Source organism: uncultured Aquabacterium sp. (genome assembly GCF_947366995.1).
GTDB lineage: Bacteria > Pseudomonadota > Gammaproteobacteria > Burkholderiales > Burkholderiaceae_C > Aquabacterium.
On the sequence record NZ_CANBCC010000015.1, the window covers coordinates 1 to 55,269 of the forward strand.

The 55,269-nt window shown below is 67.8% G+C and carries 54 protein-coding genes (1 of these 54 only partly in view); 33 read left to right on the plus strand and 21 right to left on the minus strand.

Translation table 11 applies throughout. The features are described from left to right. Positions 1–200: 200 nt before the first annotated feature. The 5 genes from Q0Z44_RS06205 to lysS form a co-directional block, all read right to left on the minus strand. Positions 201–797, minus strand: a complete 597-nt coding sequence (locus Q0Z44_RS06205; protein ID WP_298011270.1) for a TlpA disulfide reductase family protein — start codon at positions 795–797, stop codon at positions 201–203. Between the two features lie 25 nt (positions 798–822). Beyond that, a complete protein-coding gene (locus tag Q0Z44_RS06210) occupies positions 823–1,422 on the minus strand; it encodes a hypothetical protein (protein ID WP_298011271.1) in 600 nt (199 codons plus the stop codon). 13 nt (positions 1,423–1,435) lie between these two features. Further along, positions 1,436–3,643: a molybdopterin-dependent oxidoreductase gene (locus Q0Z44_RS06215; RefSeq protein WP_298011272.1), complete on the minus strand. Its 2,208-nt coding sequence runs from the start codon at positions 3,641–3,643 to the stop codon at positions 1,436–1,438. Positions 3,644–3,728: 85 nt separating this feature from the next. After that, positions 3,729–5,882: an FUSC family protein gene (locus tag Q0Z44_RS06220; RefSeq protein WP_298011273.1), complete on the minus strand. Its 2,154-nt coding sequence runs from the start codon at positions 5,880–5,882 to the stop codon at positions 3,729–3,731. Positions 5,883–5,918: 36 nt separating this feature from the next. Next, the gene (gene lysS, locus Q0Z44_RS06225) at positions 5,919–7,445 is read right to left on the minus strand and encodes a lysine--tRNA ligase (protein WP_298011274.1); all 1,527 of its coding nucleotides are present in this window, start codon (positions 7,443–7,445) and stop codon (positions 5,919–5,921) included. Between the two features lie 87 nt (positions 7,446–7,532). Here lysS and Q0Z44_RS06230 point away from each other — a divergent pair, with 87 nt between their 5' ends. The 6 genes from Q0Z44_RS06230 to Q0Z44_RS06255 all read left to right on the plus strand — a co-directional run bounded on the left by Q0Z44_RS06230 (position 7,533) and on the right by Q0Z44_RS06255 (position 13,773). Then, a complete protein-coding gene (locus tag Q0Z44_RS06230) occupies positions 7,533–8,936 on the plus strand; it encodes a teichoic acid transporter (RefSeq protein ID WP_298011275.1) in 1,404 nt (467 codons plus the stop codon). 48 nt (positions 8,937–8,984) lie between these two features. Continuing rightward, positions 8,985–9,644 carry an acyltransferase gene (locus Q0Z44_RS06235; protein ID WP_298011276.1) on the plus strand — a complete coding sequence of 220 codons (660 nt, stop codon included), beginning with the start codon at positions 8,985–8,987 and terminating at the stop codon, positions 9,642–9,644. Next, positions 9,641–10,756: a glycosyltransferase gene (locus tag Q0Z44_RS06240; RefSeq protein ID WP_298011277.1), complete on the plus strand. Its 1,116-nt coding sequence runs from the start codon at positions 9,641–9,643 to the stop codon at positions 10,754–10,756. The genes Q0Z44_RS06235 and Q0Z44_RS06240 overlap by 4 nt, the downstream gene beginning before the upstream one ends. Positions 10,757–10,787: 31 nt before the next feature. After that, on the plus strand, positions 10,788–11,885 hold the full coding sequence (locus tag Q0Z44_RS06245) for a glycosyltransferase family 2 protein (protein ID WP_298011278.1): 1,098 nt from the start codon (positions 10,788–10,790) through the stop codon (positions 11,883–11,885). Between the two features lie 76 nt (positions 11,886–11,961). After that, positions 11,962–13,140, plus strand: coding sequence for a DegT/DnrJ/EryC1/StrS family aminotransferase (locus tag Q0Z44_RS06250; RefSeq protein ID WP_298011279.1), 1,179 nt, complete (start codon positions 11,962–11,964; stop codon positions 13,138–13,140). Positions 13,141–13,176: 36 nt separating this feature from the next. Continuing rightward, positions 13,177–13,773 (plus strand): sugar transferase, encoded by a 597-nt coding sequence (locus Q0Z44_RS06255; RefSeq protein WP_298011280.1) that lies wholly within the window; start codon positions 13,177–13,179, stop codon positions 13,771–13,773. Here the strand turns inward: Q0Z44_RS06255 and Q0Z44_RS06260 are convergent. After that, on the minus strand, positions 13,763–14,659 hold the full coding sequence (locus Q0Z44_RS06260) for a PEP-CTERM sorting domain-containing protein (protein ID WP_298011281.1): 897 nt from the start codon (positions 14,657–14,659) through the stop codon (positions 13,763–13,765). The two genes, Q0Z44_RS06255 and Q0Z44_RS06260, sit on opposite strands and share 11 nt — an antisense overlap. A gap of 150 nt (positions 14,660–14,809) precedes the next feature. On the opposite strand from Q0Z44_RS06260, the gene Q0Z44_RS06265 reads away from it, so the two are divergent. Beyond that, positions 14,810–16,486, plus strand: a complete 1,677-nt coding sequence (locus Q0Z44_RS06265; RefSeq protein ID WP_298011282.1) for an ExeA family protein — start codon at positions 14,810–14,812, stop codon at positions 16,484–16,486. Positions 16,487–16,488: 2 nt separating this feature from the next. After that, entirely contained in the window at positions 16,489–17,244 is a 756-nt protein-coding gene (locus Q0Z44_RS06270; RefSeq protein ID WP_298011283.1) for a general secretion pathway protein GspB, read from the plus strand. Here Q0Z44_RS06270 and Q0Z44_RS06275 read toward each other — a convergent pair. Beyond that, positions 17,238–17,750: a MarR family transcriptional regulator gene (locus tag Q0Z44_RS06275; protein ID WP_298011284.1), complete on the minus strand. Its 513-nt coding sequence runs from the start codon at positions 17,748–17,750 to the stop codon at positions 17,238–17,240. The two genes, Q0Z44_RS06270 and Q0Z44_RS06275, sit on opposite strands and share 7 nt — an antisense overlap. A 105-nt stretch (positions 17,751–17,855) precedes the next feature. Continuing rightward, complete coding sequence (locus Q0Z44_RS06280) at positions 17,856–18,737, minus strand: metal-dependent hydrolase (RefSeq protein ID WP_298011285.1); 882 nt, start codon at positions 18,735–18,737, stop codon at positions 17,856–17,858. Between the two features lie 244 nt (positions 18,738–18,981). On the opposite strand from Q0Z44_RS06280, the gene Q0Z44_RS06285 reads away from it, so the two are divergent. After that, a complete protein-coding gene (locus Q0Z44_RS06285) occupies positions 18,982–19,899 on the plus strand; it encodes an SDR family NAD(P)-dependent oxidoreductase (protein ID WP_298011286.1) in 918 nt (305 codons plus the stop codon). Between the two features lie 9 nt (positions 19,900–19,908). Here the strand turns inward: Q0Z44_RS06285 and Q0Z44_RS06290 are convergent, their stop codons facing one another. The 3 genes from Q0Z44_RS06290 to Q0Z44_RS06300 form a co-directional block, all read right to left on the minus strand. Next, a complete protein-coding gene (locus Q0Z44_RS06290) occupies positions 19,909–20,550 on the minus strand; it encodes a peroxiredoxin (protein ID WP_298011287.1) in 642 nt (213 codons plus the stop codon). Between the two features lie 41 nt (positions 20,551–20,591). Further along, a complete protein-coding gene (locus tag Q0Z44_RS06295; RefSeq protein WP_298011288.1) occupies positions 20,592–21,227 on the minus strand; it encodes an alpha/beta hydrolase in 636 nt (211 codons plus the stop codon). A 104-nt stretch (positions 21,228–21,331) separates the two neighbouring features. Continuing rightward, complete coding sequence (locus Q0Z44_RS06300) at positions 21,332–21,550, minus strand: TOBE domain-containing protein (RefSeq protein ID WP_294637221.1); 219 nt, start codon at positions 21,548–21,550, stop codon at positions 21,332–21,334. 192 nt (positions 21,551–21,742) lie between these two features. Between Q0Z44_RS06300 and Q0Z44_RS06305 the strand changes: the two genes are divergently transcribed. Beyond that, the gene (locus Q0Z44_RS06305; protein ID WP_298011289.1) at positions 21,743–22,957 is read left to right on the plus strand and encodes a sigma-54 dependent transcriptional regulator; all 1,215 of its coding nucleotides are present in this window, start codon (positions 21,743–21,745) and stop codon (positions 22,955–22,957) included. 165 nt (positions 22,958–23,122) lie between these two features. Here Q0Z44_RS06305 and Q0Z44_RS06310 read toward each other — a convergent pair whose 3' ends face one another. The 8 genes from Q0Z44_RS06310 to Q0Z44_RS06345 form a co-directional block, all read right to left on the minus strand. Next, the gene (locus Q0Z44_RS06310; RefSeq protein WP_298011290.1) at positions 23,123–24,151 is read right to left on the minus strand and encodes a sulfate ABC transporter substrate-binding protein; all 1,029 of its coding nucleotides are present in this window, start codon (positions 24,149–24,151) and stop codon (positions 23,123–23,125) included. A 96-nt stretch (positions 24,152–24,247) separates the two neighbouring features. After that, a complete protein-coding gene (locus Q0Z44_RS06315) occupies positions 24,248–25,021 on the minus strand; it encodes a cytochrome b/b6 domain-containing protein (RefSeq protein WP_298011291.1) in 774 nt (257 codons plus the stop codon). 10 nt (positions 25,022–25,031) lie between these two features. After that, positions 25,032–25,520, minus strand: a complete 489-nt coding sequence (locus Q0Z44_RS06320) for a rhodanese-like domain-containing protein (protein WP_298011292.1) — start codon at positions 25,518–25,520, stop codon at positions 25,032–25,034. A 50-nt stretch (positions 25,521–25,570) separates the two neighbouring features. Then, positions 25,571–26,383 (minus strand): ABC transporter ATP-binding protein, encoded by an 813-nt coding sequence (locus Q0Z44_RS06325; protein ID WP_298011293.1) that lies wholly within the window; start codon positions 26,381–26,383, stop codon positions 25,571–25,573. A 48-nt stretch (positions 26,384–26,431) separates the two neighbouring features. Next, entirely contained in the window at positions 26,432–27,208 is a 777-nt protein-coding gene (locus Q0Z44_RS06330; protein WP_298011294.1) for an ABC transporter permease, read from the minus strand. Positions 27,209–27,234: 26 nt separating this feature from the next. Then, positions 27,235–28,110, minus strand: coding sequence for an ABC transporter permease (locus tag Q0Z44_RS06335; protein WP_298011295.1), 876 nt, complete (start codon positions 28,108–28,110; stop codon positions 27,235–27,237). A 27-nt stretch (positions 28,111–28,137) separates the two neighbouring features. After that, positions 28,138–29,235 carry a TetR family transcriptional regulator gene (locus Q0Z44_RS06340; RefSeq protein ID WP_298011296.1) on the minus strand — a complete coding sequence of 366 codons (1,098 nt, stop codon included), beginning with the start codon at positions 29,233–29,235 and terminating at the stop codon, positions 28,138–28,140. A 32-nt stretch (positions 29,236–29,267) separates the two neighbouring features. Next, on the minus strand, positions 29,268–30,761 hold the full coding sequence (locus Q0Z44_RS06345) for a hypothetical protein (RefSeq protein WP_298011297.1): 1,494 nt from the start codon (positions 30,759–30,761) through the stop codon (positions 29,268–29,270). A 450-nt stretch (positions 30,762–31,211) separates the two neighbouring features. On the opposite strand from Q0Z44_RS06345, the gene Q0Z44_RS06350 reads away from it, so the two are divergent. The 20 genes from Q0Z44_RS06350 (at position 31,212) to Q0Z44_RS06445 (ending at position 51,662) form a co-directional block, all read left to right on the plus strand. Next, positions 31,212–33,575 (plus strand): DUF1549 and DUF1553 domain-containing protein, encoded by a 2,364-nt coding sequence (locus Q0Z44_RS06350; protein WP_298011298.1) that lies wholly within the window; start codon positions 31,212–31,214, stop codon positions 33,573–33,575. Between the two features lie 48 nt (positions 33,576–33,623). Continuing rightward, positions 33,624–35,075, plus strand: coding sequence for a DUF1501 domain-containing protein (locus Q0Z44_RS06355; RefSeq protein ID WP_298011299.1), 1,452 nt, complete (start codon positions 33,624–33,626; stop codon positions 35,073–35,075). Continuing rightward, entirely contained in the window at positions 35,075–35,461 is a 387-nt protein-coding gene (locus tag Q0Z44_RS06360) for a hypothetical protein (protein ID WP_218929730.1), read from the plus strand. Before Q0Z44_RS06355 ends, Q0Z44_RS06360 begins: the two co-directional genes overlap by 1 nt. Continuing rightward, positions 35,461–36,201, plus strand: a complete 741-nt coding sequence (locus Q0Z44_RS06365) for a cytochrome c4 (protein ID WP_298011300.1) — start codon at positions 35,461–35,463, stop codon at positions 36,199–36,201. Before Q0Z44_RS06360 ends, Q0Z44_RS06365 begins: the two co-directional genes overlap by 1 nt. Next, positions 36,198–36,797 carry a peroxiredoxin gene (locus Q0Z44_RS06370; RefSeq protein WP_298011301.1) on the plus strand — a complete coding sequence of 200 codons (600 nt, stop codon included), beginning with the start codon at positions 36,198–36,200 and terminating at the stop codon, positions 36,795–36,797. The genes Q0Z44_RS06365 and Q0Z44_RS06370 overlap by 4 nt, the downstream gene beginning before the upstream one ends. 42 nt (positions 36,798–36,839) lie before the next feature. Further along, positions 36,840–37,328 (plus strand): cytochrome c, encoded by a 489-nt coding sequence (locus Q0Z44_RS06375; protein ID WP_298011302.1) that lies wholly within the window; start codon positions 36,840–36,842, stop codon positions 37,326–37,328. A gap of 5 nt (positions 37,329–37,333) precedes the next feature. Then, positions 37,334–38,065 (plus strand): lectin, encoded by a 732-nt coding sequence (locus Q0Z44_RS06380; protein WP_298011303.1) that lies wholly within the window; start codon positions 37,334–37,336, stop codon positions 38,063–38,065. A gap of 87 nt (positions 38,066–38,152) precedes the next feature. Then, on the plus strand, positions 38,153–41,350 hold the full coding sequence (locus tag Q0Z44_RS06385; RefSeq protein ID WP_298011304.1) for an efflux RND transporter permease subunit: 3,198 nt from the start codon (positions 38,153–38,155) through the stop codon (positions 41,348–41,350). Beyond that, positions 41,347–42,594 (plus strand): efflux RND transporter periplasmic adaptor subunit, encoded by a 1,248-nt coding sequence (locus Q0Z44_RS06390; protein ID WP_298011305.1) that lies wholly within the window; start codon positions 41,347–41,349, stop codon positions 42,592–42,594. The genes Q0Z44_RS06385 and Q0Z44_RS06390 overlap by 4 nt, the downstream gene beginning before the upstream one ends. Positions 42,595–42,666: 72 nt before the next feature. After that, positions 42,667–43,314 (plus strand): heme ABC exporter ATP-binding protein CcmA, encoded by a 648-nt coding sequence (ccmA, locus tag Q0Z44_RS06395; RefSeq protein WP_298011306.1) that lies wholly within the window; start codon positions 42,667–42,669, stop codon positions 43,312–43,314. Continuing rightward, positions 43,314–43,982 (plus strand): heme exporter protein CcmB, encoded by a 669-nt coding sequence (gene ccmB / locus Q0Z44_RS06400; RefSeq protein WP_298011307.1) that lies wholly within the window; start codon positions 43,314–43,316, stop codon positions 43,980–43,982. Before ccmA ends, ccmB begins: the two co-directional genes overlap by 1 nt. Before the next feature lie 30 nt (positions 43,983–44,012). Beyond that, on the plus strand, positions 44,013–44,819 hold the full coding sequence (gene ccmC / locus Q0Z44_RS06405) for a heme ABC transporter permease CcmC (protein WP_298011308.1): 807 nt from the start codon (positions 44,013–44,015) through the stop codon (positions 44,817–44,819). Next, entirely contained in the window at positions 44,816–45,019 is a 204-nt protein-coding gene (gene ccmD, locus Q0Z44_RS06410; RefSeq protein WP_298011309.1) for a heme exporter protein CcmD, read from the plus strand. Before ccmC ends, ccmD begins: the two co-directional genes overlap by 4 nt. Then, a complete protein-coding gene (ccmE, locus tag Q0Z44_RS06415) occupies positions 45,016–45,462 on the plus strand; it encodes a cytochrome c maturation protein CcmE (RefSeq protein WP_298011310.1) in 447 nt (148 codons plus the stop codon). Before ccmD ends, ccmE begins: the two co-directional genes overlap by 4 nt. 4 nt (positions 45,463–45,466) lie before the next feature. Continuing rightward, the gene (locus tag Q0Z44_RS06420) at positions 45,467–47,512 is read left to right on the plus strand and encodes a heme lyase CcmF/NrfE family subunit (RefSeq protein ID WP_298011311.1); all 2,046 of its coding nucleotides are present in this window, start codon (positions 45,467–45,469) and stop codon (positions 47,510–47,512) included. Beyond that, the gene (locus Q0Z44_RS06425; RefSeq protein ID WP_298011312.1) at positions 47,509–48,060 is read left to right on the plus strand and encodes a DsbE family thiol:disulfide interchange protein; all 552 of its coding nucleotides are present in this window, start codon (positions 47,509–47,511) and stop codon (positions 48,058–48,060) included. The genes Q0Z44_RS06420 and Q0Z44_RS06425 overlap by 4 nt, the downstream gene beginning before the upstream one ends. Continuing rightward, complete coding sequence (locus Q0Z44_RS06430) at positions 48,053–48,565, plus strand: cytochrome c-type biogenesis protein (RefSeq protein WP_298011313.1); 513 nt, start codon at positions 48,053–48,055, stop codon at positions 48,563–48,565. The genes Q0Z44_RS06425 and Q0Z44_RS06430 overlap by 8 nt, the downstream gene beginning before the upstream one ends. Beyond that, the gene (locus Q0Z44_RS06435) at positions 48,562–49,263 is read left to right on the plus strand and encodes a hypothetical protein (RefSeq protein WP_298011314.1); all 702 of its coding nucleotides are present in this window, start codon (positions 48,562–48,564) and stop codon (positions 49,261–49,263) included. The genes Q0Z44_RS06430 and Q0Z44_RS06435 overlap by 4 nt, the downstream gene beginning before the upstream one ends. A gap of 82 nt (positions 49,264–49,345) precedes the next feature. Beyond that, positions 49,346–50,233, plus strand: coding sequence for a dienelactone hydrolase family protein (locus tag Q0Z44_RS06440; protein ID WP_298011315.1), 888 nt, complete (start codon positions 49,346–49,348; stop codon positions 50,231–50,233). A 142-nt stretch (positions 50,234–50,375) separates the two neighbouring features. Next, positions 50,376–51,662, plus strand: coding sequence for an O-acetylhomoserine aminocarboxypropyltransferase/cysteine synthase family protein (locus Q0Z44_RS06445; protein WP_298011316.1), 1,287 nt, complete (start codon positions 50,376–50,378; stop codon positions 51,660–51,662). 17 nt (positions 51,663–51,679) lie between these two features. Here the strand turns inward: Q0Z44_RS06445 and Q0Z44_RS06450 are convergent, their stop codons facing one another. Together Q0Z44_RS06450 and Q0Z44_RS06455 are read right to left on the minus strand one after the other, a co-directional pair. Continuing rightward, on the minus strand, positions 51,680–52,153 hold the full coding sequence (locus tag Q0Z44_RS06450; protein WP_366517580.1) for a YeeE/YedE family protein: 474 nt from the start codon (positions 52,151–52,153) through the stop codon (positions 51,680–51,682). A 14-nt stretch (positions 52,154–52,167) separates the two neighbouring features. Continuing rightward, positions 52,168–52,599: a YeeE/YedE family protein gene (locus tag Q0Z44_RS06455; protein ID WP_298011317.1), complete on the minus strand. Its 432-nt coding sequence runs from the start codon at positions 52,597–52,599 to the stop codon at positions 52,168–52,170. A 184-nt stretch (positions 52,600–52,783) separates the two neighbouring features. On the opposite strand from Q0Z44_RS06455, the gene Q0Z44_RS06460 reads away from it, so the two are divergent. The 3 genes in view from Q0Z44_RS06460 to cysW are tightly spaced (at most 30 nt apart) and all read left to right on the plus strand, a layout consistent with a single transcriptional unit that may run on beyond the window. Then, positions 52,784–53,809, plus strand: coding sequence for a sulfate ABC transporter substrate-binding protein (locus tag Q0Z44_RS06460; protein ID WP_298011318.1), 1,026 nt, complete (start codon positions 52,784–52,786; stop codon positions 53,807–53,809). A 30-nt stretch (positions 53,810–53,839) separates the two neighbouring features. Beyond that, positions 53,840–54,682, plus strand: coding sequence for a sulfate ABC transporter permease subunit CysT (cysT, locus tag Q0Z44_RS06465; protein ID WP_109037511.1), 843 nt, complete (start codon positions 53,840–53,842; stop codon positions 54,680–54,682). Between the two features lie 13 nt (positions 54,683–54,695). Further along, positions 54,696–55,269, plus strand: partial view of a sulfate ABC transporter permease subunit CysW gene (cysW, locus tag Q0Z44_RS06470; RefSeq protein ID WP_298011319.1) — the 5' portion only. Its footprint extends 302 nt past the window's final position; the window shows 574 of its 876 coding nt (coding positions 1–574); its start codon is at positions 54,696–54,698; the stop codon falls past the right edge of the window.

Below are 55,269 nucleotides of genomic sequence, written 5' to 3' on the forward strand. Positions count from 1 at the left end.
ATGGAGAACAAGAATCTGCATGCTTGACTGGACAGTCCCGAACGGGGTGGTCAAACCACCGTTTGAAGGGCTGGCCAAGAAAATGAAAGTAGGCGGATTTTAGGGGCAAATGAGCGCAAATCAAGTCATTGCAAAGTTCGTGACTTGTGGTAAGCGCGGCGCGTTCAACGCGCGTGTTTCTGCCCCGGAAGGGGTTGTCTTCAGGCGATCTGCCCGGCCCACGCGGCCAGTTCGTCGAAGTGCGTGGCGCCCATCTTGCGCTGCCGAATGCGGCCTTGTGCGTCGATCAGCACCGAAAACGGCAGGCCGCCCGCGGTGTTGCCGAGCGCCGTGGCCAGCTCGGTGCCATCCATGCCCGCCAGCCCGATGCGGAAGCCGACCGGGGTGCGAGCCAGAAATTCTCTCACGGGCGTGGGGCCGTCCACCGCCAGCCCCACCACCTGCCAGCCGCGCGCACCGAACTCCCGGTGGAAGCGGTCGAGCTCGGGCATTTCCTTCACGCAGGGCGGGCACCAAGTTGCCCAGAAGTTGATGAGCAGCGGTCGGCCCTTCAGCGCGGCCCAGTCCAGCGGACCGCCAGAGGGTTGTTCGAACTCGCGCTGCCAGAAGGCGTCGGGCAGCGTCTCCCCTTCAGGGGTGGCGGGGCCCGGGCTGTCCGGTTGTGCGGGCGGGGTGGCCTCGGCCGGCTGTCGTCGCCAGGCCCACCACGCACCGCCCGCTGCAGCCGTGAGCCCGACCAGGGCCAGAAGGGCACGGCGGCCGGTGGCAGGGCGGGAGGCGACGGCAGGCTGGGTCATGGGGGATGGCGGAGGAATCGGTCGGTCAGTCTAGCGTGCCGGGTGCGTCCAGCAGACGGCGCAGGGCGGTCAGATCGCCGCGCTCGGTGCGGCCGCGCGCATCGGGCTTGAGGGCTCCGCGCAGGTCGTCGGTGTCAAGGATGGTGAGGTGCAGGCCGATCGGCTCGCCCAGCGCCTCGCACGGCACCGTCAGGCTGAGGCGGTCGACCTCGCCACCGCGCGGGCCCGGCACACTGCCGACGTCGTAGTCCATGCCCTTGTCGAGCAGCAGGATCTCGGCGGATTTGCTGTCGTCGCAGTAGAGCTGCAGGTGGATGTCATTGAGGCGGGTGGCCGTGCCGCGCCAGACGGCGCCCGTGAGGTGGGGCCGGAACTCGGCCAGCCGCGTCATCCACACGGCGGCCAGCTCGCGCAGGGCGCGCAGCTCGGCGGGCTGGGTGTCGGCGCAGAAGACGGACAGGTACTCGAACACGGCCTCTTCGAGCTGGGCGTTGTCGGGCAGCGGTGCGCGTGTGCCCAGGCCCAGCTGTTTGACGGCGCGGCGTTTGGCCTGCCCGTACTCGAGGCCTTCCTCGACGACGATGCGGGCGGCGGTGTGGGCAATCTCGGTGCTGACGTCGTTCATGGCGCCGATTGTGTCAGGCGGCCTCGATCCACACCGGCACCGCGCTGAAAGCCGCGTTGGCGCTGATGCGGTCGGTCAGGCGGTCGTCGGTGAGGTCGTTGATGCTGGCGCCGGCATGCGCCCGGGCCACCTGCAGCGCCACCCCGGGGCGGTCGTGTCCCCAGCCGTGCGGCAGGCTGACCACGCCCGCGCGGATGTCGGGGGTGATGTGCACGGGCACCTGCACGCGGCCGGTGCGGGAGCCGACGGTGACGGTCTGGCCATCTTCCAGACCGCGGCGTGCCGCGTCGTCGGGGTGCACCCACAGGGTGCAGCGGGGCTTGCCGGACACGAGCCGCGCGCTGTTGTGCATCCACGAGTTGTTGGAGCGCACGTCGCGCCGGCCGATGAGCTTGAGCGCCGGCAGGCCATCCGGGCCCTGCAGGGTGCCTGCTGTGGGGGCGGTCAGCTCCGTGGCCAGTGCGGGCAGTTCGCGGCGGATGGCCTCCGGCAGCAGGCGAATGCGCCGCTGCCGGCGCTGCAGGCGGCTCACCAGCGAAGGCTTCAGCGGCCCAAGGTCGATGCCATCCGGTTGCGCTTCCAGCTGGGCCAGCTTGACCTGGCCGCCGGCGCGCCGCAGGCCGATCGCCAGCAGCCGGCGCGGCGACAGGCGGCCGACGATGCCGCGCGTGGCCAGCCCGGTCAGCCGCTGGCGCAGTCCGCCGCGTTCCAGTGCCCAGGCGCGCTGCGCATAGCGTCGCGCCAGTTCGGCGTAGATCTGCCAGTCGTGCAGCGCACCGGGCGCCGGTTCGACCACCGCGGCGCTGTAGCGGGCCACGTTGCGCACGGCCAGGTGCAAAAAGACCAGGTCGTAGTGGTCGTGCTCGACAAAACAGGTGGGCGGCAGGATGACGTGGGCGTGGCGCGTGGTCTCGTTCACGTAGAAGTCGATGGCGGCCATGAAGTCGAGCCCGGCCAGCGCAGCGTCCAGCTGGCCGCCGTTGGGGGTGGACAGCACCGGGTTGCCGGCCGCAGTGACGAGTGCGCGGACCTGTCCGCGGCCCGGCGTGCGGATCTCTTCGGCCAGCACCGACACGGGCAGCTCGCCGCTGAATTCCGGCGCGCCCCGCACCCGGCTGCGCCACGCGCCCAGGTGGCCGGGGCCCATGAGTTTCATGTCGATCAGGTTGAGGGCCGGGCTGGTGAGCAGCGCCCCGCCTTCGCGGTCGACGTTGCCGGTCAGCAGGTTGATCGCCTGGATGGCCCACTGGCACACCACACCGTGCGCTTGGGTCGACACGCCCATGCGGCCGTAGGCGACGGCGCCGTCTGCGGCGGCCAGTTCGCGCGCCAGGCGCCGGGTGGTGGCGGCATCGATGCCGGTGTGCGCCGCCGTGGCTTCGGGGCTGAAGGGGTGCACGGCTTCCCGCACGGCATCGACCTGGTCCAGCAGGCCCTGGAGGTGGCCAGGGCGGATCAGGTCTTCGTCGAACAGCGTGTGCAGGACCGCCAGCAGCCAGGCGGCGTCGGTGCCGGGGTCGATCGCGTGGTGCTCGTCGGCGATGGCGGCCGTTTCGGTGCGACGGGGGTCGAGCACCACGAGCTTGCCGCCGCGATCACGCAGGGCCTTGAAGCGCGCCCGCACGTCGGGCACCGTCATCAGGCTGCCGTTGCTGGCCAGCGGGTTGGCGCCGAGCACCAGCATGTACTGGGTGCGGTCGATGTCGGGGATGGGGATGGCGAGCTGGTGCCCGTACAGCCAGTGCGCCACGACGTGGTGGGGCAGTTGGTCGGCCGAGGTGGCAGAAAACCGCGCGCGCGTGCGCAACTGGCTGAAGAACAGATGGCCGTGGGTGATGTTGCCCCAGTTGTGCACATTGGGATTGCCCTGGTAGACGGCCACGGCGTTGGCCCCGTGCTGTTCTCGCACGCGTACCAGCCCCTCGACGACGAGGTCGAAGGCCTGATCCCACGAGATCGGTTCAAAGCGCGGGGTGCCGTCGGGGCCGACGACGCGGCGCACGGGTTGGCGCAGGCGGTCCGGATCCTCGTGCAGGTCTTTCAGGGCCACGGCCTTCGGGCAGATGTGACCGCGCGAGAGCGGGTCATCGGGGTTGCCGCGAACAGCCGTGATGCGCGCGGCGGGCCCCTCGCCGGTGACTTCGAAGCGCAGGCCGCAGATGGCTTCGCAGAGGTTGCAGACACCGGTGTGGACGCGCGGGGCGGCAGAGGGCAGGGGCATGAGGATGGGGCGGTCGGGGGAACCGGCCCATGATGCCAGCACGGCGCGCAGCCGACGCTCCGGGGAACCCTCAGGAGCGAGGTGCTCAGCCGGCGCGGGCAACCCCGCGTGCGGCGTCGGCCCAGGCGGCAGCCTCGGCCTCGATCTGGGCCAGGCGGCGCAGCAGCCAGGGGGTCGGGTCGCCCTGGGGCTCGGGCAGCGCATGCGACACGAGCACGGCGTCGTCCTGCGGGTCGAGCGCGCCAGGAGCCGGGCGGGGTGGTGCCGGTGGCGCGACATCCGGCGCGACAGCCAGCCACGCGTGCAGGGCGCGGTCGGTGTGCGCAATGGCCTGCGTGGCGGTGGGGCCGTGCAGGTCGGGTTGTCGGTGCATCAGCACGATGCGCACCACCGCCAGCTGACTGATCAGCCGGTGGCTGCGGATCAGCAGCGCCTCCAGGTGCGGCGTGCGGGAGCCAGCATAGGCCGGCTCGCGCACCGTGCGCTGCAGCGCCTGCGCGAGCAGCCAGATGGCGTCGTACACCTCGCGGCGGGCGTGGGTGCGTTCGGGTGCGAGGGCTGCGCCTTCCTGCCAGTGCAACACGTGGTGCGCGTAGCGGTTCAGTGCCTGCTGCAGGCGTTGGATCAGGGCAGGCAGCTGCCCCCGCTCCCACGAGGGCAGCACATAGCTGAAGCCCCAGGCGAGTGCCGCCCCGATCAGGGTGTCCGCCAGCCGCTCGGCCGCGTCCAGCCATACCGGGTGCACGCCGGTGGCAAACATCTTGGCCTGCAGCAGTGCCATCACGGCGGCGGCCGTGGTCGTGATGCGGTAGTCACGCACCACGTAGGCGTGGGCCAGCGCCATGCTGAGCGCCAGCAGCACGAACCGCGCCGGCATCCCCAGGGGCAGCCACAGCAGGGCCGAGGCGAGCGCGCAGCCTGCCAGCGTGCCGACCACCCGCGCGTCGCGCCGGGCCAGGGTCTGCTCAAGGCTGCCTCGCATCACGACGGCCACCGTCAGCAGCAGCCAGTGCGGATGGCTGTGCCACGGCAGGTGGTGGCTGAGCCACACGGCGCAGGCCATGGCGAGCGTCGCCCGCAGGGCGTAGCGCAGCGTCGGGGCCCGAAGGTGAAGCTGACGGCGCAGGACGGCCACCGACCAGGTGGCGGGGGACACCAGCGAGGCGAGCAGCGCGGCCTCGGGGTGCGGGCCGGGTGTCTGGCCCTGCAGCGCGGCCGACAGGGCGTTGCAGTGGTCGTGCAGGTGCGCGGCACGGCGCGCCAGCGACTGCAGCGCCCGGCTGTCTTCGGGGGCGAGCACGCGGGGCGCAGGCGCCATCGCTGGCATGGGTGCATTGAAGCGCACAGAATGCGCCATCGCCGCCACGCGGTCGGCATGCCAGGTCAGGAAGTGCGCGAGCCGCAGCAGGGCCGTGCGCGTGGAGGGCGACGTCGGCAGCTGGTCGATGTCGAGCTGGCAGGCGAGCACCACGTCGCGCAGGTTGACGACGTGGATGAGGCCGTCGATCTTGCGGCGGCGGTGCGGGTCGCGGGCCTCGGTGGCCCGGTCGTACAACAGGTCGCGCGCGCTCTGAAACACGTCGGCCAGCGCGGCCTGCTGGCGGATCAGGCTGAGCAGATCCTGTTGCGAGGTGGCGCTGGCGTCGGGCTCGGCGCGATCCCGCGTCCAGCGGGCTTGCGTGCGGATGAGCTCGGACAGGTTCTGCAGGCTGTCGGCCAGTGCCAGGGTGCGGTAGCGGGCGGCCAGCACCACGGCAGTCAGCTGGGCCCACAGGCCCATGCCCACCGCCCCCACACCCACCCAGGCGAGGTGGGCGAGCGCCGCGCTGCGGTCCATGGGCACTTCGCGGAACGCCGCCATCTGGAAGATGAGCGACAGGATCATCACGAAGCTCTGCGGCATGCCGCGCTTGCCCCAGGCCGTCCATAGCAAGGCCGAGAAGGTGACCAGCAGCACGGTGGTCGCCTCGGCCACAGCGTGCCCGTGGGTCAGGGCCACGAGCCCGGCCACCAGCACGGCGCCGACCACTGCGGGCAGCATCGCGGCCGGCTTGCTGGCGGGCGTGGTCACGGTGTCGGCCACCCCCACGGCGCCATAACCGGATGATGCGGCGATGGCGGCCGGCAGCCCCCACAGGGGGGCGATCACGCCGGTGCACAGCAGCAAGCCGGCGCCGATCCCCAGCCCGTTGAGCAGCGGGGCTGACAGGGCGAGGAAGGGGTGGGTCAGGCGCGGCACGGAATCACGGCGGGGGAGGGAAGCCCGCCGCAGCGATCACGCTTCGCGGCGCAGGGCCGGGAAGAGGATCACGTCGCGGATGTTGGGCGCGTCGGTCAGCAGCATCATCAGGCGGTCGATGCCGATGCCGCAGCCGCCCGTCGGGGGCAGGCCGTATTCCAGCGCGCGAATGTAATCGGCGTCGAAGTACATGGCTTCCTCGTCGCCGGCGTCCTTGGCGTTGGCCTGGGCGGCAAAGCGCGCTGCCTGCTCTTCGGGGTCGTTCAGCTCGGAGAAGCCGTTGCCGTACTCGCGGCCGGTGATGAACAGCTCGAAGCGCTCGGTGATGCTCGGGTCAGCGTCGGAGGCGCGGGCCAGCGGGCTCACTTCCACCGGGTAGTCGATGATGAAGGTGGGCTGCCAGAGTTGCTCTTCCACGGCCGCCTCGAACAGGCCGAACTGCAGCTCGGCCAGCGTCCAGCGGGCGGGCGGCTCTTCACCCAGGGCCTTCAGCTTATCGTGCAGCACCTGGGCGTTGTCGGCCTCGGCTTCGGTCAGGCCGGCGTACTTCACCAGCGAGTCGCGCACCGTCAGGCGCTGGAAGGGGGACTCGAGGTCGACTTCCTTGCCGCCATACGTCAGCTTGGCGGTGCCCACGGCAGCGATGGCTGCGTGGCGCAGGATGGATTCGGTGAAGTCCATCAGGTCGCGGTGGTTCCACCAGGCCGCGTAGAACTCCATCATCGTGAACTCGGGGTTGTGACGGACCGACACGCCTTCGTTGCGGAAGTTGCGGTTGATCTCGAACACGCGCTCGAAGCCGCCCACCACCAGGCGCTTCAGGTACAACTCGGGCGCGATCCGCAGGAACATCTCCTGATCGAGCGCGTTGTGGTGGGTGATGAAGGGCTTGGCGTTGGCGCCCCCGGGGATGGGGTGCATCATCGGCGTTTCGACTTCCAGGAAGCCGTTGTCGACCATGAAGGCGCGGATGGAGGCAATGCCCTTCGAGCGGGCGATGAAGCGGGCGCGCGAGTCTTCGTCGACGATGAGGTCGACGTAGCGCTGGCGGTACTTCTGCTCCTGGTCGGTCATGCCGTGGAACTTGTCCGGCAGCGGGCGCAGGGCCTTGGTCAGCAGGCGGATGGACGTGACCTTGATCGACAGTTCGCCGGTCTTGGTCTTGAACAGCGTGCCCTCGGCACCCAGGATGTCGCCCAGGTCCCAGTGCTTGAAGGCGTTCAGGGCGTCGGCACCGACGTTGTCCAGCGTGACGTAGACCTGGATGCGGCCGGTGGCGTCCTGCAGCGTGCCGAAGCAGGCCTTGCCCATGACGCGCTTGAGCATCAGGCGGCCGCCGACGCTGGCCTTCACGGTCTGGGCTTCGAGGGCCTCGGCCTCGGTGCCGTCGTGGGCAGCGTGCAGGGCGCCGGCACGGTCAGCGGGCTTGAAGTCGTTCGGGAAGGCGACGCCCTGGGCGCGGATGGCGGCCAGTTTCTCGCGACGCTCGGCCACCAGTTTGTTGGTGTCCACCAGGGTGTCGGCGGGTGAGGCGTGCGTGTCGTGAGAGTGGGGCGTGCTCATGGTTCGGGCGTGCGCTGCGGTGAAAGGGCGGCCCGAGGGTTCAGGCCAAACCCTTAATTGTATGAAACCCTGCGCGACAATGGGGCCATGTCGGTTCAAGATTCACCGCCGTCAGGTCGGCTGGCGGCCCTGAAGCAGGCGTGGCGGGCTGTGCCGCGGGCGGCGCTCGGCAACCTGATCGCCAAGCTGCTGATTGTTTCGCTCGGGCTGGCCATCACGGTGCTGGTGGCCCGGCAAGGGCCGCGCGTGCAGGGCGCCTTCGCGCTGTTCGTGGCTGTCGAATCGGCCTTGCTGACGCTGTTTTCCGGGCTGGGCCTGTGGTTGGCCCGGCAGATGTCACGCCAAGCTGCGCACCCGGTGGGCGCGCCAGCGGGTGCCCCGGCCCGGGCCTTGCCGATGCTGCGCGGTGTGCTGCGCGCGGCGGTGGGGCTGGGCGGGGTGGCGTCGCTGGTGCTGGTGGGCCTGTCGTGGTGGGCCACCACGACGCCGTACTCCCAGTTGTGGCTGCTGGCGCTGGCTGCACCGTTCCTGTTGCTGGTGCCCACGTCCACGGGGCTGTGGCTGGGCGAAGGGCGCATGTGGCCCATCAACGTGGCGCAGGTGGCTGCGCCGGCCGCCGTGCTGCTCGGGCTGGCCGGGGCATGGTGGATCCAGGGGGATTCGCAGCGCAGCGCGCCCATGGTGGTGCTGGTGCTGACCGCCTGGGTGACGGGCAAGTCGCTGGTGGCCGTGGTCACGGCGTTCCATGCCCTGCGGGATGCCGACCGCCGAGACGCCCGGGTGGCCGAGGCGCTCTCGGCTTCCCGCCTGGTGGACTACTGGCAGCCCCAGCCCCGGTGGTGGTCCGATGCGGGTTTTGTCGCGACGATTGGCCTGACCAACGTCATCAGCCTGCTGAACTACCGCGCGTCTTTGTTCCTGGTCGAGCGCTTTCATGGGCTGGCCACGGCGGGCACCTATTCCGTGTCGGTCACGGTGGCCGAGTTGCTGTGGCTGCTGTCGTCGTCGGTAACGGTGTCGGCCTATGCGCGCATCGGACACCCCGACGTGCGGGTGGCCTCGGCCATGACGGTGCAGGCCGTGCGCATCAATGTGCTGGCCACCCTGCTGGCCGCCCCCGTGCTGCTGGCGGGCGCCTGGTGGGCGCTGCCCCGCGTGATGGGCGAGGCGTACGCCGCTTCGCTGATGCCGCTGGCGGCGCTGTTGCCCGGTGTGGCGGCCTACGCCGCGGCATCGAGCCTGTCGGCCTTCTATACCAACCACCTGGGCCGGCCGCAGCTGTCGGGCGGCATTGCCGGCCTGTCGCTGGCGGTGAGCTTCGGGCTGGGGCTGGTGCTGGTGCCGCGGCTGGGCGCGCTGGGCGCCGGGCTGGCCTCCAGCCTGGGCTACATCGTAGCCATCATGGTGGCCTACGGCGTGTTCCTGCGACATGCGGGCCTGCCCGTGCGCGCCTTGTGGACCCCGTCGCTCACCCGTGGGGGCGAGGCATGAGGGCCGCGCTTGCCGGCACCCCGGCCTGATCGGGGAGAATACCGGCCCATGTCCGCCCTGAGCCTGCGTCTCAAGCACGTCCTTGTCCGTTTGCTGTCGGTCTTCACCGGCCCGCGCATCGTCTATGGCTGGCGCCATCCGGACGGGCGGCTGTGCCCACACACCCGCTTCAGCACGCACAGCTGCATTGAAGGGGTGGAAGGGCTGACGCTGGGCGACCACGTCTTCATCGGCCACTTCAACCGGCTGGACGGCTCCAACGGCCTGGAGATCGAAGAAGGTGTGCAGATCACGAGCCACGTGGCCATCCTGAGCCACTCCAGCCACAAGGCCGTGCGCGTGATGGGACGTCGCTACATCCGCGACCCGAACCCGGTGGGCTATGTGCGCCGCGCCACCCGCATCGGCGCCTACAGTTTCATCGGGCCGCACAGCGTGATCGCGCCCGGGGCGCAGATCGGCAAGGGGGTGATCGTGCAGGGCTACAGCTTTGTGTCCGGCGTGGTGCCCGATTTTGCCGTGGTGGGCCCCCAGGCGCATGGCAAGCCGGCCGTCGTGCTGGGCGACACGCGCCGGCTGGATGGCGAACTGCTGCGGCGGCACCCCGAGCTGCACGACGTGTACGCGCGCTGGGCCGGGCTGGACAACCTGCGCCGTGCCCTGAATGGCGAGACGCCCGATGGCGCGGTGGCGCGGGAGGTGCGATGACCTCGCCCGTGCGCATCCTGTTCTTTGCCGATGCGGCCAGCGTGCACACGCGCCGCTGGGTGGCGGCGGCCGTCGAGCGCGGCGCCGAGGCCGTGGTGGTGACGCGTTCACCGGCCGAGGTGCCGGGCGCGCGCGAAGTCATCGCCATCCGTCCGGGCACCGACAAGCTGGGCTGGTTTCAGGCTCTGCCCGAAGTGCGCCGGGTTGCACGCGCGCTGGCGGGCCGCTTCCAGCCCACGCTGGTGCACGGCCACTACGTGACTTCCTATGGCATGTGGGCGGCGGCGTGCGGCCTGCCCTTGCCGCTGGCCCTCACCGCCTGGGGCAGCGACATCCTGGTGACGCCGCGTGAGAGCCGACTGATGCGCCTGATCGTGGCGTGGTCGCTGCGCCGGGCCGACCTGATCACGGCCGATTCGCTCGACATGCTGACGGCCATCGGGCGTTATCACCCGCAAGGGGCCTGCCACCAGATTCTGTGGGGCGCCGACACCGACCGCTTCGTGCCCGGTGCGCCGGCCGCCGGCTTCGAGGTTGTGAGCCTGCGCAGCTGGGAGCCCAACTACAACATCGATGTGCTGATCGACGCCTTTGGCCGGTTTGCGCAGGCGCGGCCGGACGCCGACGCCCGGTTGCATCTGCTGGGCGGCGGGCCCCAGGCCGATGTGCTGCGGGCGCAGGTGGCCACGTTGGGCCTGAACGAGCACGTGCAATTTCACGGCCGGGTGGGCGACCAGGCGATGGTCGACGCGATCCAGCGCAGCCGCGTGAGCCTGTCGGTGCCGACCAGCGACGCCACCTCGGTGTCGGTGCTCGAATCGATGGCCTGCGGGCTGCCGGTGGTGGCCACCGACCTGCCGGCCAACCGGCAGTGGCTGGACGAGCGTGGTGGCTGCATCGTGCCGGTGGGCGACGCCGGCGCCATCACCGCGGCGCTGGTGCACCTGCACGACCACCCTGCGCTGGCTGCCGCCATGGGCGAGCACAACCGCGCGCGCATCGAGCGCGAGGCCTCGCGCCGCGGCCAGATGGACGCGATGTGGCGGCTGTACCTGAAGCTGCTGCAGGCGCCCCGTACGGGGCCGCATGCCTCGGCCCCGGCCCGCGGCTGAGCCCGTTTTTCGCCACCCGAGTCGTTTTCGCATGTCCATCGTTTCCGTCATCGTGCCCTGCCGCAACGAGCGCGACCACATCGAGGCTTTCTGCCGCAGCGTGGCGGCGCAAGCCCTGCCCGACGGCTGGACGCTGGAGGTGCTGGTGGCCGATGGGCTGAGCGACGATGGCACGCGCGAGCGCCTGGCGGCCTGGTGTGCCACGGACCCACGCTTCGTGATGATCGACAACCCGGGCCGCATCGTCTCGTGCGGGCTGAACCGCTGCATCGCGCAGGCGCGCGGCGCGTTCATCGTGCGCCTGGACGTGCACACGGTGTACGCCGACGACTACATCGCGCAGTGCCTGGCCACCTGGCAGCGCACCGGCGCCGACAACGTGGGCGGTCCGTGGAAGGCCGAGGGCGCACCCGGGGCGTCGGGCGTGGTACAGCGCGCGGTGGCGGCCGCCTTCCAGTCGCGCTGGGTGGCCGGCGGCGCCTTGTCGCGCGACCTGAACCACGAGGGCGAAGTCGACACCGTCTACCTTGGCGCCTGGCCGCGTGCCACGTTCGACCGCTTCGGCGGCTTCGACGAGACCCTGGTACGCAACCAGGACGACGAGCACAACCTGCGCATCCACAAGGGCGGCGGGCGCATCTGGCAGTCGGCCACCATCCGCTCCACCTATGTGCCGCGCGCCAGCAAGGCCGATGTTTTTCGGCAGTACCGGCAGTACGGCTACTGGAAGCCGTTCGTGATGAAGAAGCACGGCCAACCGGCCGCCTTGCGTCATCTCGTGCCCGGTCTGTTCGTGGGCCTGTTGCTGCTGAGTCTGCTGGTGATGTTGATCGGTGCGCTGGCGCTGGCGGCCTGGGCGCCCGAGGCCGGCACGCTGGCGTCCGACGTGCTGGGTTGGATCACCTTGCTGAGTTCGGTCGTGCTGATGGGCCTGAGCCTGCTGTACGGCGGGGCGGTGCTGGCCGTGAGCGTGGCCATCGCGCGGCAGCAGGGCTGGGCGCTGTGGCGCCACCTGCCCGATGTGATCGGCGCCTACCAGCTGGGCTACGGCCTGGGCTCGCTGCGCGGCTGGTGGGATGCGCTGGTGCGCGGCCGCCCCGACCCCTCGTTTGGTCGGCTCACACGGTGAGCCACCCTGCGATGCCCGTCTTCCTGCTCTCTTTGTCTCTGCCCTGCAGTCTGCCCCGATCACACAGGATCACCCCATGAGCCAAGCCGAACCCAAGCTGCCCTTCCTGCCTTTTGCCCTGCCTGAAATCGGCGAGGAGGAAATCGCCGAAGTCGTGGAAGCCCTGCGCTCGGGCTGGGTGACGACCGGGCCCAAGACGCGGCAGTTCGAGCAGGACTTCGCGGCCTTCCTGGGGGACGCGGGGCTGCATGCCATCGCCGTGAACTCGGCCACGGCCGGCCTGCACCTGGCGCTCGAGGCCCTGGGCATCGGCCCGGGCGACGAGGTGATCACCACCACCCACACCTTCACCGCCACCGCCGAGGTGGTGCGCTATCTGGGCGCCGACGTGAAGCTGGTCGACATCGACCCTGCCACGCTGAACATCGACCCCGCCGCCATCGAGGCGGCCATCACCCCGCGCACCAAGGCCATCATGCCGGTGCACTACGCGGGGCTGGCGGTCGACATGGACGCGGTGCTCGACATTGCCGCACGCCACGGCCTGAAGGTGGTGGAAGACGCGGCGCATGCGCTGCCGACCACGTGGAAGGGCCAGCTGGTGGGCACGCTGCGCAGCGACGCGGTGGTGTTCAGCTTCTACGCCAACAAGACGATGACAACGGGCGAGGGCGGCATGCTGGTCACCCGCGATGCGCAGCTCGCCGCGCGCGCCAAGGTGATGCGCCTGCACGGCATCAACCGCGATGCCTTCGACCGCTTCACGGCCAAGGTGCCCAGTTGGTATTACGAGATCGTGGCGCCGGGCTTCAAGTACAACCTGACGGACATTGCGGCGGCCATGGGCCTGCACCAGCTCAAGCGCGTGCAGGGCTTCCAAGTCAAGCGTGAGCAGCTGGCGCAGCGCTTCGATGCGGCCCTGGGCGACCTGCCGCTGATCCTGCCGCCGCGGCCCGTGCACGCGGGCGACCTGCACGCCTGGCACCTGTACGTGGTGCGGCTGAAGGATGACGCCGGCATCACCCGCGACCAGCTGATCGAGACGCTGTTTGCCGACGGGATCGGCGTGAGCGTGCACTACATTCCGCTGCACCTGCACCCGTACTGGAAGGAGCGCTATGCGCTGCAGCCCGAGTCTTTCCCGCACAGCCAGAAGGCCTACGAGCGCATGGTGAGCCTGCCGCTGTACACACGCATGACCGACGCCGACGTGGACCGCGTGGTGGCCTCGGTGCGGCGTGCCTTCGGGCGCTGACGGCAGGCCGGCGAGGGATCACACACTGAGCGGGTGATGGGCAAGCGGCTGTTCGATCTGTTCTTCTCGGGACTGGGCCTGCTGGCACTGGGCCCGCTGCTGCTGCTCATCGCGCTGGCGGTGAAGCTCGACTCGCCCGGCCCGGTGTTCTTCCGGCAGGAGCGCGTGGGCCGGCACGGGCGGCCGTTCCGCATCCACAAGTTCCGCACCATGCAGCACGCCCCGACAGGGCAGGGGCTGCAGATCACGGTGGGGGCCGATCGCCGCATCACGCGGGTGGGGCACTTCCTGCGCGCCAGCAAGCTCGACGAATTGGCCCAGTTGATCGACGTGTGGCAGGGTACGATGAGCCTGGTGGGGCCACGGCCCGAGGTGCCGCGCTATGTGGCCCATTACCCGGCCGGGCTGCGCGACAAGATCCTGTCGGTGCGGCCGGGCATCACCGACATCGCCTCGATCGAATACCGCGACGAAAGCACCGTGCTGGCCCGCGCGGCGGACCCCGAGCATGCCTACATCCACGAGGTGCTCCCGCACAAGCTGGCGCTGGGCGCCGCCTATGTGGACCAGGCCTCGGTGTGGCTGGATGTGCGCCTGATCTTCCGCACGATCGCGGCCATCGTCAGGCGCTGAGCGTGCGTCGCGTCTTCGCCCTGGCGCGAGGGGCGGCATACCCGTGCGCGGCGGCGCACACGCCGAACAGGCCGACCGCCATCAAACTCCAGGTGCTGGGCTCAGGGACGGCCGGCGTGCTCAATGTGCCGAAGGTTGCATGGTCCAACGCCACATTGCCACTCGGCGCCAGCCCCAACGCGCGACTGAGCCACTCGAAGCCCGGTTGGGTCACGTCCATCTCGCTGGTGGCGAAGGAGCCAGACAGACGCACGTTGGGCGACGGCGGGGACGCCAGGTTGGGCGGCTGATAGGCAAGCCGCGGCAACGCCGACGCGGCATACCGGTTGACATCGAACAAATGCAGGGCGGTGACCGAGCCGGCGCCATTGGCGCCCCAGCCGTCTGCATAGACCCGCCCGCTGAGCAGGTCGATCTGCAAGGCATGGAGGGAGACAGCCCCGCCGGTTGAGGTGAGGTTTTCCTCACCATCGATGAAAGCCGGCACGTCGATGTGCAAGGACACATTGAAGCGGATGGACCGCACCGCGAAGGTGTCAGAGTCAAACGTGACCTGATCCACGTCGAGCGGCCCAAGTCTCCTTCTCGTGACCACGCCTGGTCGCGAGGGCGGGGCGGCGTACACAAGCTCCATTGGCGTGTCATCGCTGGACACGGTGGCCTGGGTGACGCGAAACAGAATGCTGGTGGACCGCCCCATGTTCCAGGAGATGTCGCTCTCGCTGTCCAGCCACAGGGCGCTTCCGGTGCCCGGATTGCCGGCGTCCAGGGTGACGATGGCGCTGTGAGCTGAGCCAGTGCCGAGCGCGAGCAGCAGGGCGGCCAGGACGAGCTTCGAGGCGGACGTGCAGGCTGCTGCGCCGCGGCGAGGGGGACGAGGGTTCATGGCGGCTCCCGTGTTTTTTCTGATGCCCCATGGTTCCCGGACAGGCAGAGGGCTGAATCCGGGTTTACGAGGGCGAGCGCGCCGTGGGCCGCATTTCAGGGAAGTCGGGATGTCACGGCGAGGCCCCGCCCTGCCGTTATCCTTGATGGCATGTACGCCTCCCACTTCGGCCTGAAGCGCGAGCCCTTCTCCATCGCCCCTGATCCGCGCTACCTCTTCATGAGCGAGCGCCACCGGGAGGCGCTGGCGCACCTGCTTTACGGCGTCAATGGCGGGGGCGGCTTCGTGCTGCTCACGGGTGAGATCGGTGCGGGCAAGACCACGGTGTGCCGTGCCTTCCTCGAGCAGGTGCCGCGACGCTGCAACGTGGCGTACATCTTCAATCCGAAGCTGACGGTGTCCGAGCTGCTGCGCTCGGTGTGCGAGGAGTTCGGTGTGCCTTGGGCCCACCCGGGCGGTGGCGAGCCGACCATCAAGGACCTGATCGACCCGCTCAACGAATACCTGCTGCGCACGCACGCGGTGGGCCAGAACAACCTGCTCATCATCGACGAGGCACAGAACCTGTCGAGCGACGTGCTGGAACAGCTGCGCCTGCTGACCAACCTCGAGACCAATGAACGCAAGCTGCTTCAGATCATCCTGATCGGCCAGCCCGAGTTGCGCGACATGCTCGCGCGGCCCGAGCTGGAGCAGCTGGCTCAGCGCGTGATCGCGCGCTTTCACCTCGATGCGCTGAGCGAGGACGAGACCGCGCATTACATCCACCACCGGCTCACGGTGGCTGGTCGGCCGCAGGGCGGCCTGTTCGATCGCGCGGCGCTCAAGGCCATCCACCGGCTGACCCGCGGGGTGCCGCGCCGCATCAACCTGCTGTGCGACCGCGCCTTGCTCGGCGCCTATGCCGGCGGTCGGCTGCGGGTGGACCGGGCGACCGTGCTGCGCGCCGCCGATGAGGTGTTCGGCACCGCCGCCGCCGACCGCGCCGGGCACCGGGGTGCGGTGTGGTGGCGTCGGCTTTGGCGATCCGGCCGGGCAGGATTGGCGGTGGCCGGCATGGTGTCGCTGGCCGGGCTGGCTGTGATCGGCTGGTGGGCCACGCACCGCCAGCCGGCGGCCTCGACCATGAGCCGCACCCTGGTGCTGCCGCCTGCCTCACCTGCCGCCCGGGTGGCCGCGGCCCCCGCGCAAGCGGCCCCGGTTCAGCTCGCCACGGGGGCCGACGTGCTGGCCGTGGCCTGGGCCGCCGAAGACGAGGCGTGGCGCATGCTGGCCGCGCGCTGGAACTGGACGGTGCCGGAGGCCGCCTCGCCGTGCGCCCAGGCGGCCCGTGCCGGGCTGCAGTGCTTTCGCGGCACGGGGGGCGTGGCGCTAGCCCGCCGATTGGGGCGCCCGGGTCTGATGCGCCTGCGCGCGCCGGGTGGCGGCGCGGCGTTCGTCCTGCTGTCGGGCCTGGATGCCCACGGGCTGGAGGCGGTGATCGACACCACGGCGGGGGCGCGCCGCGTGCCCATGGGCGTGCTGGCCCCGCTGTGGCCGGGGGACTTCGCGACCCTCTGGCGCACGCCGCCGGCCTATCCGGGCAAACTGCCGCCGGGGCACGGCGGCGAGGCGGTGGTCTGGCTGGCCGACCGCCTGGCGGCCTTTGATGGCGGCGCTGCGGCGCAGCCGGGGCAGCGCCTGGATGCCGCCCTGCAAGCACGCGTTCAGGCCTTCCAGCAGACCCAGGGGCTGAAGGCCGATGGCGTGGCGGGCCCGACCACCCTGATGCTGCTGAACCGGGCCAGCGGCGTCAACGAGCCGCCGCTCGACCTGCGAGGAAGCTGACCATGTCCTACATCCTGGATGCCCTGAAGAAGGCCGATGCCGAGCGAGAACGCGGGCAGGGCCGTGCGCCGGGGCTGCACGCGCGCCCCGCGCCCATGGTCGACGACCCGGCCGAGCCAGCGACACGTTCGCTCGGTGTGGCGGTCTGGGTGATCGCCGGCCTGCTGGGTGCCCTGGTCGTGGTGCTGGGCTGGCGGCTCTGGGCCCCCGCCGAGGCGCCCCAGCCCGTGCAGGCCAGCGCCGTCATGCCAGCTGCGCCGGCGCCGCGGGCCGATCTGCAACCTGCACCCGTGAAACCGGTGGCCCCTGCCGCCCCCGTGATTGAGCCCGTCGCGCCGGCACCCCAGCCCCGGGCTGACGCCGCGCGCCCCACCGAGGCGCCCGCGGCCCGCACCGCCGAGTCGATGCCGAGCATCACCGCATCGCGGAACGCCCCGCCGACCGCACCGGCTGCCTCGGGCGCTTCGATCACCGAGGTCCGGCCTGCGGCCAAGCCCGCTGCCCCCGCCTCCCGCCCGTCGGAGGCCCCGACCTTGTACACCCCGCAGACCCTGCCGGAGGCGGTGCGGCGGGACCTGCCGGCCATTGCCGTCAGTGGCGCGATGTACTCGGAGACGCCGGCCCAGCGCATGCTGATCATCAACAGCCAGGTCTTCCGTGAGGGCGACCAGCCGCAGCCCGAGCTCGTGCTGGAGGAAATCCGGCTGAAGTCGGCGGTCTTCCGCTTCCGCGGCCACCGCGTCCTGATCGCTTATTGATCCGCGGGTTCGACGGCTTCGGGCAGTGGGCCGCTCGGGCCGTCTGTGATGCCGCTCAGCTTGTGGAGCAGCCCGTGCAAGGTGGCCCGCTCCTGTGGGTCGAGCGAGGCCGTGACGCGCTCGTCGTGGGCCTGCACGGTGGCGGTGATCGTTTCGAGGTCGGCGCGGCCGCGATCCGTCAGCTGCAGACTGAAAGCGCGCCGGTCTTCCGGCATCGGGTCGCGTGAGACATAGCCCAGGTCGGCCAGGGCGTCGACCAGGATCACGGCCCCCGAGCGCGCGATGCCGAGGATCTGGGCGAGCTGGGTCAGCTTCAATCCCGGGTTCAGCGAGATGATGACCAGCGCCGAGTACCGGGGCGGCGTGATGTGCCAGGGGGCAAGCGCCTGCACGAAGTCTTCGTACATGCGCAGCTGGGTGCGTCGCACGGCGTAACCGGTGAGGGTGTCCAGCACGCCGTACTGGATGCCTGGCACCCGGGCCAGGAAGGGAGCTGCGTCACTCATGGCTGAGGGGTGGGTGGCGAGAGCGGGATCGCGGTGTCCGATTTTAGACGCCGGGCAGACCCGCCACCCCTGCGGGTCGTCCCCGAGGGAGCCGACGGTGTGCGCTCAGCGCGCGGCCGCAAACAGCGCGGCACCGGCCCGCATCGGATCCCCTGTTTGCTCGAAGGTCCTCACCCAGATGGGGTAGCTGTGGATGACGGCGTGCTGCCACGGATGGAAGCCGGGGCGGTAGTAGGCCAGCAGCTTGCCGGTGCTGCGCGAGAACAGGCCGCGCGGGCCGTAGAGCCACCAGGCGCCCTTCACACTCATCAGCAGGCGGCGGCCCAGCGAAAAGCCATCGCCCTTCAGCAACCGGTTGGTGAGCCGCATGCTGTCGACCACGACCTTGTAGAGCGCGTGGGTCATGGCCAGGCAACGCATCGCATAGCCCACCTTGGCCACCTTCTGCATCACGTCGAAGGCCACGGCCTTGTGCTCCATCTCTTCGATCGCGTGCCAGGCCCACATGGCACGCACATGCTCGTCGGCGGGCGCCATCATGTCGTGCTCGGCAAACAGCGTCTCGGCCATCAGCGCGGTGAAGTGTTCGAAGGCGGCCGTCAGCGCCAGGTTGTACTTCGCGGAGAAGCGCCGCGTGTAGTCGTCGAACAGCGCCTTGGCTTCGATGAGGATGCCGTCGACATCGACGCCCTGCTTGCGCAGCAGGTCGTTGTAGTGGGTGTGCGCAATGCCGTGCTGGCCTTCCTGGCGGATGAAGTTCTTCACGTCTTCGGCCATCTTCGGATCGGTGATGAGGTGGCGGAAGGCGCGCACGCTGGTGATGAAGTAGCGCTCGCCATCGGGGAAGGCCGCCTGCATGCCATCGAAGACACGGGTCTTGAAGGCATCGCCGCCGTACCACCAGCGGGGGGTCTGTTCGTCCAGCTGGAAGTCGAGTTTTTCGCGGGGCACGATGTGCTCCGGCTGGCTGTCGTGAGAGGTGGACATGAGGGGGCTCCTTGTGAAGCAGGGTGTTTGCTTCAGTCTAGGAAGGCCGCTTGGGGTGCGTGGTCCGTGCCACGACAGCAAGGCATCAGGCGCGACATCTTTTTGGCTCCGCGTGTTGACCGTCGTCTACAACTTGGGGGTTATCCCTCGAAGCGGGTCGGATGCGTCAGGAACGGCGTCATGATGTCGGGTGATTCGCGGTACCGAGTTGCCGCGCCTGTGCAACCTGAACCCCATGAGTCCCATGAACCAGACTGCATCGTCCGCCTCTGAACCCACCGACACCGTGCGCCTGGACGGCCGCGTGGCCATCGTCACCGGCGCCGGAGCGGGCCTGGGCCGCGCCCATGCGCTGCTGCTGGCCGCCCGAGGCGCGCGCGTCGTGGTCAATGACCTGCGTGATCCGCAGCCCGTGGTCGAGGCGATCCGGGCGGCGGGCGGCGAGGCCATTGGCCACATCGGCTCGGTCACCGACGAGGCGGCGGTTCAGGCGATGGCCGAGCTGGCCATGGCGACCTGGGGCCGCATCGACATCCTGGTCAACAACGCCGGCATCCTGCGGGACAAGTCCTTCTCGAAGATGACAGTCGAGGATTTCCGCACCGTGGTCGATGTGCACCTGATGGGCGCCGTGCTCTGCACCAAGGCCGTCTGGGAAGTGATGAAGGGCCAGCAGCATGGCCGCATCGTGTTCACGACCTCGTCGTCGGGCCTGTTCGGCAACTTCGGGCAGTCGAACTACGGCGCCGCCAAGATGGCGCTGGTGGGCCTCATGCAGACGCTGTCGCTGGAAGGCGAAAAGTACAACGTGCGCGTGAACTGCCTGGCGCCCACGGCGGCCACCAGCATGACCGAGGGCATCCTGCCGCCGCAGGCCCTGGCCCTGCTCACGCCGGAAAGCGTGTCACCCGGGTTGCTGTTCCTGGTGAGCGAACAGGCCCCCACACGCGCCATCCTGAATGCGGGGGCCGGTGTGTTCGCCACCACGCATGTGGTGCTGGGTGAGCCGCACCTCGTGGGCAGTGCGCCAGACGCGGCCGAGCGCGTGGCCGCCGCCTGGCCGCAGATCAGCGACCGTGCGGCGGCCATCGAGCCGATCGGCGGCATGCAGCAGTCAGCGCGGGAGATGGCGCTGGTGCTCAGCAGCGGCGCCGCAGGCTGAGCACGCGGTTCAGCGGTTGGGCTGCGGGGTGAGACGCAGATAGGGCGTCACGGCCTTGTAGCCCTTCGGGAACTTCTGCTGGATCACCTCCGGATCCTGCAGCGAGGGCACGATCACCACATCATCGCCGTCCTGCCAGTTGCCCGGCGTGGCCACGCTGTGGTGGTCCGTCAGCTGCAGCGAATCGACCACCCGCAGGATCTCGTCGAAGTTGCGGCCCGTGCTGGCGGGGTAGGTGATGATCAGCCGGATCTTCTTGGCCGGGTCGATCACGAACAGCGAGCGCACCGTCAGCGTGCTGTTGGCGTTCGGGTGGATCAGGTCGTAGAGCTCCGACACCTTGCGGTCTGCGTCCGCAATGATCGGGAAGTTCACCGTCGTGCCTTGCGTCTCGTTGATGTCGGGGATCCACTTGTCGTGGGATGCCACCGTGTCCACCGACAGCGCGATCACCTTCACGTTGCGTTCGGCAAACGCGTTCTTGAGCTTGGCCGTCAGCCCCAGTTCGGTGGTGCACACGGGGGTGAAATCCGCGGGATGCGAGAACAGGATGCCCCAGCTGTCGCCGAGCCATTCATGGAAGCGGATCGGGCCTTGGGAAGAGGCTTGTTCGAAGTCGGGGGCGGTGTCGCCCAGGCGCAGGCTGGCCATGTGGGTCCTTTCGTGTGACGAGTCGATGGGGGAGGCGGAGGTCAGACGGCGTAGCCGAACTCCATGGGGTGGGCACGGGCGAGACGCTGACGACGCTGACGGTCTCGCACCATGTGGTCGACGTGGTAGCGGGCGAGTGGCCAGGGGCCGTGGCCTGACTCGGCGTTGATGTGCCCTGCCCGGCCGAGGTTGACGAAGCGGGCGCCCCAGTGGTGCGCCCAGTCGCGGGCGCGCTCCAGCGGCATCCAGGGGTCGTTCTCGCTGCCGATCAGCGTGGTGGGCAGGCCCAGCCCGGCGGTAGGGAGCCGATCGGCCACGCCGAACTTGAGCGGGTCGGCCGGGGCAGCCAGCAGTGCAGCGCGAATGCCACCGACCTGCGTGGAACCCGCCCGCGCACTTCGGCTCAAGTGGTGAGCTAGTGCCAGACAGCCGAAGCTGTGGGCCACGGCAATCCATTCGGTCTGGGGCGCATGGCGGGCGAGTGTCTGGTCGATGCGGTCGGCCCAGTCGTCGAGTTGCGGGTCCGCCCAGTCGCGCTGAACAACGCGGACGGCGCCTGTGTACTGGCGCTGCAACCAGGTCTGCCAGTGACCCGGTCCGCTGTCGTGCAGACCAGGAATCACCAGCACGCGCACGGCTTGCGTGGCGGGCAACGGGGCGGTGAAGAGCAGGGTCATGGTGTCAGGTCCGCAGGGCTTGGCAACGATGATTGAAGGGGCCGGAACACAGGGGAGACCATGTCGGCGGCCGAGGTGGTCGCCTGGTCCGGTCGTCGGTCGCATCACAGGGCAGCGATGGACACCTCGGTCGACTTCACGAGTGCGATGACTTCTTTCCCTGGCACAAGGCCAAGCTCATGCACTGAGCGTGTGGTGATGACCGAGGTGACGATGAGGCCGGACGGCGTTTCCACCTCGACCTCGGACACCACCTGTCCTTCGATGATCTCGCGGACCTTGCCGCGGAACTGGTTGCGCACGTTGATGGCAGAGACGGTCATGGCACATCCTTTCAAGTCGGTCGGCTCATCCTATGAGCGCCAGCGGGCTGCGCGAACGAAGAACATCGTGCTTCGATCTGCGCTTCGCGCATGTGTCTTCATGTGCCGTGCCTGCATATCGAGCGGTGAAAAAACACCTTCCGGTGTGTGTGCTTTCGAACTACCGTGTGTGCTTTGCAGCATACCCACGCCATGGAACGATTGCTCACCCTGCCGGACTCTCCGGCATCCGCCCTCTCCATCCGGGCCAAGGCCCTGGTGTTTCATGACCCCACCTCGCTGCAGTTGCTCGAGCACATCGAGCGCATCGCCTGTAGCGACGCCACCGTGCTGGTCACCGGGGAAACGGGCACCGGCAAGGAACTTGTGGCCCGTCATCTGCACACCGTGAGCGGGCGGCGCGGGCCCTTTGTGCCGGTCAACTGCGGGGCCTTCAGCGAGTCCCTGATCGACGCGGAGCTGTTCGGCCACGAAACGGGCGCGTTCACGGGGGCATCACAGGCGCGCGCGGGCTGGTTCGAGGCGGCCAATGGTGGCACCCTGTTTCTCGACGAGATCGGGGACCTTCCGCTGGCCCTTCAGGTAAAGCTGCTGCGTGTGCTTCAGGAGCGCCAGGTGGTTCGACTCGGCTCGCGCAAAGGCATTCCGCTGGATGTGCGGCTCGTGGCTGCCACAAACATCGACCTGGCCCGTGCGGTCGAGGCCCAGCACTTCCGGGCAGACCTGTTCTACCGGTTGAGCGTGGCCAGCGTGCGCCTGCCGCCATTGCGCGAACGCCCGGGCGACATCGTGCCGCTCGCCCGGCATTTCGTGGATGTCTACCGTGGGCGACTGCAGATCGACCGTGTCGAGCTCAGTGACGAGGCTCAACACCTGCTGTGCACCTACAGTTGGCCGGGCAACATCCGCGAGCTTGAGAACGCGATGCATTACGCCCTGATCGTGTGCCGCGATGGCGTGGTGCGGGCAGAGGACATCCGCCTGGTTCCGCTGGCCGGCGGCGCGGGCGCTCCCCCGTCCGAACGGCTGGTCGTGGGTGGTGTGGGGGCGATGCCGCCGGCCGCCGCCGCGACCGCTGCCATTGCGCCCACGAATGCGGCCGGGGGGCAGCCCCCCTCGGCCCTCGCTCGTTTGCAGCGAGCCCTGGACGACCTGCTGCAGCAGGGGGAGGCGGCCTTGTTCCAGAAGGTCGAGTCGGCCCTGGTGCATGCGGCGTATGCCCATGCCGGGCAGAACCAGGTGCGCGCGGCCCGCGCGCTGGGCATCACCCGCAACATGCTGCGCACGCAGCTCAAGCGGCACGGCCTGCTCGCCGGGCCCGACGAGGCAGACGCCCCGGTGGACGAGGCGGCGGAGGAGGCCGAGACCGCGGGCCCGCATGGCGGCGAAGCGCTGCTGTCGCTCTGAGCGGTGCGGGCCGTGGCCCGTGCCCGGATCCGCTGTTCTCGGGTCGCGGTAGACCCCCCCAAAAAAAGCGGCCCCGGCGGCATGACGCCGGGGCCGTTGTCAATGTGCCTTGGAGGCCTGACACGGACCTCCGGGCACCCCCACTTGCCTTTGCCTTTCCCCGTCTTACTTCTTCGTGTAGATCTGATCGAAGACACCGCCATCGGCAAAGTGCGTCTTCTGTGCCTTGGTCCAGCCGCCGAACACGTCGTCGATCTTGAGCAGTTCGATCTTCGGGAACTGTTTGGCGTACTTGGCAGCAGCCTTGGCGTCGGTCGGGCGGTAGAAGTTCTTGCCGGCGATGTCCTGGCCCTCGGCGCTGTAGAGGTACTCGAGATAGGCCTTGGCCACATCGCGGGTGCCGCGCTTGTCGACCACCTTGTCCACGATGGCCACGGGCGGCTCGGCGTAGATGCTGATCTTCGGGTACACGATGTCGAACTTGTCTGCGCCGAACTCCTTGAGCGACAGGTGGGCTTCGTTTTCCCAGGCCAGCAGCACGTCACCCTGGCCACGCTCCGCAAAGGTCACGGTCGAGCCGCGGGCACCGGAGTCCAGCACGGGCACGTTCTCGAACAGGCGGGTCACGAAGGCCTTGGCCTGGGCTTCCGAGCCAGTCTTCTTCAAAGCGTGGCCCCATGCCGCCAGGTAGTTCCAGCGGGCGCCGCCCGATGTCTTGGGGTTGGGCGTGATGACGGCCACACCGGGCTTGACCAGATCGTCCCAGTCCCTGATCTGCTTGGGATTGCCCTTGCGCACCAGGAAGACGATCGTGGACGTGTAAGGCGAGCTGTTCCCCTTGAAGGCCTTCTGCCAGTCGGCCTTGAGGAGGCCCTTGTCGGCGACGGCATCGATGTCGTAGGCGAGTGCGAGGGTCACCACGTCGGCTTCCAGGCCGTCGATTACCGAGCGGGCCTGCTTGCCCGAGCCGCCGTGCGAGGCCTTGACGACCACGTTGTCGCCAGTCTTGGCTTTCCAGTGCTTGGCAAATGCCGCGTTGTACTCCTGATAGAGCTCGCGCGTCGGGTCATACGACACGTTCAGCAGCGTGATGTCCTTGGCGTGGGCGGCCAGCGGGGTGAGACCGGTGACAGCCAGGGCCGAGGCGAGGGCGAGGCCGTGGAAGGCGCGACGGGAAGATTTCGAGAACAGCATGTTGGTGTGATGTGGTGAACAGGTGATCGGATGCTAGAAGTGGGTCGATGGAAGCAGAACGAATGAAACTGAGCTTGCTTATGCGTGGTGTGCAGGTCACCACGCAGGGGCGGGCTGCGACGTGGCCGGTGCGACGGGCTTGTGTGTGATCCACAGGCCACTCGCGCCCCAGGCCACCCCCGCGCCGATGGCCACCGAGAGCACCAGCGCCGCAGGCTTGCCCGCGCGTGGCGGTCGCGTGCCAGGGGGCATTGCGGCCTGTCCGGTCACCATCGGGCGCACCAGGTTCTTGCGGCGTACGACCGCGTAGAAGGCGATGGCCGCGATGTGCAGGCCGAGCAGGCCGTACAGCAGGTTGACCACGCGGTGGTGCCATGCCGTCAGGGCGCTGATCTGCTCATCGGGCACGAGCGAAACGAGGGGGCCACTGAAGGCGATGTCGTCATCGCTGAACAGGCCGGTGCCCAGTTGCACGGCGAGCAGGGTCAGCAGGGCGATCACCGACAGCGCCCCCAGTGGGTTGTGCCCGACGCCGTGCCACCGCCCCGCCAGACAGGCCCGCAAGCGGGCGGGCGTCGGCAGGAAGGATCGGAATCGGGCCGTCTCGGAGCCGAGAAGGCCCCAGCTGAAGCGGAAGCCCAGCAGGCCCGCGATGGCGACGCCAGCGCGTCCGTGCCACACCATCCAGTCGCCGCCGGCCAGACCGGTCGCGATGGCCGCGCTCACCGCGGCCACCAACGACCAGTGAAAGACCCGCAGGGCAAGGTCCCAGATGGGTACGGTGAGGAGCGCGGAAGGGGCCGTCTCTGCTGTCTCTGTCGCTGGCGCCAGCCCCGCATGCAGGGTGTCGGTGTTCACGTGCGCGGTCATGCTGTCCTCCTCACTGCGCCGGCTTGGGCGGGGGCGGCAACACCTTCTGGATGCTGCCGCCGGCCTCGCGATAGTCTTCCGAGCCCAGCGCACCGGCCACCTTGTAGCCTTTGCTGGCCAGCAGGTCGCCGGCCGCGCCCGCCCGGTGTGCCCGGTTGGACACCGTGATGATCTGGCGATCGCGCGGGATGTAGTCCAGCGCGTAAGGAAGATCCTTGAGTTGCACGTTCAGGTAGACGGCCAGGCTGCCGTACTTCACCAGTTCGTCGGGGCGGCGCACGTCCAGCACGAGCAGCTTCTTCGGGTTACTCAGCAGCCGATCGACGTCGTTGCGGCTGAGCTGGCGCGTCTTGTAGGTCCAGGGTGGTGCCACGTAAGGCTTGGGGGCCGAGGCGGCCGGCTCGCCAGCGGAGGCCGCTTCCTGGGCGTGGGCGACAGGGGCGGACAGCGCCACAGCGGCGGCGAGGGAGAGAAGCGAGAGAGCGGAACGGTTGGACATGTTCTTGAACTGCATGCAGCGATGAGGTGAAGGAATGGGAAGGGACTGGCTCATGCCGTGAGCGGGTCGGTCACGCGTTCGAGCCGCTCGGCCACTGTGGCGTGGTTGATCTCGTGATTGAACTCGCCGAGCACGTCGTCCTTGATGGACGCGAAGGCCGCGCGGACCCGGTCGCGCGGACGTGCCAGCGGCACGTCGACGATGCGCTTGATGCGGCCGGGGCGCGGCTCCATCACGACGATGCGGTCACCGAGATAGACGGCCTCTTCCACATCGTGCGTGACGAGGATGGCGGTGATGCCCTCGGCTTGCCAGATGCGCTGCAGTTCCTGCTGCAGCCGGGTGCGCGTCAGTGCGTCGAGGGCGCCGAAGGGTTCGTCGAGCAGCAACACCTCCGGGCGGTTGACCAGCGCGCGAGCGATGGCCACGCGCTGCGACATGCCGCCCGAGAGCTGATAAGGGTAGGCTTTCTCGAACCCCTTGAGCCCGACGAGTTCGATGTGCTCGCGCACGCTACGGTCTTTCTCTGCCTGGGTGCCCGGTGCGTTCAGCAGGCCCAGCGCGACGTTCTGTTCGACGCTCAGCCAGGGAAAGAGGCGGTGCTCCTGGAACACGATGCCGCGATCCAGGCTCGTGCCCTGAATGGGCTTTCCGTCCAGCAGCAGCTTGCCGCTGTAGCCGGATTCGAGGCCGATCAACAGGCGCAGCAACGTCGATTTGCCGCAGCCGCTGGCCCCAACGATGCTGATGAACTCGCCCGGTCGGATCGAGAGGTTGATGTCCTGCAGGACCTTCAAGGGTTGTCCCTTGACGTCGTACTGCTTGTGGAGTTGCTGGATGTCGATGGTGGCGGCGTGGGGCATGGCGGCTCCTGATAGACGGCCGGGTTGGAATGGGTGACAAGCCTCGGATCAGCGGCGGGCGGGCGCACGCCAGTGCAGCAGGCGCTGCTCGGCCAGCGTGGCCAGGCGGTTGAACACCACGCCGACCAGGCCGATGGCCAGCAGGCCGAAGAGGATCAGCTCGACATTGAAGGCATTGCGCCCCTTGAAGACGATGTTGCCGATGCCGTGCCCGTCGTTGACGAGCAGGAACTCGGCACCGATGGTGGCCAGCCAGGCATAGATGAGCCCGAGGCGCAGGCCACCCAGCATCTGCGGCGCGGCAGCCGGCCACACCAGGCGGCGCAGCGTCTGCCAGGGCGTGAACCCGTATACACGGGCCACCTCGGCATGGGCCTGGGTCACGCCCCGCACGCCCTCGGTCGTCCCCAGTACCACGGGGTAGAAGGTCGAGAATCCGATGAACAGGATCTTGGCTGCATCCCCGGTGCCGAGGATGGCCGAGAGCAAGGGCAGCCACGCGAACAGCGAGATCTGGCGGGCCGTGTGGAAGGTTGGACCGATGAGCTTGTCGGCCAGGCGGGATACGCCGATCAGGGTGCCGACGGCCACACCGGCCAGTGCGCCGATTGCAAAACCGGCGAGATCTCGCCACAGACTGAGTGCGACGCCGACATGGAAATCAGGCTTCTGTAGCTCGGTGATGGCGGTGGTCACCACCCCCGCGGGGGGCACGATGAGCCGGGTGTTCACCCAGTGCAGCTGCGTGGCGGTGATCCACATTGCGATGAAAGCAGCAGGCAGAACCCAGCCGCGCCAGTCGGGTCGTTTGGAAGGCAGAGACATGGTGAAGCGTTCAGGTCGGGTCGGGTTCAGAAGGCGTTGCGGCGCCAGCCTTGCAGCCGGGATTCGACCAGCCGCAAGGTGAGTTCGATGGCGATCCCCAGCACGCCGATGGCCAGCATGGAGACGATCACCATGTCGATCTGGCTGAGCGAGCGGCTGTAGGACATGAAGAAGCCCAGGCCCTCGCTCGAGGACAGCAGCTCGACGAAGATTGTGGTGAGCCATGCCTGCGTCACGCCCTGACGCAAGCCCGTGAACAAGGCCGGCGTGGTGGCCGGCAGCACGATGCGGACCAGGGTCTGCCATGCGCTGAAGCGGTAGACGCGCCCGACCTCGAGCAGCGCCGCCGGAATGTTGGCGATGCCGTTGAGCGTGCTGAGCGCGACGGGCACGACCACCGCGATCGAGATGGCCGTCAACTTCAGACCTTCTTCGATGCCGATGAAGATGATGAGCAGTGGGATCCAGCCGAGCACCGGCAGCTGCGCGAGTGCATTGAAGCTGGGCCACACATAGGCCCTGATCCGCTCGGACAGTCCCATGGCAAAGCCCATCACCAGCCCGGCACCGCCACCGATCAACAGGCTCAGCGCGGCACGTCGGGCGCTGTGGCCGACGTGGCCCAGCAGCTCGCCGCTGTCCCACACGATGCCGAGCGACTCCCACACGAACGCGGGCGAGGGCAGGATCTGCTCGGCGATCCAGTGGCGGTCGGCGGCCGTCCACCACAGCGCGAACAGCGCGGTCGGCAGGATGAGGCCGAGCGCCACGGTACCGAGGATGCCGACCAGCCAGGACAGGCCCCCGATGACGCGCGACGGTGACCGGCGTGTCGATGCCGTTGTGGCGGGCAGCGCTCCCTCTGGCGGAAAGATTGCAAGGTCGTCGGTGGACACGGCCATGGTGGGTTCCTCCTCGGGTCGCGGGGGTCAGGTGCGGGTGAACTTGCCGTTGGCGTCCTGGGTGGGCCAGTACGTCTCGAGCTTCTGTTCGCGCAACGCGTTGTTCAGGTACTTGGGCTCGATCCAGCCGTCCAGACTCACGTCGCGGCGTGACAGGCGGTGACCCTTGATCTCGTTGATTGAACGCTGGATGGAGGCGGTGTAGTACTCGTCCAGCAGGGGGTTGATCCGGTTACGCAGGTCCTTGGTGCGGTCCCACACCCGCTTGTTGTCGATGTAGGTGTTGTCGCCCGCGCGGGTCCACAGCTGGTACTGCGTTTCCCGGTTGGCTTCCTGCGAGCTCCAGTGCGCGGTCTTGACCAGTCGGTTGACGATGCGTTGCACCAGGTCGGGATGGCGCTGCTCGAAGGCCTCGCCCACCCACACCGAGCCCGGGACGTTCTGGAAGGGATCGTCGAAGATCTGGTCCAGCGTGCGGGCGATGCCGCGGGCCTCCAGGCCAAAGGGCGTGTCCAGTGCGCCGGCGATGTTGCCGGTGGCCAGCGAGGCTCGGCGGTCGTCGGTGATCTGGCTGATGATGCGGAACTGCTTCTCCGGTTCCTTGTAGCCGTGGTGGGCCAGGAAGCGGTAGAGCCGCAGTTGCCCCGCGGTGCCCTTCTGGCACGACAGGATCTTGCCCTCCAGATCCTTGATGCTCTTCGCGCTGGAGGACGCGGGCACCACGAAGTAGGTGTCGCCGCCGCGACCGGAGGACAGCAGGATCTTGTGCTTGAGCCCGGTGGAGCGACCCACGATCAACGGCAGGTCGCCGTGGCCGAAGCAGAAATCGAGCAAGCCGTTGGCATAGGCCTCGTTGAGCGCAGGCCCGGCGCCGACGTAGTACTTCCATTCGATCTTGATGCCGTCGGCTGCGAATTCCTGCTCCAGCTCGCCGCGGAACACGACGTTGGCCGTGAAGCCGGAAGAGGGCAGGGGCCGGCCTGCCGTGCCGGCGCCGGGGAAGCCGATGCGGATGGTGGCGGGCTTGCCGCCGGATTGCGCCCGGGCCGTGCCGGTGGACAGGCCGATGAGGGCTGGCGCGGCCAGGCTCGTGGCCAGGGCGGCGCTGAAGGTGCGACGTTTCATGAGGGGAACACTCCTGTGGATGTCTGTGGGGATCAGAAGCCGGCGACGAATTGCGCCTGCAGGCCGGTGGCGCGCTTGGGCTGGGCGCTGGTGCCCGCTTCGTTGCTATCCTTGAAGTAGTTGATCTGGAAGCGGGTCGTCTCGGCGAAGAAGACGTTCAGGCCCAGCGTGGTGCGGGTCTGCTTGTCATTGACCACGCGAGCGTTGTCGTTCGGATCGAAGGTGTCGTAGCGCACGAAGGCCTGATAGGACTGCGGCCAGTAGTCATCGAACTTGCCTTGCTGCTTCGAGCTGTTGAGGAACTGCTCACCCCACGTGTAGCCCAGGTTGATGTACTGGCCCACGCCCCGCTTGTAGCCATCAGGATCGACGGCCGTGGGGGTGATCTGGCCCTTGCCACGGGCCCATTCGTACGAGATCGAGAAGGGCAGGTGGGTCCAGTTCACGTCGATGCCGGTGATGTCGTTCTCGCCGGTGAAGCCGGTGGTGGCCGTGCTGGTGCGCGCCACGGTGGGCGAACGCTTGTAGTAGCTCGCGCCGATCTGCAGCTGACGGAACCAGCTCGTGTAATCCACCGGCAGGGTGAAGACCAGGCGTGCCAGCCAGTCGCGCGAGGCGTTGTTGTCGTTCTTGTTGGGGCCGTTGCCGTTGAAGTAGCCCAGCGCGTAGCCCAGCAGAGGAGCTCGGTAGTTGTTGGTGAAGTCGACATAGGGGTCGAAGTCACCCTGCACGAGCAGGCCGATCTGGCGGGTGCCGAGATCCAGTCCATTGACGAACAGCGCGCTGTTGATCACGGCACGCACCTCGGGGTCGAGCGCGGGCGCATCGAGCCCGAAGGGCACGGGCTGCTGGCCCAGCGTGACCGTGCCGAGGCGGTCCTCGAGGTTGCCTGTCGCAGGCTCGTAGCTGTAGCGGATGTAGGCGTCCGTCAGGTTGACCTGCGAATTGCTCGTCGCGTTGGTGCCGGTGGTGCCGATGTTGAGCGCCAACCGGTAGGTGAGGTTGCGGCCCTCGGCGTAGTCGCGGTAGAGGTTGCCGGTCAGGTTCAGCGTGGCGGTTGGCGCCCGGAACCCGTTGTCACGCGGCTCGGCCGGGTTCGCCGTGCTGGCTGCGGTGGTCTGCGAGTCCCCGGCCGCATAAGCCGGGTTGCGGGTTTCATAGCCCAGCGTGACGGTGCCCCCCAGGCGCGTGTTGCGCGTGACGCTGGGGATGTTGCGTTCCTGCAGGCGCGACTGGTCGTACTTGTAGTTCTCGAGATCGGTGCGGAGGCCCTGGATGTCGGCCTTGGAAGCCGCGGTCCGCGCGTCGATGCTCTCCTGTGATTCGCCTTCGACCGGGCTCGCCGTGGCGGGGGCCGCTGCCTGTGGCCGGACCAGCCCGCGCAACTCTTCCACTTGGCGCCGCAGTTCTTCAACCGTGTTCTTCAGGGACTGGACCTCGCTGGCGTTGGACTGCGCGTGGACAGCGGCCCCGGATAGCGCGAGCAAGGCTGCGAGGGCCACCTGAGATTTTTTCTGAAAGGACACTAAATGGCTCCTGCTTCAAGGAATTCTGAATATCGAGAGCCGAGCTTTACGCAGGGTTTGTGCCAGGCTTTTTGTTGGGTTGAACGAGTATCTGGCGTGCTTTGTGTTGATTTCTGTGAAGCGCGTTGTTGATTTTCGTGCAGCGGGGTGTTGAGGAATCACCGCGGGGAATCCACTCCGCGAGGCCGATCGCCTTTCGATGTAATCCAGATAAGCATATGGGATCCGAGAATATCCTTGCTTATCAACAACTTGGAAGGTTGTTTGTGGTGGGGTCGCTTGGCTTTTCGGCTGGCATGCAAGTTGCGCTATGCCGCCATCCCTCGCTGCCCGGGCGCCTTTTATCGAACGCCGGCAACAAGGCTCTCTCAGGTGTTTTGTCGTGGATTGTCATATCCAAGGAAAGTAAGCAAATGAATTTTCCGCGTATCGCAAATGGAGGCCATAGAAATGAATAACAGATGGCTTGTCTCCGCCGCAGTGGGGCTGGCGGCTGTTTCCTTGCAAGCGGCCGAGCCGACGTCCTCGACAGGCACGAATCCGGTGGCGGCCAAAGCCGCGCAGCCGGCCGCAACCAGTGGGCGCTGGAGCCCGTATCAGCCGCTGAAGGCGCCCGCCGTGCCCACCGTGCAGAACGCGCGGTGGGTGCGTTCGCCCATCGATGCCTTCGTGCTGGCCCAGCAGGAAACCGCCGGGCTCAAGCCTTCGCCTGAAGCCGATCGGGCCACCTTCATCCGCCGCGCCACGCTGGATGCCTGGGGCTTGCTGCCCACGCCGGAGGAGGTCAAGGCCTTCGTCAACGACAAGTCGCCTCAGGCTTACGAGAGGCTGGTGGACCGTCTGCTGGCCTCCCATCACTTCGGGGAACGCCAGGCCCGCCGTTGGCTGGACCTGGCCCGCTACGCGGACAGCACCGGCTTTCAGAACGACAACACGCGGCCCAATAACTGGCGCTATCGCGACTACGTTATCAACGCCTTTAACAGCGACAAGCCCTACAACCGCTTCATCCAGGAGCAGCTGGCCGGTGACGAGCTGTGGCCGGATGACCAGCAGGCCCGCATTGCAACGGGCTTTCTGGCGGGCTACCCCGACAACTACAACTCGCGTGACCTCATTCAGCGGAAGTACCAGATCGAGACCGACATGACGGATCTGGTCGGCGAGGTTTTCCTGGCGCAGACCATTGGTTGCGCCCGCTGCCACAACCACAAGTCGGACCGCGTCAGCCAGAAGGAGTACTTCCAGCTGCAGGCCTTCTTCGCCAACACGGCCTTCAACGAGAAGGCACCGCTGGCCAAGGGCACGGAAACCGAGTTCGACCGGGCCTATCAGAAGCAGCTGGCCGTCTACAACGAGGCCACGAAGGACATCCGGGCGCGTCAGAAGGCCATCCTCGATCAGGTGCGCGAGGCTGGTCGCAAGTACTACAACGAGCGCTACCTCGATGACAGCCGTGCCGCCATCTTCAAGCCCGAAGCCGAGTGGACGCCACTCGACAAGTGGGTGAACTGGCGCAAGCAGGCTGTGGCGTCCGACAACGAGATCGTCAGCTACCTGCGTGACACCGCAGAAGAGAAGACGCGTGCGGACTACAAGGAGGACCACGTTGCCCTGTGGAAGGAGTACAAGGGCCTGCAGGAGCAGCTCAAGCAGTTCGACAAGCTCAAGCCGTCCAAGGGCAGTGGCACCCTGACGACCGCGCTGGAGCTGACCAGCAAGGAGGTGCCGCCCACCCACGTGCGCTTCACAGGCATCCACGAGAAGCCACTGGAGGCCGTGAACCCTGGCATCCCGGCGCTGTGGGGCGGCAAGGGTGAAGTGCCCATAACGCCGCTGGCCCATTCTTCCGGTCGCCGCGCGGTGCTGGCTCAATGGTTGAGCGCCGACAACAACCCGCTCACGGCACGCGTCTACGTGAACCGGGCCTGGGCCCAGTACTTCGACAAGGGCATCGTGCCCACGGTGGCCGACTTCGGTCGTGCGGGCCAGAAGCCGACCCACCCTGAGCTGCTGGACCACCTGGCCTCGAAGTTCGTCGGCGACGGCTGGAGCATCAAGAAGCTGCACCGCGAGATCCTGTTGTCGTCCACCTATCGCCAGTCGTCTGACGAGCGCAAGGATGTCGCGAAGCTCGACCCCGAGAACAAGCTCTTGGCTGTCTATCCGCGCAAGCGCCTGGAAGCCGAAGAGATCCGCGACTCGTTGCTGTACGCGTCGGGCCTGCTGGTCGACAAGGTGGGAGGACCGTCCGTGTTCCCGCCGGTGCTCAAGCGTGGCAACGACGTCGGCAAGTCGCAGGATTTCGCGGGCAACCGTGCATGGACCGTGTCCGATGACCAGGAGGACTGGCACCGCCGCAGCCTCTATGTGTTCACGCGTCGCAGCTTCCCATACCCGATCACGCAGAACTTCGATCCGGCCAACCCCAACAACCCGCATCACAAGCGGGATGTGACGACCACGCCGCTGCAGGCCCTGACCCTGTTCAACAGCGAGATTGTCTTTGACTGGAGCCAGGCGTTGGCGGGCCGCGTGATCAACGAGGCCGGGGCGAACGAGGATGCACAGCTCAATCGGGTCTACCAGATCCTGTTTGCCCGGGAGCCCAACAAGACCGAGCGCGCTGCGCTCAAGCAGTTCCTCGCCGATCAGCAGATTGCCATCCGTCAGAAGGTCGCCGAGGGCAAGTTCGAGGTGGCAGTGCCGGGGGGCCTGAAGAACACCAAGGGCTACGACCCCATCAAGTCAGCGGCCTTCGTGGACCTCGTGCACACCGTCGCGAACTCCAACGACTTTGCCTATCGCTTCTGACCGGACCCATCCGGCTGACGAACCCTCATCCAGACAAGGAATCAGAGCATGAACAACGAACAACGTCGCGCCTTCCTGCGCCAGGCCGGCCTGGGCCTCGGTGGTGCAGCCCTCGGCGGCTTTCTGCCGGGCATCGGCTACATCGACGCCGCCACCGCGGCCGAGCTGGCCGACCCGCTGGCACTGAAGTCGCCGCACTTTCCGGGCAAGATCAAGTCGGTGATCTGGCTGCATCAGAACGGCGCGCCCTCGACGCTCGATCTGTACGACTACAAGCCGGAGTTGCAGCGCCTGGCTGGCGAGCCGGTGCCGGCTTCCTTCCTCAAGGGCATCAAGACCAGCACGCAAGGCGGGGTGGGCAAGCTCTTCGTGTCGAAGGAGCGCACCTGGAAGCAGTATGGGGAGAGCGGCGCCTGGTTCTCGAACCTGCTGCCCAACCTGGCTCAGCACGCCGACAAGCTCACCTTCATCAAGTCGAGCACGACCGTGGGCGCCACGCACGATATCTCGATCCTGAAGCTCAACACGGGTGACCTCAACCCGGGGCGGCCGTCGCTGGGTGCCTGGATCACGTATGCACTGGGCTCGGCCAACCCGGATCTGCCGCCGTACGTAGTGCTCTACAACGGCGACCGCGAGCCGTCGGCCGGCTCGGTGAACTGGGCCTCGGGCTTCCTGCCGGCGGTGTACCAGGGCACGGCCTTCCGACCGGGCGAGAACCCCATCCTCTACCTGAACCGACCCGACCTGCGCAGCCCCGCGCAGCAGCGCGCTTCGCTGGACCTGCTCAAGCGTCTGAACAACATCGGCGCCGATCGGTACCCGAGCGACACCGAGCTGCGGGCCCGCCTGCAGTCATACGAGCTGGCCGACCGCATGCAGACGGCCGCCCCGAAGGCCGTGGACATCAGCAAGGAAACGGCCGCCACCAAGGAGCTGTATGGCTTGAATGACAAGACCAGCCAGAGTTATGGCGAGGTGCTGTTGCGGGCCCGCCGCCTGGTGGAGAACGGCGTGCGCTTCGTGCAGGTGGTCTCCGGCTTCCCTGAAGGCGCGGACATCGACCGCCAGAGCTGGGACGCACACAGCGAGCTGGATCAGAACCACGCCGTGATGGCGCGCATGGTCGACAAGCCGATTGCCGGCCTGCTGCACGACCTGAAGGAGCGCGGTCTGCTGGACACCACGCTGGTGGTGTGGACCTCGGAGTTCGGCCGGACCTCTTGGGGCGAAAGCGGGAGCGGCCGCGATCACAACCCCTGGGGCTATACACAGTGGCTGGCCGGAGGGGGCCTCAAGGCGGGCTTCACCTACGGCGAGACCGATGACGTCGGGCTGCAGGTGGCCGACAAGGAGAAGTCGGTCGACACCTATGACCTGCATGCCACCGTGCTGCACCTGATGGGGCTCGACCACCTGAAGACGACCTTCATCCACAACGGCCGATCCGAGCGCCCCACGGTGGTGTACGGCAAGGTCATCAAGGACATCCTGGCCTGATGCGCAAGCTGTCTGCCCTGATCCCGCTGGGAGTGCTGTGCTTCGCAATCGGGCTGGCCCGCGCGGCCGATGCCGCGCTGGACATGGACCTGATGCAGAACGTGGAGGACGCCAACAAGAGCCTGGCATCGAACATCGCGCTGCGCGATGCCGGTGCCTCTGCGAAGGATGCCGAGGAACTGCACACCCTGTTCCAGACGGTGGAGAAGCACTACCTGGCCAAGCCGGAAGCACCGGACGGCCTGGCGCTCTCGCGCAAAAGCCTGCAGCTGACCGAGAAGATCCAGCAGCAGGTGGGCGCGCAGGACTTTGGGGGCGCCTCGGGCTCTGCCACAGAGCTGTCGCGCACCTGCCGCGCCTGCCACACGTTCTACAAGCAGTCCTGATGGGCCAGCGGAAGTCCTCAAAGAACGCCTGCATCGGCGTGTTGCTGTGTCTGCTGGCTGCCATCCCGCTGGGCTCGCTGGCAGCCGGTACACAGGGCCGCAAGGGTGGACCCAGCCAGGCTTCGCCCACCATGCCGCGACCCGGTGACGCAGCGCTAGGGCAAGGCAAGGCGGACGCCGAGCGCTGCATCGAATGCCATGGCGCAGACGGGCAGGGCCAGGGCCACAGCAACGGGCCCGAAGGCAAGTTCGCGCGGCTGGCCGGGCAGCAGGCCGCCTACATCGTCAAGCAGATTCAGGACTTCCGTTCGGGTGCGCGCAAGCACGACCAGATGGCCATCATGGCTCGCAGCATCACCGACGAGGACGCGGCCGACATTGCTGCGTACTTCGCGTCGCTGCCGTCCATGCGGGGGGACGCCCGCGACGTCAGCGAGCTCGGACGCCGGCTGTACGAACAGGGCGATTCAGTTCGGGGCGTACCTGCCTGCGCAGCGTGCCACGGCCCACGAGGCGAGGGGCAGCGAGCTCAGCCGCTGTCGCCCGTCCTTGGCGGGCAGGAGTGGCGCTATCTCGATCAGCAGTTACGCAACTGGCGTAGCGGCGATCGCCGTAACAGTCCGGGCGGCGTGATGAGCGATGCAATCCGCCCCCTGACCGACACCGAGATCGAGGCCCTGGCCTCTCACCTGTCGGGGCTGTCAGCCCATTCCGATCAACAAGGAAACACCACACCATGAACAAATCTGTCGCCGGCGCCGTGCTGGCCCTTTCTGCCGCCTGGCTCGCGTGGCCCGCCCACGCCGCGCTCAAGGAGGGTGACATCGCCCCTGACTTCCGCCTTCAGGCGTCACAAGCGGGAAAGCCCTTTCACTACGCGCTCAAGGACGCGTTGCGCAAAGGACCGGTCGTCGTCTATTTCTATCCTTCGGCCTTCACCAATGGCTGCAACGTGCAGGCTCACCTGTTTGCCCAGAACGTCGAGAAGTTCGCCGCGGCAGGTGCGTCGATCGTCGGCGTGTCGCTCGACAGCATCGCGCGCCTGAACGATTTCTCGGCCGATCCCCAGTTCTGTGCTGGAAAGATCCCGGTGGCGTCGGATGCGGACGGCAAGGTCGCCCGTGCGTTCGATCTGCCGGTCACCGAAGTGCCCGCCGGGCGCAAGGACACCCGCGGCATCGAGATCGACCATGCGCGCACCGAACGCACGACCTTCGTCGTCACGCCGGATGGCCGCGTGGCCGCCACGGTCGGTGGCGTGTCCCCGGACCAGAACGTGCGCAAGGCGCTGGAGATCGTCCAGCAACTGGCTGCCACCAAGGGGCGCAGGTCCTGAGCCTCCCTTTGATTCCATCTCCAACCCACCACAAGGAAGACCATGAAGAACCGCAAGCGCTTTGTCGCCGTTCTGGGCGCCACGGCGTCCACCGTGCTGGCTGCCCTGCTCGCCACCCCGGCCGCACAAGCACAGCAGACCCCCAAACCCGAGCAGCTCATCAAGTGGCGTCAGTCTGCCTATCAGGTGATTGCCTGGAACACCGGCCGCGTGAAGGCCAACGTGGACGGCACGTACAACAAGGACGACGTGATCAAGGCGGCCAACGCGATAGCCGCCCTGGCCAACTCCGGACTGGGCGCGCTCTATGCACCGGGCACGGAAACCGGCAAGGGGTGGAAGGAGACGGCCGCCAAGCCCGAGCTGTTCACGGACAAGAAGGCCGGCGAGGTGGCCGCATCGTTCAACAAGGAAGCCAATGAGCTGGCCCGTGTGGCGGCCGCAGGCGACGTGAGTCAGGTGAAGGCCCAACTGGCGAAGCTGCAAGGCACCTGCAAGGCCTGCCACGACGACTACCGCAAGAAGGACTGAACACCATGAAGCACACCATTCAATCGATCGCCGCCGCGTCGCTCTTGGGCCTGCTCATGCTGACGAGCGCCGCCGTGCAATCCCAGACTGCCGCAGCGCCGGCCGCTGCCCCGCAGCCGGCCAACCGGGAGGTCGGGCCCTTCAGCTTCTTTGTCACCAGCGTCGGCTCCGGCAAGGGCGCGGATCTGGGCGGCCTCGCTGGCGCGGACGCCCACTGCCAGAAGCTTGCGGCCGCGGTCGGTGCCGGTAACCGCACCTGGCGGGCTTACCTGAGCACCCAGTCGTGGGACGGCAAGCCGGCCGTCCATGCGCGTGACCGCATCGGCACCGGCCCCTGGTTCAATGTGAAGGGCGCACTGATCGCCCGCGACGTGGCTCACCTGCACGGTGACAACCTGGAGGACGCGCGCATCGGCAACGCCATCAACTGGTCGACGGCACTGACGGAGCAGGGGCTGCCGGTGAAGCGGGCTGGCGACACGCCGAACGAGCACGACATCCTGACCGGCTCGCAGCCGGACGGGCGAGCCTTTGTCAACGACACCTCGGACCGCACCTGCAAGAACTACACGAGCAGTGCGGAGGACGGGGCTGTCCAGGTCGGGCACTTCGACCGCACCGGGGGCGTGCACACGGCGCTGTCCTGGAACTCAGCCCATGCGAGCCGCGGTTGCAGTCAGGCGAAGCTGGTGAGCACCGGCGGTGCCGGCTACTTCTACTGCTTCGCCGCCAAGTAAGCACAGCGGGCGGGTGTCTGCGGACACCCGCCGCCTGACCACAAGCTCTCTTTCACTGCGTTATCGACGCTTACCTTCACCCGCCCAATGTGGATCGTCCGACTCGCGCTGCGTCGCCCCTACACCTTCCTCGTGGGGGCATTGCTCATCCTGCTGGGCGCACCGCTGCTGTTGCGCAAGGCGCCCGTCGATGTCTTTCCCAAGATCGACGTGCCCGTCGTGGCCATTCTGATGAGCTACAACGGACTCAACGCGAAGGAGATGACCGACCGCATCATCACGCCGATCGAGCGCAATCTGGCCAACTCGGTCAGCGACATGGAGCACACCGAGTCGCAGACCATGGCCGGTCTCGGTGTCATCAAGGTGTTCTTCCAGCCGCAGGTCGACCAGGCCACAGCCATCGCGCAGGTGGTGTCCAGCACGCAGGCTGCCTTGCGCTCCCTCCCGGCGGGGGCCACGCCGCCGACCATCATCAAGTACAGCGCGACCGACCTGCCGATCCTGCAGCTCGGCATCAGCAGCCCCGTTCGCAGCGAACAGGAGCTCAACGAGCAGGCCTTCAACGTCCTGCGAACCAAGCTCATCACCGTGCCCGGCGTGGCCGTGACCGCACCGTATGGCGGGCGCTTCCGCCAGGTTTCGATCGACCTCAATGGGCCGGCCCTGTTGGCGCGCGGGCTGACGGCGGTGGACGTGGTCAACGCACTGAGCGTGCAGAACCTGACCCTGCCTTCCGGCTCGGCGCGGATCGGCAGCCAGGAGGTAGCCGTCCAGCTCAATGGATCGCCATCGAGCATGCAGGCGCTGGGCGATATCCCGATCACCACCGTCAATGGCAACACGGTGTTCGTGCGCGACGTGGCCCAGGTCAAGGATGGCTTCCAGCCGCAGACGAACGTGGTGCGCCGCGATGGCGAGCGCGGCCTGCTCATGACGGTGCTGAAGAACGGATCGGCCTCGACGCTGGACATCATTCGCCAGATTCGGGAGGAGTTGCCACGCTACCTGCAGAGCCTGCCCGAGGACATCACGGTGACACCGCTCGCTGACCAGTCGGTGTTCGTGGACGCGGCCATCCAGTCGGTGCTGCACGAGGCGCTCATCGCCGGCTGCCTCACGGCCGCCCTGCTGTTGCTCTTTCTCGGCAACTGGCGCAGCACCGCCATCATTGCGGTGTCCATCCCGCTGTCCATCCTCGTGTCGCTGATCGTGCTGCACCTGATTGGCGAAACCATCAACATCATGACGCTCGGCGGCCTCGCGCTGGCGGTCGGCATCCTGGTGGATGACGCCACCGTGGAGATCGAGAACGTCGAGCGGCACCTGCACATGGGCAAGGCCCCGCAGGCGGCCATCCTCGATGGCGCGGCCGAGATTGCCGGGCCGGCGCTGGTGGCGACACTGTGCATCTGCATCGTTTTCGTGCCGATGCTCTTCCTGCCTGGCGTGGCGGGGCAACTGTTCAAACCGTTGGCGCTGGCGGTGGTGTTCGCCATGCTGGCTTCCTATGTGCTGTCGCGCACGCTGGTGCCCACCCTGGTGATGTACCTGATGCGCCACCGGGAGCGTGCCCGGCCGCCTGGCCGTCTTGGCACGGTCTTGCTGTCGGTTCACCATGGCTTTGAAGCCGCGTTCGAGCGGGCGCGGCGCGCCTATGCGGCTCAACTGGCGGGACTGCTGCACCACCGCCTTCGGTACGGTGCGGCCTTCCTCACCCTGGCCGTGGCCTCTTGCGGCCTGTTTGCCGTGCTCGGCCGCGACTTCTTTCCGGTCGTCGATGCGTCTCAGATCCGGTTGCACGTGCGGGCGCCGCTCGGCACGCGCATCGAAGAAATGCCGGCTTTCATCGACCAGGTCGAGGCCCACATCCGGCAGGTGATCCCCCGCGAGGAGCTGCAGGACTTGGTCGACATCGTCGGCGGGCCCTATTCACCTTTCAACACGCTCTACAGCAACAACGGCACGTTCGACAGCAGCGACACCGAGATCCTCGTGAGCCTGAAGCCCGGGCTGCGCAAGACCGCCGGCTACATCCGGGAGTTGCGGCGCACGCTGCCCCAGCGGTTCCCCGGCAACGAGTTCTACTTCCAGCCGGCCGACATGGTGAGCCAGACGCTCAACTTCGGGCTGAGCGCGCCCATCGATATCCAGATCCAGGGCAACAAGACCGAAGAGAACCTCGCCGTGGCCACCGCGCTGATCAACCGGATCCGCAAGGTGCCGGGCGCTGTCGATGTCACCTTGCATCAGCGCTTCAACCGGCGTGCGCTGGCACTCGAAATGGACCGTGCTGCCCTGGCCCAGACGGGCCTGGTGGCGAGAGATGTGGCGCAGAACGTCATGGTGTCCATGAGTTCGAGCTTTCAAACCGCGCCCACTTACTGGCTCAACCCAGTCAATGGCACCGTGTACAACGTGGCTGTGCAGGTGCCGCAACAGCAGGTGGACAGTCTGGGGGCCATGCTCAGTCTGCCGATCAACGGGTCGGGTGGAGGGGACGCGCGCGAGCCGCAATTGTTGGGCAGCGTGGTGCAGGTGAGGCCGACCAGCCTGCAAGGCAACGTCTCGCACTACAACATTGCCAACGTGCTCGACATCCATGTCAGCGTCGATGGCCGTGATCTGGGCAGCACCTATGCCGAGATTGCCGCGCTGATCGATGAGGTGCGTGACCAGTTGCCGCGGGGGGCGGAGATCACGGTGCGGGGCCAGGTCGAGACCCTGAAGACCGCTTACAACGCGCTGGCTGCGGGCCTGATCGTGGCCGTGCTGCTGGTGTACCTGCTGCTGGTGGTGCACTTCCAGTCGTGGCTCGATCCAGCGGTCATCCTCAGTGGCCTGCCGGCGGCGCTGGCGGGCATCGCCTGGATGCTCTACCTGACGGGCACCCCCCTCTCGGTGCCCGCGCTGACCGGTGCGATCATGACCGTGGGCGTCGCCACGGCGAACAGCATCCTGGTGGTGTCCTTTGCGCGTGAGCGCCTGGCCGAAGGCGCCGATGCCATCACCGCGGCCCGCGAGGCCGGCGCCACGCGCCTGCGTCCGGTGCTGATGACCGCGCTTGCCATGGTGATCGGCATGGTGCCGATGGCCCTGGGCCTGGGTGAGGGCGGCGAGCAGAACGCACCACTGGGGCGTTCCGTGATCGGTGGGCTTGCGGCCGCCACCTTGTCCACCCTCGCCTTTGTTCCGCTGGTGTTCGCCGGCGTCCATTCACGGCGACGGGCCCGTGCTTACCGTCGCAACCGCCTGGCTGTTGCGCAACCCTCCCCGCTGTCATGAACGCACAACTGAATCCTGAGGGCCTTCCTGTCGATGGGCCCGAGCCCGTCCCAGCCGATGAGGAAAGCCAGGTGCCCCGAACCCGCGTGGCGTCGTGGGGCTGGGCGATGCTGGCTGTGTTGATCCTGGCCGGTGGCGCACGCACCTGGGTGAATGCCGAGCAGGCGAGTGCGGTCCGGGCGGGCACCGAGGCCGCAGCCGTGCGTTCCGTACTGTTCGTCCGGCCCGAGGTGACGCGCGGCCAACGCACGCTGACCCTGCCTGCAACGCTGAGAGGGCGGCAGGAGGCAGCGATCCACGCGCGCACCAATGGGTATGTGAAGGCGTGGAAGAAGGACATCGGCGACCGCGTGAAGCAGGGCGAGGTGCTGGCCCTGATCGACACGCCGGAGGTCGACCAGGACCTGGCCCAGACCCGGGCAACCCTGCAGCAGATTCAGGCGCGCCTCGAGCTGACCAAGACGTCGCTGGCGCGATGGGAGAGCCTTCGGGGCAGCAATGCCGTGTCGCAGCAGGAACTCGACGAACGCCGGTCCGCCTTTCAGGCTGCTCAGGCCGATCTGGCCGCGGCCCGTGCCAGTGTCCAGCGGTTGGAGGCCCTGCAGCAATTCGCTCGCATCGTCGCGCCGTTCGATGGCGTGGTGGTGCGCCGCCATGTCGAGGTCGGGGCGTTGGTGGCGGCAGGCAGTGCGACCGCGAACCGCGAGCTCTACTACCTGGCACAGGACGACGTGCTGCGGCTCACCGTGGCGGTGCCACAGAGCCACCTCGATGGCGTGAAGGTGGGGCAGGCCGTGTCGCTCCGCCTGCTCGAGCGGCCCCAGCTGAAGCTGGCAGGCGTGGTGCGCCGGGTGGCAGGGGGGATCGACGCGGCCACGCGCTCGGCCCAGGTGGAGATCGAAGTCCCGAATGTCGACGGCAAGCTCAAGCCGGGCGGGTACGTCGAGGTCGGTCTCGAGCTGGCCGGGGCCGGCCCGACGCTGTTTGTGCCGCCCACTGCGGTGCAGTTCCGTCAGGATGGACCCCGTGTTGTGGTGCTGAACGAGGATCAGTCATTGAGCCTGAGGCCCGTGAAGTTGGGTCGCGATCTGGGGCGCTCTGTCGAGGTCATCGAGGGGTTGTCGGCAGTCGAGGCGGTGGTACTGAACCCACCCGATACCGTCCAGGTGGGCGAGCGCGTGCACGCCAGTGAGGCACCCAGGGAAACGCCGAAGGACGGGCCGAAGTACGCTCGCAAGGGCTGAGGCCCTTTCCGTCATAAGCAAGTGCTTTTTCCTTCCTTGGTCGACGGCGATGGCGTCTATAGAGTGCTTCCCATGTTGTCGCCCCCGGATTCCACTGCCCACGATGCGGCCTGGCTCAGCGCCACCGGCCTGGGGGCCGGCCCCGCCGGCCGGCTGCTCTTTGCTGGTTTGAACCTGCATCTGGCAGCCGGCGAGGCGCTGTTCATCGCGGGGCCCAATGGCGCCGGCAAAACGACGCTGCTGCGCATCCTGGCCGGGTTGGCCGAGCCGGCGCAGGGCCGGGTGGCTCGACCCGCTCATGCCGTGAGCTTCATCGGCCACGGGCCTGCGCTGAAGGACGATCTGAGTGCGGCGGAGAATTTGAAAGTGGCGGCCCACGTGGCGGGCCTGAGCGCGTCGGACGACAGCGTGCGCCGTGCGCTGACGCGCTTCGGGCTGGCAACGCGCACCCATCTGCCTGCGCGGACCCTCTCGCAAGGCCAACGCCGGCGTGCGGTGCTGGCGCGGCTGGCCCTCACGTCGGCCCCGGGCGTGCTGTTGCTCGACGAGCCCTTCAATGCGCTGGACGAGGCTTCGGGCGAGGTGCTGGCCGAGGTGCTGGCCGAACGTCTGGCTCAGGGCGCGGTGCTGGCTTACACCACACACCAGCCGCGCAGGCTGGCGGCCCGTCGCCACCACACGATCCGGCTCGGGGTGCCGGCGATGCGGGGGACGGTCTGATGGGGCGGGTCTTTCTGACCGTGCTCCACCGGGATCTGCTGCTCGCCTTCCGACGCCAATCCGATGTGTGGACCACGTTGAGCTTCTTTCTGGTGGTGGCCTGTCTTTTTCCGCTTGCGGTCAGTCCCGAGCGCGACACGCTGCGCGGCATGGCCCCGGGCATCCTGTGGGTGGCCGCGCTCCTCTCGTCCACGCTGTCGCTGGGGCGCCTGTTTGCGCTCGACCATGCTGACGGCACGCTCGAGCAGTTGCTGCTGTCCCCTGAGCCGCTGAGCCTGATCGTGCTGGCCAAGGTCGCGGCGCACTGGCTCGTCAGCGGCCTGCCGCTGGTGTTGTTGTCGCCTCTGCTCGCATTGCAGTACGACCTGCCGCCGCCGGCCATCGCGGTGCTGACCGGCAGCCTCGCACTCGGCACCCCCGTCCTGAGCCTGGTGGGCGCCATCGGGGCGGCGCTCACGCTGGGTCTGCAGGGCGGCGGTGTGCTGGTCAACCTGCTGGTGTTGCCGCTGCTCGTGCCGGTGCTGATCTTCGGGGCCGGTTCCGTGGTGGCCCATGGCAGTGGCCAGGGCCTGGCTGCCCATTTCTATCTTCTGGCCGCCTTGCTGGCCTTCACGCTGGTTGTCGCCCCCTGGGCGGCGGCGCACAGCCTGAAGGTGTCGGTGGGATGAGGCGGACACCGTGATCGACAAGGAACTGCAATGAGTACGACCACCACCTGGTTGCGGCATCGGCAACCCGACGGGGGCGCGGCAGCCCGAGGCTTCTGGCGCTTTGCATCGCCCCCGGCTGCCTTTCGCCTGGCCGGACAGCTTCGTCCGTGGGCGCTCGCGCTGGCTGCTGTCACCGCGGTCATCGGCCTGTATGTCGGGCTGCTGGTGGCGCCCACCGACCACCAGCAGGGCGAGGCGTATCGCATCATCTTCGTGCACGTGCCGGCGGCCTGGCTGTCGATGGTGCTGTACGCGGCCATGGCATTCTGGGCCGGGCTTGGATGGGTGTTCCAGACCCGGGTGTCGTCGCTGATGGCGCGGGCGATTGCCCCGACCGGCGCACTGTTCACCTTTCTGGCCTTGTGGACCGGGGCCTTGTGGGGCAAGCCCACCTGGGGTACGTGGTGGGTCTGGGATGCCCGCCTGACCTCCGAACTCATTCTGCTGTTCCTTTACCTCGGCGTGATGGCGCTGCAGTCGGCCATCGACGATCCGCGCCGGGGCGACCGGGCGGGGGCCCTGCTGACCCTGGTCGGCGTGGTCAATGTCCCGGTGATCTATTTCTCCGTGCAGTGGTGGAACACCTTGCACCAGGGCGCTTCGGTGAGCCTCGGATCGGCGCCCACGATGGCCGCCCCCATGCTCGCGGGCATGCTGCTGTGCACCGTGGCGCTGTGGGCCTGGGCCGCGGCGGTGGTGTTGCATCGTCTTCGCATGCTCATCCTGCAGCGCGAGGCCGATGCTGCCTGGGTTCGGTCGCTGCTGGCGTCCCACCGGACCGGAGTGGTGCGATGAACTGGACGAGCTGGCACGCCTTCGTCGACATGGGCGGCTACGGGCTGTATGTGTGGGGATCGTTCGGCGTGGTGGCGCTGGCCCTGGGCATCGAGGCCGCGCTGTTGCGCCACGCCGATCGCGGCTTGCGCAATGCCCTACGGGCGAGCTGGGTGGACGAGGCCGCCGAGGTTCCGGCGCACGAGGAGGTCGTGCCATGAAGCCGAGGCACCAACGCCTTGCCCTGGCGCTCGTCGGCGTGGCCGTGCTCGGGCTGGCTGTCTTCTTTGTGCTGCGGGCGTTTCAGCAGAACCTGGTGTTCTTCTTCACACCTTCGCAGATCAGCCGGGGTGAGGCGCCCCAGGGCCGCAGCTTCCGCATCGGCGGCATGGTGGAGGCTGGCAGCCATCGCCGGGCGGCCGATGGCCTGGGCCATCGCTTTGTGGTGACCGACACGGTGCAGCGGGTGGAAGTGCAATACGCCGGGCTGTTGCCCGATCTCTTCAAGGAGGGCAAGGGCGTGGTCGCGCAGGGCCGCTTGCAGCCCGATGGCCGGTTTGCGGCGGACGAGGTGCTGGCCAAGCACGACGAGAACTACATGCCGCCCGAAGCGGCCAGGGCGCTTGAGCAGGCCCGGGCGCCGCTGAGGGCACAGGAAAGGTGAGCCGATGACGGCCGAGTTGGGACAGTGGGCGCTCATGCTGGCGCTGGGCGTGGCTTTGCTGCTGGGCAGCGTGCCCCTATGGGGGGCCCACACCGGGCGTGCACACTGGATGGCGCTCGCCCGGCCTCTGGCCGTGGCGCAGTTCGTGCTGGTTGGTGCGGCGTTCGGGCTGCTGGTGGCGGCGTTCGTGCAGATGGACTGGTCCGTGGCCTATGTCAGCCAGCACGCCAACGGCCTGCTGCCCTGGCCCTTGCGGGTGGCCGCCACCTGGGGAGGCCACGAGGGCTCGTTGTTGTTGTGGCAACTCATGCTGTCCGGCTGGACGCTCGCGGTGGCCGCCTTCAGCCGGCGTCTCTCCCCTGACATGCTCGCCCGCGTGCTCGCCGTGCTCGGGCTCGTCAGCATCGGCTTCCTCAGCTTCACGCTGTTCACGTCCAACCCGTTCGACCGTGCGCTGCCCGCGCCGCGGGATGGGCAGGATCTGAACCCGCTGCTGCAGGACCCAGGCATGATTTTTCACCCGCCACTGCTCTACATGGGCTATGTCGGGCTCTCGGTGGCATTTGCGTTCTCGATCGCGGCACTCCTCAGCGGCCGACTGGACGCCGAATGGGCCCGCTGGTCGCGACCGTGGACGCTCGCTGCCTGGAGCTTTCTGACGCTGGGCATCCTGCTGGGCAGCTTCTGGGCTTATTACGAGCTGGGATGGGGCGGCTGGTGGTTCTGGGATGCGGTCGAGAACGCCTCCTTCATGCCCTGGCTGGTGGCCACCGCCCTGCTGCACTCGCTCGCGGTGAGCGAGCAGCGCGGCAGCTTCAAGAGCTGGACGGTGCTGCTGGCCATCCTCGCGTTCTCGCTGTCGCTGCTGGGCACCTTTCTGGTCCGCTCGGGCGTGCTGACCTCGGTGCATGCCTTTGCGAGCGACCCCCGACGTGGCCTCTACATCCTCGCCTTCCTGGTCGTTGTCATTGGCGGCTCCCTGGCGCTGTATGCGTGGCGCGCACCCCGCATCGGGTTGGGCGGGCGATTCGACCTGCTCTCGCGCGAGACGGGGTTGCTACTCAACAATGTCTTTCTGCTTGTCAGCGCTGCCACCATCCTTTTGGGCACGCTGTATCCGCTGGCCCTCGATGCGATCACCGGGGCGCGCATCTCCGTGGGGCCACCGTATTTCGAGGCCGTTTTTGTGCCCTTGATGCTGCCTCTGCTCGGGCTGTTGGCGTTGGGGCCGTTCGTGAACTGGAAACGCGACACGTGGGACGCGCTGTGGACCCGCCTGCGCGGGGCCTGGCCGGTGTGGCTGGCGGCCGCGGCAGTGACCCTGCTGGCCGCCGGTATCTGGGCACGCCTGTCGGCCGGGGTGGCCGGCGGACTCTTGCTGGCCGTGTGGATTGGTGTGGGCACGGTGCATCTGGTGGCGCGCCGTGTGCAGGGCGTGGCAGCGCGAAGCTGGCCCCGTGCCTTGGCGCGCATCCCGGCCGCCTGGTGGGGCATGGTGGTGGCGCATCTGGGTGTCGGTGTGTTCGTGGCCGGCGTGACGCTGGCACGCGGGCTGGATCACGTCCAGGACGCGAGCCTGCAGGTCGGGCAGGCCGTGCAAGTGGGCGACTACCGCTTTGCCTTCCAGAACCTTCAGCGTGCGCAAGGGCCGAACTATGTCGCTGCACGGGCAACCTTCGAGGTGTCGCGGGGCGGGCAACGGCTGACGACCCTGTACCCCGAAAAGCGCCTGTACGTGGTGCAGCGCATGCCCATGACAGAGGCGGCCATCGAGCGGGGCTGGACCCGTGACCTGTACGTGTCGCTGGCCGACACGGGCCCCGACGGCGCCTGGGGGGTGCGCGTGCAGGTCAAGCCCTTCATGAGCTGGGTCTGGGCCGGCGTTCTGACCATCGCCGTCGGGGGTGTGGTGTCGGCGTGCGACGCCCGGTACCGACGTCATCGATCTCGCTCATTCAGTGAGCCTGAAGGAGCGACGCAACCGTTGCCACATGCCGGTTTCGGGGCACCACCGACCCTTGTGGGAAATTGGAAGGAAAGGCACGCATGAGCCGCTTTGTTCTGCCATTGGCCTTGTTCGCTGCAATCGTCGCCACCCTGGCCCTCGGTCTGCGCCATCAGGCGGAGAGCGCCGACCCGGCGGTGTTGCCGTCTGCGCTGCTTGGGCACGATGTGCCGGCCTTTACCGCCCCCGCGCTGACGTCGGCACGCGCCGAAGACGCATCGTTCCAGCCTGCGGACCTCAAGGGTCAGGTGTGGTTGCTCAATGTGTGGGCCTCCTGGTGCACCAGCTGCCTGCGCGAACACCCTGTGCTGGTCGCCCGCGCTCGGGCCAGCGGCGTGCCACTGGTCGGCCTGAACTATCAGGATGAAGCAGGCCGGGCCCGCGCCTGGCTGACCGAGCATGGCAACCCCTATCGGGTCACGGTGTCCGACCCCGAGGGGCGCATCGGGATCGAGTTTGGGGTGGTCGCTGTGCCGGAAACCTTCGTCATCGACAAGCACGGGCGCATCCGCCACAAGTTCACCGGGCCCCTGAGTGAGGCCGACTGGCAGCAGACCCTGTTGCCGTTGATCCGGGAGTTGCAGCGTGCGTGATCGCCTTGTCTGTACTTACCTGTTGGCCCAGGTCCTGAACGGGATGCCCGGTGCCCGCGCGGCCGAGGCACCGGCGCCGCCTCCACAGCATGCGGCCTTGCCCGACACAGTGCTGGAAGACCGTGTGCACGCGCTAGCTGCCGAGCTGCGTTGCCTGGTCTGTCAGAACCAGAGCGTGGCGGACTCGCACGCGCCACTGGCGGTGCAGTTGCGCGAGGTCGTGCGCAGCCAGGTGGTGGCCGGCGCGACCGACCAGCAGGTGCGCGACTTCATGGTCCAGCGATATGGTGCCTTTGTGCTGTACCGCCCGCCTGTGCAAGCGACCACCCTGGCCTTGTGGGGCGGGCCCGTGGCGATGCTGCTGCTGGCGATGACGGGGCTGGCGGTCGCCGTGCGTGCCCGGCGGCTGCGCGATGACGAGCTCGCCGAGGGGGCTGCCGCGATGCCATCCTCCTTCGAGGACGAGGCGACCTCGGTGCGCCCTCGCCACGAGAGGCCGGCATGAACGCCTCCGATGCCGTCTTCGTGTCCGGCGCACTGGCCCTGGCCTCGGTGCCGGTGATCGCCGTGCTGCGCCCCTGGTGGCATGTGGCCCGGGGCCCGGGCGCTGCCGTGGCGAGCGCCCTGTTGGTGAGTGCCGTGGCGGGATACCTTGCGCTGGGGCAGCCGGGCATGTGGTCCGTGCGCGTGCCGCATCAGCAGGCTGTCGCCGCACCGTCCCAAGCGGGGCAGGTTGGCCCGGCCCAGATCGAAGCCATGGTGCAGCGCCTGGCGGCCCGCCTGCGGCAGCAGCCGAACGATGTGGAGGGTTGGCGCAAGCTGATTCGTTCGTACGAAACGCTGCAGCGCTTCGACGACGCCGTGGCGGCCTGGCAGCGGCTGTTCCAGCTGGTGCCGCCCGATGCCGACCAGCTCACGGAGTACGCCGTGACGCTGGGCATGGCCCGCGGCCAGCGCCTCAGCGGTGAACCGGAGCAGGTGCTGGTGCAGGCGCTGAAGCTCGATCCCGACCATGTGCAGGCGCAGGCCCTGCTGGGCAGTGCCGCGTTCGAGCGGGGAGACCACGCCCGGGCGATCGCCCGATGGGAAGCCCTGCTGGCGCGGGCGCCGGCCGACGCCGAAGTGCAGGACCGCATCCGCGCGCAGATCGACCGGGCGCGTGAACTGGCTGCACGCGATACCGCGCGCCGGCCCGCACGGTGACGTAAACCTGAATCCCTGGGCCAGTCAGGGGCGCCCCGCTCCCTGCCAGACTGTCACCCCCCAATCAACGCTAGGAGAGACCATGGCCCGACTGACCGCCCGAGACTTCGCCCCCGAAGTGCTGCGCCTGTTCGACCAGTATGTCCACGGTCAGCTCGACCGCCGCGGCTTTCTGCAGGGGGCGGGAAAGTACGCCACCGCGGCGGTCTCGGCCGAGATGCTGCTGGCGCAACTGGCACCCAACTTTGCGCACGCGCAGCAGGTGGCCCCGGACGATGCGCGGCTCGTCATCTCGTTCGTGGAAATCCCGTCGCCGCAAGGGCATGGCACCGTGCGGGGCTACCTGGTGAAGCCCGCGCGAGCGCAAGGCAAGCTGCCCAGCGTGCTCGTCGTGCACGAGAACCGCGGCCTTAACCCGCACATCGCGGACGTGGCGCGCCGGCTCGCGCTGGAGAACTTCATTGCCTTCGCACCGGATGCGTTGTTTTCGCTGGGCGGCTACCCTGGTGACGAAGACAAGGCGCGAGAGCTTTTCCAGAAGCTCGATCCGGCGCGTGCCCGAGCGGATTTTGTCGCTGCTGCGCGCTGGCTGAAGGCGCATCCGGATGGCAACGGCAAGACCGGCGTGGTCGGCTTCTGCTACGGCGGCGCCATCGCCAACCACCTCGCCGTGCAGCTGCCTGACCTGGACGCGTCGGTGCCGTTCTATGGTGGTCAGCCTCCCGCAGAAGAGGTGGCGCGCATCCAGACGCCGCTGCTCATTCACTACGCCGAGCATGACGAACGCATCAATGCAGGCTGGCCGAAGTACGAGGTGGCGCTCAAGCAGGCCGGCATCCGCCACGAGGCCCACTTCTACCCCGGCACCCAGCACGGGTTTCACAACGACACCACGCCCCGGTTCGACCCGGCGGCCGCGAAGCTGGCCTGGCAGAGGACGCTGGCCTTCTTCAACCGGCATCTGCGCTGAGAGCCGGCAATGCGGGGGGTGCCGCTGCGGCTTATGCGCAACCCGCATGACGCGCATCAGTTCCCCCACTTGGCTTTGTCGTGCTGACGGCTTAGTGTGTGCGTCTGCGTTCAGCAGACCCCAGACCAACAAGAGGAACACGATGTCGAACCCGAACTGGAAATTCGAAACCCTGTCAGTGCACGCTGGCTACTCGCCCGACCCGACCACCAAGGCCGTGGCCGTGCCCATCTACCAGACGGTGGCCTACGCCTTCGACAGCGCCCAGCACGGTGCCGACCTCTTCGACCTGAAGGTGCCGGGCAACATCTACACCCGCATCATGAACCCGACGACCGATGTGCTGGAGCAGCGCGTCGCGGCGCTGGAAGGCGGTATCGGCGCCCTGGCCCTGGCTTCCGGGCAGGCGGCCATCACCTACGCGATCCAGACCATCACCGAAGCCGGTGACAACATCGTGTCGTCGACCGCCCTGTATGGCGGCACCTTCAACCTGCTGGCCCACACCCTGCCGCAGTACGGCATCACCACCCGCTTTGCCGACCACCGCGACCCGGCCAGCTTCGAAGCGCTGATCGATGAGCGCACCAAGGCCATCTTTGTCGAATCGCTGGGCAACCCGGCCGGCAACGTGACCGACCTGGAAAAGATGGCCGAGATCGCCCACCGCAACGGCGTGCCGCTGATCGTCGACAACACCGTGCCGTCGCCCTACCTGTGCCGCCCGATCGAGCACGGCGCCGACATCGTCGTGCACTCGCTGACCAAGTACCTGGGTGGCCACGGCACCAGCCTGGGCGGTGCCATCGTCGACTCCGGCAAGTTCCCGTGGGCCCAGCACAAGGCACGCTTCAAGCGCCTCAACGAGCCGGACCCCAGCTACCACGGCGTGGTCTACACCGAAGCCCTGGGCCCGGCGGCCTACATCGGCCGAGCCCGCGTGGTGCCCTTGCGCAACACCGGCGCAGCGATCTCGCCCTTCAACGCCTTCCTGATCCTGCAGGGCATCGAGACGCTGAGCCTCCGCATGGACCGCATCAACGAGAACACCAAGAAGGTGGCCCAGTTCCTGAAGGACCATCCCCGCGTGGCATGGGTCAACTACGCTGGCCTGGAAGACCATCCCGAGCATGCGCTGGCCAAGAAGTACCTGAGCGGCAGTGCCTCCGGCCTGCTGACTTTCGGTGTGCCGGGTGGCCGTGAGGGGGGCGCCCGGTTCCTGGACGGCCTCAAGCTCTTCACCCGTCTGGTGAACATCGGGGACGTGCGCTCGCTGGCCACGCACCCGGCGTCGACGACCCACCGTCAGCTGTCGCCCGAAGAGCTCGCGAAGGCGGGTGTGACGGAAGACACCGTGCGGCTGTGCGTCGGCATCGAGCACATTGCCGACCTGATTGCCGACCTGGATCAGGCGCTCGCGCAAGCCTGATCGGTCCGCAGCCTGGCTCAGCCCCGGTTCGTTTGGCGCTGTAGCCAGGCCCCGGCCAGCATCGCGGCCAACACGATGCCGGCCTCGGCGTTGCCTGCCAGCAAACCGGTCAGCGCCGGGCCCGGGCAATAGCCAGAGAGGCCCCAGCCGACGCCGAACATCGCGGCGCCGATCAGCAGGCGGGCGTCCAGCGTCCGCTTCTGCGGCAGGTGGAACTGCACGTCACACAACGGTGCGGGCCGCCGTGCCACGAGGCGGAAGCCCACCAGCGTCACACCCACAGCCCCGCCCATCACGAAGACCAGGCTGGGGTCCCACGCGCCCGCCACATCAAGAAAGCCGAGCACCACGGTCGGGTCAGTCATGCCCGACAGGATCAGGCCAGCCCCGAACAGGAGGCCGGCCAGGAGGGCGATGCCGATGCCTGCGCGGGTGCGGCAACGGTCCATCATGCAGACGGTGTTGCGCTCGGATGCGGTGTGTGCAGACATGAGGTGATCTCCTTTCAATAGCCGGCGCCAGCCACGTGGCGCATCACGAACACCGTCACGGCCCCCGTGCCCATGAAGGTCAGCACGGCCACCAGCGAGCGCAGCGACAGCCGCCCCAGGCCGCACACGCCGTGCCCGCTGGTGCAGCCGCCGCCCAGTGACGTGCCCCAGCCCACCAGCAGCCCGCTGATCACCAGAAGGGGAAGGTGCATCTCGCGCGTGGGTGCGAGCGGCGCTCCCGTGCCTTGCTGCCACAGCCACCCCGCGCCGACCAGCCCGGCCACAAACGCCAGACGCCATCCGGGGCCCGCCTGCCAGTTGGCGCGTTCCAGCAGGCCGAAGGTGATCCCGCTGATGCCGGCGATGCGGCCCAGTCCCACCAGCAGCAACACCGAGGCGCCGCCGATCAGCAGGCCACCGAGCAAAGAAAAAAGGAAGGAGCGCATGAGGACATCCTGCATTCGGTTAATACCCCCACCAGTATATGAGATGGTAAACAGACACAACTGGCACGGTATTCACCCCCCTGTCTGTTATGCGGTTTCTGCATATAAAGTTGCCAAAACCGTCCTTCTCTGCCGATCATGCGGTCCCTAACATTCGCCACTTGCATCCAGAAGGGACTCCGTCATGCGTTTTTCTCAGAAGCCTTTTCTCGCTCGTGTGCTTTTCAGCCTGGCCGTGGGCGTCTCTGCCCTGGGCACGGCCCACGCCGACGTCACACTGCTCAACGTGAGCTACGACGTGACCCGCGAGTTCTACAAGGACTACAACGCCGCCTTTGCCCGCCACTGGAAGCAGACCACCGGCGAAACCGTGACGATCAACCAATCCCATGGTGGCTCCAGCAAGCAGGCGGGTTCGGTCGTGGCCGGTCTGGCCGCCGATGTGATCACCATGAACCAGGCCAACGACATCGACATCCTGGCCGAGCGCGGTGGTCTGGTGCCGGCCGACTGGGCCAAGCGCCTGCCCAACAACAGCGCGCCGACCACCTCGGTCACCGTGATCCTGGTGCGCAAGGGCAACCCGAAGGGCATCAAGGACTGGGCCGACCTGGTCAAGCCGGGCGTCTCCGTCGTCATCCCCAACCCCAAGACCTCGGGCAACGGCCGTTACACCTACCTGGCCGCATGGGGCTCGGTGATCAAGTCGGGCGGCAACCCGAAGCAGGCGCGTGAGCTGGTGCAGCGTCTGTTCGCCAACGTGCCGGTGTTCGACGGCGGTGGCCGTGCCGCCACCACCACCTTTGCGCAGCGCCAGATCGGCGATGCCCTGGTGACCTTCGAAAGCGAAGTGCCGCTGATCCGCAGCGAGTTCGGTGGCGACTACCAGGTCGTCTACCCCAAGCACACCATCCTGGCCGAGAACCCGGTCAGCGTGGTCGACAAGGTGGTCGACAAGAAGGGCTCGCGCAAGCAGGCCGAGGCCTACCTGAAGTACCTGTGGTCGGATGAAGGCCAGGCGATTGCCGCCAAGCACAACATGCGTCCGCGCTCGGACAAGGTGCTGGCCCAGTACAAGGCGGCCTTCCTGCAGATCCCGACCTTCACCGTCGACGAGGTGTTCGGCGGCTGGAAGAAGGCGCAGGCCGAGCACTTCAACGACGGCGCCACCTACGACCAGATCATCGCCGCCGGCCGCGCCGGTCGCTGATCCGGCCCCTCGCAGTACCTGGCTCATTCCATGATCTTCTCCAAGACCCTGCTGCGCAGGCGCAGTGTCTTGCCCGGCTTCGACCTGTCGCTGGGCCTGACGCTGTTCTACCTGTGTCTGATCGTCCTGATCCCGCTGTCGGCCGCGTTCCTGCGCACGATGGACCTCACCTGGCCGCAGTTCGTCGATGCGGTGGCCTCGCCCCGCGTGGTGGCGTCCTACAAGCTCACGTTCGGTGCGTCGCTGCTCGCGGCCATCGTCAACGGCGTGTTCGGGCTGCTGGTGGCCTGGGTGCTGGTGCGCTATGACTTTTTCGGGCGCCGCATCGTCGATGCGCTGGTCGACCTGCCGTTTGCGCTGCCTACCGCCGTGGCCGGGATCACGCTGACGGGCCTGTATGCCGCCAACGGCTGGATCGGCAAGCACCTCGAGCCACTGGGCGTGAAGGTGGCGTTCACGCCGATCGGGGTCTTCGTGGCCATGACCTTCATCGGCCTGCCCTTCGTGGTGCGCACGGTGCAGCCCATTCTGGAAGACCTGGCCAGCGAGCTGGAAGAAGCCGCGGCCACGCTGGGCGCCAGCCGCTGGCAGACCTTTGCGCAGGTCATCTTCCCGACGCTGATGCCCGCGCTGCTGACCGGCTTTGCGCTGGCCTTTGCCCGCGCGCTGGGCGAGTACGGCTCCATCATCTTCATTGCCGGCAACATGCCCATGGTGTCCGAGATCACGCCGCTGCTCATCATCACCAAGCTCGAGCAGTACGACTACGCCGGGGCCACCGCGATCGCGGTCGTCATGCTGGTGATGTCCTTCCTGATGCTGCTCGCCATCAACGGGCTGCAGGCCTGGGCGCGTGCGCGTCAGGGCAAGTGAAAGGCCTCGCATCATGAGTTCGATTGCTCCTCCCCGCCTGGCCCAGGCCACCCGCGAGCCCGCCTGGGTGCGCTGGTCGCTGATCACCGTGGCACTGATCTTCCTGTCGCTGTTCCTGTTCCTGCCGCTGGTCTCGGTGTTCTTCGAGGCCTTCAAGAAGGGCTGGGATGTGTACGTGGCGTCCATCACCGAGGCCGACGCCGTCTCGGCGATGAAGCTCACGCTGATCGCCGCCGTCATCTCCGTGCCGCTGAACCTCGTGTTCGGCGTGGCCGCCGCCTGGGCTATCGCGAAGTTCGACTTCCGTGGCAAGAGCGTGCTGCTGACGCTGATCGACCTGCCGTTCTCGGTCAGCCCGGTGATCGCCGGCCTGATCTACGTGCTGGTGTTCGGCCTGCAGGGCTGGTTCGGTGAATGGCTGCAGGCCAACGACCTGAAGGTGATCTTCGCGGTGCCCGGCATCGTGCTGGCCACCATCTTCGTGACCTTCCCCTTCGTGGCGCGCGAACTGATCCCACTGATGCAGGCGCAGGGCCAGGAACAGGAAGAGGCCGCCCGCGTGCTGGGCGCATCGGGCTTCCAGACCT

Excerpts from the sequence above, each read along its gene's own strand:
- Q0Z44_RS06205 (WP_298011270.1), bottom strand. The coding sequence starts at position 797 with ATGACCCAGCCTGCCGTCGCCTCCCGCCCTGCCACCGGCCGCCGTGCC.
- Q0Z44_RS06210 (WP_298011271.1), bottom strand. The coding sequence starts at position 1,422 with ATGAACGACGTCAGCACCGAGATTGCCCACACCGCCGCCCGCATCGTC.
- Q0Z44_RS06215 (WP_298011272.1), bottom strand. The coding sequence starts at position 3,643 with ATGCCCCTGCCCTCTGCCGCCCCGCGCGTCCACACCGGTGTCTGCAAC.
- lysS (WP_298011274.1), bottom strand. The coding sequence starts at position 7,445 with ATGAGCACGCCCCACTCTCACGACACGCACGCCTCACCCGCCGACACC.
- Q0Z44_RS06230 (WP_298011275.1), top strand. The coding sequence starts at position 7,533 with ATGTCGGTTCAAGATTCACCGCCGTCAGGTCGGCTGGCGGCCCTGAAG.
- Q0Z44_RS06235 (WP_298011276.1), top strand. The coding sequence starts at position 8,985 with ATGTCCGCCCTGAGCCTGCGTCTCAAGCACGTCCTTGTCCGTTTGCTG.
- Q0Z44_RS06240 (WP_298011277.1), top strand. The coding sequence starts at position 9,641 with ATGACCTCGCCCGTGCGCATCCTGTTCTTTGCCGATGCGGCCAGCGTG.
- Q0Z44_RS06245 (WP_298011278.1), top strand. The coding sequence starts at position 10,788 with ATGTCCATCGTTTCCGTCATCGTGCCCTGCCGCAACGAGCGCGACCAC.
- Q0Z44_RS06250 (WP_298011279.1), top strand. The coding sequence starts at position 11,962 with ATGAGCCAAGCCGAACCCAAGCTGCCCTTCCTGCCTTTTGCCCTGCCT.
- Q0Z44_RS06255 (WP_298011280.1), top strand. The coding sequence starts at position 13,177 with ATGGGCAAGCGGCTGTTCGATCTGTTCTTCTCGGGACTGGGCCTGCTG.
- Q0Z44_RS06260 (WP_298011281.1), bottom strand. The coding sequence starts at position 14,659 with ATGAACCCTCGTCCCCCTCGCCGCGGCGCAGCAGCCTGCACGTCCGCC.
- Q0Z44_RS06265 (WP_298011282.1), top strand. The coding sequence starts at position 14,810 with ATGTACGCCTCCCACTTCGGCCTGAAGCGCGAGCCCTTCTCCATCGCC.
- Q0Z44_RS06270 (WP_298011283.1), top strand. The coding sequence starts at position 16,489 with ATGTCCTACATCCTGGATGCCCTGAAGAAGGCCGATGCCGAGCGAGAA.
- Q0Z44_RS06275 (WP_298011284.1), bottom strand. The coding sequence starts at position 17,750 with ATGAGTGACGCAGCTCCCTTCCTGGCCCGGGTGCCAGGCATCCAGTAC.
- Q0Z44_RS06280 (WP_298011285.1), bottom strand. The coding sequence starts at position 18,737 with ATGTCCACCTCTCACGACAGCCAGCCGGAGCACATCGTGCCCCGCGAA.
- Q0Z44_RS06285 (WP_298011286.1), top strand. The coding sequence starts at position 18,982 with ATGAACCAGACTGCATCGTCCGCCTCTGAACCCACCGACACCGTGCGC.
- Q0Z44_RS06290 (WP_298011287.1), bottom strand. The coding sequence starts at position 20,550 with ATGGCCAGCCTGCGCCTGGGCGACACCGCCCCCGACTTCGAACAAGCC.
- Q0Z44_RS06295 (WP_298011288.1), bottom strand. The coding sequence starts at position 21,227 with ATGACCCTGCTCTTCACCGCCCCGTTGCCCGCCACGCAAGCCGTGCGC.
- Q0Z44_RS06300 (WP_294637221.1), bottom strand. The coding sequence starts at position 21,550 with ATGACCGTCTCTGCCATCAACGTGCGCAACCAGTTCCGCGGCAAGGTC.
- Q0Z44_RS06305 (WP_298011289.1), top strand. The coding sequence starts at position 21,743 with ATGGAACGATTGCTCACCCTGCCGGACTCTCCGGCATCCGCCCTCTCC.
- Q0Z44_RS06310 (WP_298011290.1), bottom strand. The coding sequence starts at position 24,151 with ATGCTGTTCTCGAAATCTTCCCGTCGCGCCTTCCACGGCCTCGCCCTC.
- Q0Z44_RS06315 (WP_298011291.1), bottom strand. The coding sequence starts at position 25,021 with ATGACCGCGCACGTGAACACCGACACCCTGCATGCGGGGCTGGCGCCA.
- Q0Z44_RS06320 (WP_298011292.1), bottom strand. The coding sequence starts at position 25,520 with ATGTCCAACCGTTCCGCTCTCTCGCTTCTCTCCCTCGCCGCCGCTGTG.
- Q0Z44_RS06325 (WP_298011293.1), bottom strand. The coding sequence starts at position 26,383 with ATGCCCCACGCCGCCACCATCGACATCCAGCAACTCCACAAGCAGTAC.
- Q0Z44_RS06330 (WP_298011294.1), bottom strand. The coding sequence starts at position 27,208 with ATGTCTCTGCCTTCCAAACGACCCGACTGGCGCGGCTGGGTTCTGCCT.
- Q0Z44_RS06335 (WP_298011295.1), bottom strand. The coding sequence starts at position 28,110 with ATGGCCGTGTCCACCGACGACCTTGCAATCTTTCCGCCAGAGGGAGCG.
- Q0Z44_RS06340 (WP_298011296.1), bottom strand. The coding sequence starts at position 29,235 with ATGAAACGTCGCACCTTCAGCGCCGCCCTGGCCACGAGCCTGGCCGCG.
- Q0Z44_RS06350 (WP_298011298.1), top strand. The coding sequence starts at position 31,212 with ATGAATAACAGATGGCTTGTCTCCGCCGCAGTGGGGCTGGCGGCTGTT.
- Q0Z44_RS06355 (WP_298011299.1), top strand. The coding sequence starts at position 33,624 with ATGAACAACGAACAACGTCGCGCCTTCCTGCGCCAGGCCGGCCTGGGC.
- Q0Z44_RS06360 (WP_218929730.1), top strand. The coding sequence starts at position 35,075 with ATGCGCAAGCTGTCTGCCCTGATCCCGCTGGGAGTGCTGTGCTTCGCA.
- Q0Z44_RS06365 (WP_298011300.1), top strand. The coding sequence starts at position 35,461 with ATGGGCCAGCGGAAGTCCTCAAAGAACGCCTGCATCGGCGTGTTGCTG.
- Q0Z44_RS06370 (WP_298011301.1), top strand. The coding sequence starts at position 36,198 with ATGAACAAATCTGTCGCCGGCGCCGTGCTGGCCCTTTCTGCCGCCTGG.
- Q0Z44_RS06375 (WP_298011302.1), top strand. The coding sequence starts at position 36,840 with ATGAAGAACCGCAAGCGCTTTGTCGCCGTTCTGGGCGCCACGGCGTCC.
- Q0Z44_RS06380 (WP_298011303.1), top strand. The coding sequence starts at position 37,334 with ATGAAGCACACCATTCAATCGATCGCCGCCGCGTCGCTCTTGGGCCTG.
- Q0Z44_RS06385 (WP_298011304.1), top strand. The coding sequence starts at position 38,153 with ATGTGGATCGTCCGACTCGCGCTGCGTCGCCCCTACACCTTCCTCGTG.
- Q0Z44_RS06390 (WP_298011305.1), top strand. The coding sequence starts at position 41,347 with ATGAACGCACAACTGAATCCTGAGGGCCTTCCTGTCGATGGGCCCGAG.
- ccmA (WP_298011306.1), top strand. The coding sequence starts at position 42,667 with ATGTTGTCGCCCCCGGATTCCACTGCCCACGATGCGGCCTGGCTCAGC.
- ccmB (WP_298011307.1), top strand. The coding sequence starts at position 43,314 with ATGGGGCGGGTCTTTCTGACCGTGCTCCACCGGGATCTGCTGCTCGCC.
- ccmC (WP_298011308.1), top strand. The coding sequence starts at position 44,013 with ATGAGTACGACCACCACCTGGTTGCGGCATCGGCAACCCGACGGGGGC.
- ccmD (WP_298011309.1), top strand. The coding sequence starts at position 44,816 with ATGAACTGGACGAGCTGGCACGCCTTCGTCGACATGGGCGGCTACGGG.
- ccmE (WP_298011310.1), top strand. The coding sequence starts at position 45,016 with ATGAAGCCGAGGCACCAACGCCTTGCCCTGGCGCTCGTCGGCGTGGCC.
- Q0Z44_RS06420 (WP_298011311.1), top strand. The coding sequence starts at position 45,467 with ATGACGGCCGAGTTGGGACAGTGGGCGCTCATGCTGGCGCTGGGCGTG.
- Q0Z44_RS06425 (WP_298011312.1), top strand. The coding sequence starts at position 47,509 with ATGAGCCGCTTTGTTCTGCCATTGGCCTTGTTCGCTGCAATCGTCGCC.
- Q0Z44_RS06435 (WP_298011314.1), top strand. The coding sequence starts at position 48,562 with ATGAACGCCTCCGATGCCGTCTTCGTGTCCGGCGCACTGGCCCTGGCC.
- Q0Z44_RS06440 (WP_298011315.1), top strand. The coding sequence starts at position 49,346 with ATGGCCCGACTGACCGCCCGAGACTTCGCCCCCGAAGTGCTGCGCCTG.
- Q0Z44_RS06445 (WP_298011316.1), top strand. The coding sequence starts at position 50,376 with ATGTCGAACCCGAACTGGAAATTCGAAACCCTGTCAGTGCACGCTGGC.
- Q0Z44_RS06450 (WP_366517580.1), bottom strand. The coding sequence starts at position 52,153 with ATGTCTGCACACACCGCATCCGAGCGCAACACCGTCTGCATGATGGAC.
- Q0Z44_RS06455 (WP_298011317.1), bottom strand. The coding sequence starts at position 52,599 with ATGCGCTCCTTCCTTTTTTCTTTGCTCGGTGGCCTGCTGATCGGCGGC.
- Q0Z44_RS06460 (WP_298011318.1), top strand. The coding sequence starts at position 52,784 with ATGCGTTTTTCTCAGAAGCCTTTTCTCGCTCGTGTGCTTTTCAGCCTG.
- cysT (WP_109037511.1), top strand. The coding sequence starts at position 53,840 with ATGATCTTCTCCAAGACCCTGCTGCGCAGGCGCAGTGTCTTGCCCGGC.